Here is a 57671-nt window from a genome sequence, read left to right as displayed (position 1 = left end):
CTCCCATCACATCTATGAATTGCTTTGGGTAATCGGGGGTTGACATAGGCCAGAAGCGGCTGCCTACGCCGCCGGCCATGATTATGATTTGAATATCGTTATACATAATACTATAAGTTTTATTTCTGTAACAGAGAATCAAAAATTCTCTCCCATTCACTATAAATCTTCTCGGCAGAATATTCTTTGCTTTTCTTGATAGCAGCCAAAGCCATTTGCTCACGTTTACCATCATCCTTCATGATGTTGGCAATCATATCTGCTGCTTCATTGGCATTATACCCATTCTTATGATAAGGAAGCACGATGCCATCCTTGCCATCATCTATAATATCACATACAGCAGAGTAGCTGTTATATACAGCAGGTATCCCACCAAAGCTCATACATTCAGCAAGCACCAGAGGGAAACCTTCAAAATCTGAAGTAAGAAGTAAAATAGATGCTCGCTTGTAATAAACTATAGGTTTTTGGAAACCTTCAAAAGATACACGTTTTAAACCTAAAGCTTTAACGTGATTTTCCAAATTCTGTCTATCTTCTCCATCCCCAACTATAGTCAATCGCCAATCAGGGAAATGATTTTCGAGATAATTCCAAGTATCAATGACCCTATATACTCGCTTTTGCACAAAATCCAACCTACCTACATATATAATTTCTTTCTGTTTATGTTTAAACTGATACTCATAGTCATCATTCAATATAGTCACCGGATTGGTCAGTACCTTTAGATGATTAAGACTTTTGACATGAGTAAATTTTTGAAAGTCATCAATATAGCTAGGTGACAATACAAGAAAAATATCACTATGCCTATATATGTAAGCCATTGCACGACTTGTTACATATTTAAAGGCTGTACGCAATACATTCAAAAGTAATCGCTTTATAGGATTTTCACATCCATTCAACCCAATATTGAGTTTTTGAATTCTTCCATTAAAGCTAGGAGCGTTATGATAAACAGATATTATCTTGACCTGTAGTCCTCTTGATGCTTTTAAGGCAACCTTAATAGGAATATATGGTAATCCCCATTGATTGATAATCACACTTATATCATCGACCTGCAGAACACGTCTAAGGTTCTCTACATTCGTTCTACTCTGTGAATAATCATTTTGTTGATAAAGTTTAATACGTTTATCAAACCTATCAGCAATAGAATTCTTTCCACCTAAGAATGCAAAGACACTAACACTATGCCCTTCGGCTACAAATTTGTTCGCGAGAACAGCTGTTACCACCTCAAGACCTCCAGTTTCAAGACCTTTCAGCAAAAATAAAACATTTGGTTTATTCATTACTTATAAAGCGAACCAATATCTATAAACTTGTCTGTAATCTATGTCATGATTGCGATCTCTTATCTTTTTTGCAGGATTACCTCCAACTATTGTCCAAGGTTCCACATTCTTAATTACAACACTTCCAGCTAGTACAATAGCACCTTCCCCTATTGTCACTCCCGGCATTATCATTGCATTGGAAAAGACAAAAACATTGTCTTCAATATTGACCGGCGCTCCCTTTGTCGAAAAAGAAGAATCATTTAAATCATGACCTAATGTATAAATTTTAGTATTATGAGCAACTCCGACATTGTTACCAACATAGATACCTCGTCGATTGTCAAGATAGCAACCAAAATTGATTACAGTGTCCCTTCCTACGCTCATTTTACCAACATGAAAGAACTTACATCCTCTATGGATACAAGACTTGCCCCCCCATATCCGTATTCCGAACATTCTCAAATAGTAATTTCGAAGGGGATTTGGAACGAGTTGGTAGGATATATTTAAGAATTCCACCAAGAGAAATTTACATTGTAAAAGAATTGATTTCATTTGCTATGATATTTTTAAAAAATAATATTCTTGCTACATTCCGAACCATTCATCCATAAAAATATCAGGATTGCCACCATCCATATTCCACCATTTCTGAGGATAAATCACTGAGTTTTTTTTCTTTCCTAGATATGCACCCCAATAGCTAAAAGAACTATTGGCTATGATACCATTATCACATTGAGACATCAAGTACATATCTAGAGGAGAATCAGTGCCTGTGTTCCAATCTACATAGATTGTGTTTTCTTCCATAGGAAGATTTTTGCGAATCCACTCCAAATCATCAGAGAAACAGATAAAGCGAGTTTTAGGATTAATCCCTTTCATATATTCCAAAGCTCGCTTATAATAATCCAATGTGCAGCATCCTTCAAAAATATACTTAAAGTTGGAAGCCAAATAATCTCCACGTCTTACATGGACAAAACAAGTTTCTTCCTTATGAATAATCTGAAGAAGTTTTATATTCTTCTCACTCAAAGATTTCTCATCAATTTTCCATTTTAGCCAACCATTCTCTTTTGGAAAATACTGTTTAGTAAACTTGAAAGGAAAAAAAACTTTCGCCTTTTTATGCTTCCACTCTCTTTGAAACAAATCTAGCCATTGGGAATTTGGCACCAGTTGCTTATATATATAAAAGAGACCTACAACGGGTAACGTCCACCACTTCTCTGGTGGAAGTGAGATTTCAAACCACTTATTAACTTCCAACCCATAGTGTTCTTTAAGTTTCACTCCATAATGCCCATAAATCTTTTCTTTTGGAAAGCAAGACTCCAAGTGTTTATAGAATGCATACTCAAACATTTGGTTACCCAATCCTCCTGTAAATACTAATATTCTCATTTTTTATTTTGAAATAATTTTAAATACTTCACAGCTATCTCATCCCAGTTTAAATCTGAATGATGTTTTAAAAATGTTGCAAATGAAAAATCTGAAGATTCTACATATTCCATAGCAGAGGCTAATTCTACTGAATCAACATCTACAACACAGCCATTTTCTCGATTATATATAAATTCAGGGAAAGCACCTACATTTGTTGCAATTACTTTTTTTCCAAATTGATTGACAGTTTGAGGAATCCCTGATTGAGAAGCGGACAGATAAGGACATATTACCGCTCTACATTTAGAAATTAGCGTAGCTAAATCTTGATTAGAAAGATAAGCATTAATTACCTTAACGTTTGGTGCTTTCATAAACAATTGCAAATACTTATCATTGCCCTTACCTGCTATAACTATGGGAATATTCTCTCCTTTATCTAAGATTTTTAAATACGCTTGGTATAATAGCTCTAAACCTTTATAAGGCAATATATAACCATAAAAGAGCAAATAACCTGGTTGCAAACCTAAACTTTTTACTGTAGTAGTATAAGTTTTAAAAGTTTCAAAGGCTCCAAAAGGAATATAATATCGATATTTATAGTCACCTAATTTTGAATAACAAAAATAAGAATGAACTATAATTTTAATATTATTCTTAATTAACCATTTTGTATATTTATTTAGCGAGACATTATCATGTAAATGATTTTCCAAAACCTCATGCACAGAGCAAAAAACTTTAGATACATCCAAATGATCAATTAAATAATCTAATGGAGGGTTATGACCTACTAAATTCACAATATCGTAATTCAACGATTTGATTTTCTTCAATAATTTTTTCTCTGTATACCTATCTATATGACTAATAAAATAATTAATTCCAGTTTTACGTAGTTTTTTCCTTTCACGAAGCAAAACTATTATATTGACACTAACATTTCTACAAAAATAATTAGACAAATTGGTTTCTTTTAAATTCACATTGTAGATTCCTGGTAATATTTTTGGTGAAAAATCAAATCCCTCCAAACATCCTTTTCCTACATTTACATAAAAGAAACAAGTTACCTTATGCCCTTCATCAGCCCATCTCTTAGCTAAAGGCAATGTTGAACCGGTAAATCCGTCACCTATTAAAACTATATTCATAAAATCGAATTATATGGTAAATATTCATGCACATAAACGCCATTCAATTGACGATAAAAGAAATAAAACATTAATGCATTAAACAACAACCTAACACAAATATATTTTCGTGTACTAGTTTCAAAACTTACAAACACCTCTATTGTGCCCCAATAGACTGATGGCAAAAAATAATTACTAAGTCTACTCATATCTTGCATCGTTTGCGAAAAGATATTTCTTATTATTTCTTTAATTGTATAATTATTGAAAGTACCTCTAAAATTTTGAGAAATACTCCTATTATATTTTCTATAAACAAATAACAAGAAATAGAATAATGATAACAAATAACTCATAATTCCTCTATCAAATACGCCCTCACCAACTGAAGACGTCTCTTGATTTGTGTATGTTGAGAGACGTATTAAAACAATAGAACCTAGAAATGTAAATTTATTAATGATATATTCAAAAAATGAAGATAGGAACTTACCTATGAACATCGATCCGATTAATAACGATATAGCTAAATATACATTAAGCTTAATTTTGGGAATAAAATAAACAATTATCGCCAATAAGGCAGAAGTATGAATAGAAGAAGCTACTAGCACTACAATTGCAAAATTTAAGAATGATCTAAGACTTGTTTGATTTATATATTTATATCCCAAACAAATAATACCTAATGCCAAAGCTTGCCTTGTTGGAAATATCGGTGCCATTGTTGCTATAATAAAAACAAATCCAATTAATGGATAATCAAAATTAGATATGCAAAACTTTGCAAACAAAGCTAGAATTGTAAAGCTAAAAAATAAAAGGAAAATTGTATAACTAAAGCCCAAATCATGGAATATAGCATTAAGTAACACAAAGCCCCATTCCAATGGCTCTCCCATACCTCTGTCAAAGGTGAAAACATTGTTTAAATGACTCCATTGGTAATAATCAAAAAAGTTATACCAATCTGTTCCACAACGCCATCTCAATCCCCAAAATAAAGTGAGAATTATTACCCAAAGCCAACATAGTTTTTGTCTAAATTTCAATGAAAAATTCGGAACATCAAGAAAAGAAGACAAAATAAAAGGTATATATATTAAATAGTAAATCATTTTCGAAATAAAGATCTTATTAAACTATTAATTTTTTTTTGATTTCATATCCAATCAAAAAAACAACTTTTTCCTATCACTAAGAGCAAAATATATTTCGTAAAGCTATCAGAAATTTATAGAAGCTATGCAAGTCCAACTTGGTTATTTTATATAAATAAACTATTGGTAGTTTACATACATTAAGTTTTGTAAAATATTTAGAATACGCCTTAGTAATAGGATAATATAACTTAATGATTGTATCAAGCTTATTTTTACTATCATCGGTTAAAGGCGTTAGTACTAAATTTATTCTCAAAAAATAATATACAATATTACTTAAAGGTTGTATTAAATTACATTTTTCATTTTCATTCAAATCATCTACCTGTAAAAACTGCTCAACTAAACGCTTACTTATTAAATAAAAATCATTTTCTTTAGAAATCATGGAAGAAGACTCCATAGTTTGTCCTTCTCTGCCAAGAAAATAATTATAAAGATTAACATCTAAAATCAACATATAATCGGCATGCAACAAAGAATAAAAAGCGAATTCAGTATCTGTATAACTTATACCTTCTTGTTGGAAATAATTCATATCCTTCATTTTTTGAGTTCTTACAGTAATACAATGCATTACTAGTAGACCTTCCAAATGCTTTTCCTTAAAAGGGAAAAATTTCTGCCTTATGATTAATTTATCGAAAGTAATAGGAATATCGACAGCTTTAATATTTTTATTTTTATTATATATTTGAATATAATTAGTAAAAACTACATCTATTGTTTGATGCAAATTAAATAATGTGTTTATCAAAAGTTGTAAGCTTTCATTATCAAACCAATCATCAGCATCAAGAATTCTAAAATACGTTCCGGCAGCCTCCTTCAAGCCACGATTTACACAGGATCCATAATTACCATTCTCCTTATCAATCACTCTAAACGTATCAGGAAACTTATCTTGATACTCATGTGCTATGGCAGAAGAATTATCCTTGCTGCCATCATTCACTACAAGCACTTCTAAGTGCTGCATTTGTTCCTCAGGTACAATCAAGGAATCAAGACATCTACGAAGATAGTCTTGCATATTGTACGTAGGAATTACTATTGTTAATATCTTTTCCATATCGATTATTATTTTTCTATTTTTAAAATCAGTAGACTTCATGCCGACAGCCGAAAAGTAGCTTATAATAAAAGCTGAAGGCAATCCGCCTGCCAAAGTCCAAAATTATATCTCTTATATATCTAAACTGTTTTGCCTTTGATTTCCATAGCAAAAGTTAATCAAAATTTTTGCCTAGACAATGTTCTTTCTTTTTCTGTACCATCTTTAAAAAAATCCTTCTGGAATAATTGGTATTCACCTGTAAACTCGTATACAATCATTAGACTTCTATGGTATTTTCCAATAAAAGGAATCTTATAACCAACTATCATTTTATGGATTTCATAAATTGGAGCATATGTTATTATGCGATGATCTACTTTTTCTGAGTCTTTTTCCGTAAGATGATACTTTGAAATATTTTTCAGTTTTTTATTTTTCTTGACTGTAGTAATTTTCCTGATACTGTTAGCTATGCTACGTTCCATTTTTGCTACAGCATCTTGTATAGGGATTTCTATGCCAAACTTGGCATCAAAGCTTGCACTTTGCTCAACAATAATCTCTTCCGCATACACTATTTCAGATTCAGTTTCTTGCTCTTGCCCAGAAAATATTGTCAATAATGTCTGCGCCTGTTTCAAATCAACATACCCAAAGTGAATTATTTTGTCATAGAAAAGGACAGCCTTATACAGCTTAAACTTACACAATGTAAAAGTGCGCTTCAATGATTTCGAACGATTTACTTTCTCTCTAAACTCATCCTCAAACAGAGCATATAGCTCTGTCACTCTGCCACAAAGACTTGTTGTAGCCAAAGCCTTATCTAAGTGCGCATCAAATTTCAAATTAATGGCCTCACCTAAATCGTCTTTTGAAGCTTCACCTGTTAGCATCAAAGCTTTTGCACTAGTATATTGCCTTAATTCTTTTAATAATTCTGTACCAGTCTTCTCAGGCATTACCTGGTCCAAGACCAAAACTTTAATATCATTACACTGAACAATATTAATAGCTTCCTTGGCAGAAGAAGTGTAAGTTGTTTTTAATCCCGTCTTAGCATGAATTAGTCTTGCGAAATCCTCAGCAGCTGACAAGACATCATCAACAACCAAAACTTCAAAGAGATCTATTTGCATCATACTCTAGTTTTTAATTTTATAGTTACTATAACCTGATCACTCTCTACTTGATAATTAAGAGTGCTACCCTTTACTAAACTTATTAAATTACGAACTGACTGAATTCCGACACCAGTATGATTACTTTTCGAAGAAAAGCCAGTAGTATTAAGTTGATCAATCGTAGGAACTTCATCCTTGCATTGATTTGAAATGTCTATACAAATAAGTCCCTCTATAGTTCCTTTATAAGAAATCCTAACTTCTGTATTAGCAGGCGAGGCAACCAATGCATTTTGCAACAAAGGAATAATCAGAGCAAAAATATAATTACTAGAATATCCCTCGATGATATCAGGTAAGGCCTCAATTCTCAACTTGACGTTGTCTAGCTTATTTTGAATGCATATTACATTTGCATATTCTAATATAGCGGCGTTCAATCCCAAAAATGAAGGCAAAGAAGAAACTGTTGTTGCCTCAACATAAGCATTTATTACAGATAAACAGATTTTAGAATAATTATCAATACGAATAATTTTATCCAATTCTTCGCCTTCCAACTTGGGCTTTAACACCTCGCAATTTATCTGTATCTGAGATAATGGAGTTGTCAATGTATGCTTTATATTACTAGTCAAATCAGAAAAGCTAAAAGGCATAGTCTGTTGAGGAGACGAAGATATTTTTTGATTAATTTTTCTTAGCTCTGCCATGATCTGGTTTTGATGCTTGATATTTCCCTTTCCGGATCCTTTAGATATTACTATATCTTTATGTAATTCCTCCATCAACTCTTCAGACATTACGGACATCAAATTTCTCAAGTCATCACGTATATAACGTGAATATGGCTCTTCAAAATTACTGTTTAAAGCCATCTCCCTTTTTATATCGTCAATTTGATCATCTAATGTCCTTTGAGTATAACGCATCATATTACGAGTATGAAAAACAATATATAAGACCAATACTATCATCATAAAGCACATGACATAAGGAATATATTGTTCTAGTTTTGTATCTACAACTAAATTAACCTTAGGCAACAGAGCTAAAATATTATTAGAAGAATACACCACTCCAAAAGGCAGGATTCCGCAAGACACAAAAAGCAATATACTTAGAATCTTCATAAATATACCTATTTGTTTTTTATAAAGTGCAACTATCAGCACTATCAAGGTAATCAATATGAGAATTCCCCACAATATATATGCTTTCTCTGGTTCCCAAAAAATTCTACAACTCTGATATATATTAAATGACAGCAGCAATGCAAAACCATTCAACAAAACCGTCCATCGCATATCCCCATCATCTGCCAACATCAGTAATACCGACAAGCCATACAACAAGAATAGCGATACCATTGACAGTATTTCAATATAATAAATATATGTCTCCATATCTTCATATTATTTATTTATCTTTCACAAAAAGACCAATTAGGCTTCATGCCGCCAGCAGAAAAGTAGCTCATAAATGTAATAGCTGATGGCTATCAGTCTGTAGAAGTCAAAAATCTTTTTTACAAATTCATTTATAAAATAATTTTTCCGCACAAAAATCTTCCTATTAAAACATAAGCTAAAAGAACCAACACTATCTTGCCTATCCAAAAAAGCCATGATATGCTTGATAGATAAGTTGGCATCTCTTTATCCTTCATTTTATCAGTCAAGTAAACCGCATTCATTATAATTTCCACAATATAATGTAAAAGTTCTAATAATATTGCCAAAACAAAGAATCCTAATGCTATTAGCAATTGAAAGTCCAATTGGAAATGACCATCCTTCCCAACAACTTTAAAGAGCCACACTATACCCACACCAGCTAAAATAAACTGACGTAAGATATTGGATACATTAGCAGAAACACAGGCTATATTCTTTTTACGGAAACTTACCCAATCAGTATGTACCTCATCTTTCTTTTTTAAAACATCCATATTCTTACTAATTAGCTTTTTTCTTGTTCACTTGTTGCTTTGCTTTTTACCAGGAAATACAGGATCCATCGATGTCCTTCCATGCCTATGAATGGACAAACGTTTTGAAACAGCAATAACGCTATAACTGTTTCGTCCCGATCTTACATTTTTGTTTCCAGATTTTTGATATTGTCTTTTTACTCTCTTTCTCATATTATCAAATTAATATTATTCAAAATTAATATTTTGTTCTTCAGGAACTCTATGGTAGTGTGGCAAGCCATATACTTTTGAAATAACATATTTTACCTTTGTACTCCCATCCATTTCAAGTGTTTCAAATACTTGTATATCACAAGTAAGAACATCACCTTTACTAAAAGAATACTTACGGAACACCTGGCGGGGGCAAATCAGCCAGGATTTGAATGATGCAAGGTATAAATGCGGAGCTGCTTACCATGCCCATAGGGGTGCTGATTAGTTACTTAGAACCTCTCCATCACCTTCTCAATTACAGGAGCCATATCGTAATACTTATATTCAGCTAAGCGACCACCAAAGATAACATTCTCTTCCTTGTCTGCCAGACCTTTGTACTTGGCATATAGCTCAGAGTTCAGCTTGTCATTCACAGGATAGTATGGCTCCATGCCATCCTTCCATTCTGTAGAATACTCTTTCGAAATAACAGTCTTTGGGTTTTCATATACTTCCTGACCAAACATTTCAAAATGCTTGTGTTCAATAACACGAGTGTAAGGTACTTCACGCTCGGTATAGTTTACCACCGCATTGCCCTGATAATTTGGTTTATCAATAATCTCTGTCTCAAAGCGTACTGTACGATAGTTTAGCTTGCCAAACTGATAATTATAGAATTCATCTATCTTACCTGTGAACACTATCTTGTCAGCGATACCCTCACAATAAGAGCGGTTTTCAAAGAAATCTACATTCGTTTTCGTCTCTACTCCTTCAAGCAAGCCATCAATGAGTTTGTTATAACCACCAACAGGGATACCCTGGTACTTATCATTGAAGTAGTTATTATCGAAGATAAGACGAACTGGCAAGCGCTTGATAATGAAAGCAGGAAGTTCCGTACATTTTCTTCCCCACTGCTTCTCAGTATATCCCTTGATAAGTTTCTCATAAATGTCTTTTCCAATCAATACCTTGGCTTGCTCCTCCAGGTTGCGAGGTTCTGTAACGCCATCTGCTTTCATACGAGCAACAGCTTCCGCCTTCTGCTCATCAATCTTAGTCTGAGCTTCTTCAGGTGTGGTTACGCCCCACATCTGATAGAAGGTATTCATATTGAAAGGCAGATTATAGAGTTTGCCCTCGTAATTTGCCACTGGCGAGTTGGTATAGCGGTTGAACTCAACAATGGAGTTGACGAAGTCCCACACCTTCTTATTGGAGGTATGGAAGATGTGTGCTCCATACTTATGCACGTTGATACCCTCGATGTTCTCACAATAGATATTGCCACCCAAGTGAGATCGCTTATCTATCACCAAGCACTTCTTGCCCTGCTTGTGAGCAAGATGTGCAAATGTGGCTCCGTAAAGACCGGAGCCAACTATCAAATAGTCGTAATGATTATCACTCATAATCAAAAAATCTTTATAGAGATAAGACAATATATCTTAGGATGAGCATCATCTAGAAAAATGATGCTCACCTGTCTCCATATTGCGTATTAATATATTCCTCTTTTTTTTCTTCTATATAGTATCCGATTTGTTACCTTATAAATTCACCAATTCTCTTAAGGTCATCTGATATTCAGTTTTTCTTTCTGGCACAGCTACATAATGAATTGTAATATCAGGCATAGCCATCGGGGCGTAATGAACTTTTGACATTTCCGCTGTTATCACCTTATGCCCCTTTGTAAATAGATATTTGGAAAAATTGGCATCTTTACTCGTCAACTTGTTGACAGATATAAGTTGATTTTCTGTCGGTTCAAATGAAACTATTACTCCATGTATCTCCCAATCAGGCTGAGTCTGCAAGATACTCATCTGCGCCTTTAGCCTCAATACTGTTCCCATAATTTGCTCCTTAGCATGTGCTATTTGACTTGTACTAAAAGTACTTTTTAATTCACAGATAAAAAGACATTTTCTATTTTCTATCTCTGAAAAGAAAATACCATCGCAATTAAGCCTCATGGGGTCTGGACTTTTTGATTTTCCATAAAAAGAGACCGTATCTGCAGCAAACTCGCGTGGAAAGACATAACCATTACCCCCAGTCACGATAAAATGTCTAAAATCAGATTCACTATTAGGTACTGGCTCTATCACCTCGCATGACTCTTCAAACAAAGAGGTAGCATACTTTGGGTATAATATTCCAAATTCCTCTAACGTTGCCTCCATATCAAGTCCTCCTTTCTATTATAAGTTAGACTCGATACCCAAGTTTTCCGCCAAATCAGTAATATCTGCCGACAGTTCCATTTGGCTTCTTACCGTGTTCTCAAAAGAACTGAAAGGAAGGCCTGTTGACAAATCTTGATTTTCTATGACCACCTTACCATCTTGACGCTTGAAATAATAAGCACCTACCTGTTCAGTCTCCAGATACAGGTTCTTATTAAACTGATGATCACTACAGAATTTCTCGAAAGCTTTCATAGACTTATTTCTAATCTTACCCAATAATAGCAACTGATTCATGCGACCCAGGAGATAATCACTATGGGTAGTCATCTGGATGAGCATACCCTTGTTACAACAGCGAACCAACATATCCATCACGAGAAATTGCTTCTTAGGATGCACATGAGCTTCTGGTTCCTCAAAAAGCAGACTATTATACTGTCTATTCTTTCCATTTTGTAACATCAGTAAGAATGGCATCAGCTCCTTTACTGAAGAGGCTGCTGCAGATACAGGTATCTTTTCACCAGACTCAAACAGCAAGAACACACTACCATTTTCCAAGACAATCTCACCATCAGCCAACTTTGCGATATAGTTGGCATAGAATTGATTGTCTGGGCTGATAATTCTGGAAGGAGTCTTGAGATCGTCGAGCTGAGCCAAGAAATCACGATACATACCAATAGGCGATGTAGTGTTAGCTCCCATAAAGGCAGCTCTAGCAGGTGGTAAGATCAAAGGGCGCAGATAATTTTTGTCAAAGTATAATTGTGCCAAATAGCCATGAAGGCTAAAACTCATCATCATGACATTGTCCTCCAAATCAAGGGGAAAAACATCTATATCATCATTGATACTAAAGCGAGTAAATCCAGACGCATCCTCATCATGCAACCTTTTGATTGCAATATTCATGTTATCGTCCTGCTCAAAAACATAATTAACTTGACACTCAAAATTATTGTTACCTAACAAATAACCAAGAAATGCAGCAGTATTTTGATTGAGCCACATTCTGAAATCCTTGAATTTAAAAGTAAGTTCTTCCTTTGCGCTCCCATTCAACTTCATTGTGATAAACTCTTGAAGTCTAATAGGAGTCAATGAAGTAACTAAGTTATACCACAATAATGCGGTATAGCTCTTACCTAATCCCGATTCACCCGTATAAACCATAAAAGGCTTCAGTTCTATCTCAGAATCAGTAATAGGTCCTAACTTATCTATTATTATTCGGATATTCATATAGCAATGTTTTAATGTCTCAAATACCTTGCAAAGATAGAACTTTTAGGCGAGAAGACCAAATTTTTTTTGCTAAAAAACTTATTTTCGAGCAAAATGGATATTTTTTGTGTCTTATGCACCATATTTAAGTACATTAATACCTTAGATATTCTCACAATAGATATTGCCACCCAAGTGAGATCGCTTGTCAATGACCAAGCACTTCTTACCTTGCTTATGAGCAAGATGTGCGAATGTGGCTCCGAAAAGACCGGAGCCAACTATAAGATAATCATATTTATTATTAGTCATAATTCTCTTAATTACTAAAAGGTTTAAAATCGGACATCAAAAGTCTAACTCTATGTGCTAATTTTAAAACTAACAAATCATCTTTTCTTTGTTGTTTAAGAAAACTCTTGTCAGCTTTACCCCACATTACTTTAAAAGATATTTGGGAAGTTCTATACATGGCAAGAATTAATCGATTTAATATAAAGTTAGGAATATGAATGAATTTTTTCATGCAATTCCTAAAATGCTTATCTACTTCTGCAAATTGTTCATAAACTGATAGCGATTCATTTTCTGCAACTCTATAACAGAAAGTCGGTTCCTTGCAGAAATATACATTATATTTAGTTGCCATTACCGCATTCAAGGCATAATCTGCAGAAGGATAAAATTCTGGAGAAAAGCCACCAATCTCTAATAAACATTTTTTTCTAAACAGGCATCCACAGCCAAAGCCTCCATTACGCCCTAAAAACAAATCTATTACAGATGATTTAATTATCTTATGTGATTTAAGAAACCCAAGTTTAATATGCGGTACATATTTTGCTTCAGATAAGATATTACCATCTGCTCCTATTTTATTAAATGCAGCATTCACACCATCAGCATTATATTTTTTCTGTATTCTTATTAATGTAGACAATGCTGTTGGCAGCAAAAGGTCATCATCATGGAGATATACAACAAAAGGAGCATGAGCTAATTCTATCAATCTATTCCAATTACCAATCATTCCTATATTTTTTTCATTTCTGTAATAAAGAATTTTGGAATTAGCAAATTCCTCAACTATTTTCTGATTTTCTGTAGGAATATCAGTCAGTTCATTATTGTCACAGATAATTATTTCATATTTACCTTTAAAATCTTGATTAATAGCAGACTTTAAAGATGTTTTCAGAAAATCCGGATGACTAAAACATGGCATGATGATAGAAACTTCAGGATTCTGTATTGCGTTCGTATCTCCCCATAACAAAATTGATTTTACATCTCTGTAATCAGCAAAATTATCTCGATATTCATATATATCTCTCATCGCTTAATAAGTTTAAAAATTGTTTCTTTGAAATATTGATCTTTTAGCCCCAATAGACTAACCACATATACTATCATTCCTATTATTGCCCACAAAAAACAATAGAGTGGAGAGAAGTCATTGGAATAGGTAGCTACTATAACCAAAAACATTAAAATTGAAGCTAAAATACATTTAACAGGCACAAAATCCATCCACTTGAGTTTCATATAACGATGAGCAAAATAAAAATGCATTGCAGTCACAACAGTTTCGGCTATAACGACTGCTATTGCTACGCCAATTTCTGCAAATAATGGTATCAATATGAAATTCACTGTTAAATTCGCAATTGCTCCTCCCCCCACACAATAGTTGCCATATTTTTCTTTATGCATAGGTATCAAAATTTGATTTCCTAAAAAACCAGATAATGTAATGATAACCAAAAGAGTCGATAATATCTGCATAACAGGAACTGCAGGCAAAAACTCCTTACCTCCAAATAATAATATTAGGGGATGAGCTAAAGCAATTATACCAAATACCATAGGTATGGAAACATAAAGAAGTAAATTTAACGTTTTCTTTTGCAAAGCTATTGCTTCTTTTTCATCTCCCTTGCCTACAAGATAAGCCATACGAGGAATAATAGAAGATGTGACTGCCCCTAAGACAGTCATCAGCATTTGTACCAGTTTATTACCTGTTGTAAAAAAGGCGACAGCTGCCATTGTACCTAACGCTCCCACCATTACACTATTGAGATTCGTATAAAGACTAACAGCTATTGTACCTAAGAAAAGTACAGAAGCACCTTTTGTATGTTTCCAACAGTCCTGAAATGAGATTTTCAGCTTTACATATTTCCTTATTCTTATAAGGTTCAATATATTATTACCACAAGTTCCTGCTATTGTCAGTATCGCATAGGGTAAAATATCGTCTTGTGTACGTACAAAGATAAAAAGACAAACTATTGAAATCAGCTTTATTGCTATACTTCTGATCGTTATATACTTAAAATCTTCAACGCCTTGATAAAACCAATCAAAGGAGATGCACGACAGTAGGACTGACAGACCAAGAACAAAGTATAGCCAAAAGTCATGTTCTGAATGCGCCAGCAATAAAGAAGCTATAAAATATACAGCATAGACCACCAAACATGCAAGAATATTAGCTGTGAATATTGCATTTGTTGCTGATTGCAGTTTATTTGGATCATCTTTACTCTGTGCAACTTCTCTTATACCATAAATAGGAAATCCAATACTTGCAAATAAAGTGAAGTATCCTGCTATTGCTGTTATATAATTAAACAAGCCTAATGTATCTGGTCCCATGATTCTTGTTACATACGGAAATGTAACAAGAGGAAAGACTAGATTACTTCCTACCCGGATTGAATTATAAAATATATTCTTCTTTAAGGATGCCATATATTATTTTATTGCATTCATACCACTTAACAAGCTTTGGTTACTCCAAAGATAACCCCATTCTCCAAATCGTCCGAAAGGCTCTATACCTACAGATTTAAGATAGTTTCTCACTATCTCCCGACTATCATAAATATTCTGATCGAAGATTACGTTGGCATACTTTTCGAAACCGACATGAGTAAAGAGTACATCTTCCTGTTTTATTATACCTAATTCAACCAACTTTCCTACAGTTCCATTCAAAAGCTGTTTTTCTGTGTATTCACCCTCCTTACAATATACTTCCATTTGCAAAGACGAACAACCTTCAGGAGCATTCATTGGTGATTTTAATGATGGGGAATAGACTCTTGCTGCCAGAATATCCTCATCATAGATATACCACCACAAATATGGAGGAATATTCTTAGTCTTTAATGCAATAGATACATGATAACCAGAGGTACATTTCAACTTACCTATTGCTATCTTTACATCCTCAGGGATATCATGCAAGAGGTGACTATATTCAGGCAATGGTATAGAAGAATAAAGCTTATTGTATTGATATACATTACCATCTTCTGTCTTTACTTCTTTTTTCTCTGTGTTAATTGCCACAACCTTTTGATTGTATCGAATGTCAGTACTATCTGCCAAAGAACTAAAGAAATGCTTAAAACCTCCCGTCTTTGGATAACGCATCTCCTTTGCGTAATAAGTAACAGGTGTATCTGCGGTTTTAGATCCCTGGATTACTTCCTCAACAGATGGCTGATATACTCGCTGTCCTACCCATTTTGTCTCAAGATTCTTTGCTTCACACATCCAATACTTTTTGGTGTAAACCATAGGGAAATGTTCTGCAAAGTAATCACCAAATTGTATTCTTAACCACTGTTCATAGTTCGTTATTTGGGACATATCTACTTGTGGACGAGCCAAGAAATCGTCTATGATTTTCTTTTTCTCTTGCTCATCCAATGGGAACAGATTGTTTTGGGCAGGATGCTTAATCCATTTTCTGTTATAGATATTGTAAGGATTAGGGATGTGAGTTATGATTTCACCTGCAGATGAATTAAAAATCTTCAATACTTCCTCTTCCTTGGCAAAGGAAAGATGAACAAAGCGATCAAAGGTAAACCCATCAATAGTAAAACATCCACACAATCCGCCAAAAGTATCATCCTTTTCCAGAATGAGAGGCTGTATGCCTTTCTGCTTACAAGCATAAGCAGCTCCTAAACCAGAGATACCGGCTCCCAATATAATTGTCTTATTCATAATTGATTTGATTCTTCATTTTTAATATTCCATCCTTCAACGAAATCTTAGCTTTCCATCCTAACATAGATATATTCTTGGCTATCGGAGCAACAGCTTGCATCGTATCCCTGTCGCGATATGGGCGTCCACCCCAATGAATATTGCATTTCTTGCCATATACATGCTCCATCATGGAAGCAAGTTCTCTGATAGTAGTTCCCCTTCCGGTACCGATATGAAATGACTCACCATTCTTTATATCAGATATTCTTTCTGCATTCTCTACTACATGAACATAGAAGTCACACAAATCATCAACATGAGTGAAATCAAGGATTTGCTCTCCAGCTGTCATGTCAACAGATTCCTTACTATCCATAGATTCCAAAATATAATCCATTAGTCGTTTGACTGTCGGTTTTCCTCCGTATATAGTATAAGGAATGACGTTGATGTACTTGAATTGACAGAGTTGCGAATAATAATCTACAAATACACGAAATGCACTCTTTGTTGCGGTATAAAGATATGCGTCATTTATTGCTTCCGTTCCAAATCTATATTCTGCAAAACTTCCTGTATTAACAAACAGCTTCAAGGATTTACATTTTTTCAGAGCATCCAACAACTGGATACCATATAATATATTCGACTGCAATAGCGGCTGAATAATATCTGTATCATTGCGTGATGTAGAAAGACTTGCTAAATGCAATACTATCTGAGGATTGAAGGCTTTAACACTATCCCAATCTTCTGCCTCTTTAAATAAGACTGATAAATTAGGAAAAAGAGCATGTGCCTTATCTACATTTCTACAGAGAACTAAGATTTCAGCTTCCGGACATTTATCTACGAGCATCGGCATGAGGTTCTGACCCACAAAGCCCGTAGCTCCAGTAATCAGTATTCTCATGCTGCACATAGATAAAATAGTTTAACATATTCTAAAATGGGGGGGGTAATTTGAGTATCTTTTTTCAAGATTTCAATTCCCTGAGTTAAAGAGATTTTAGATTTCCAACCTAATAGCCTTATATTCTGCTCAATCGGTGCAACAGCATGCATAATATCTTGCTCAGAATAAACTCTACCACCCCAATTTGCATTCATTTTCTTTCCCCAAATCTCTTCCATCTTAGATGCAACCTCTCGAATAGAATATCCTTTTCCTGTTCCCAAATGAAACTGGTAAAAAGAATCTTTCAATTCTGGTAGTTTCTGCAACAACGTATAGAAGAAATCAGCCATATCATCAACATGAATGAAATCAAGAATCTGTTCACCCCTTGTAAAATCAACGGGTTCGCTGGCGGAAAAAGAATCAATCATATAATCTATTACCTTCTTATAGGCATTATATCTACCATAAGGAGAATAGACAACAACATTAATCCAATTCCACTTAGAAATGGATTGATAATATCGGATGATTGGACGTTCTGCCGTTTTTGTTGCAGAATACAAGTTGTTAGGATGAAACTCACCATTTCCATATCTGAATTCTGAGAATGTACCTATGTTGATGAAGTGCTGACACTGAGTATTACTCAATGCCTCCAACAAAAATGTGGTAAACGAAATATTGGCTTCCACCAATTTATTTGCATTCTCATGATTATGACGGCCTGTGAAGAATGCTGCCAGATGTAAGGTAGCATCTGGGTTAGTATTCTTTACCTGCTCCATCCAATCAGAAGACTGGGTAGTTATCATTCCTACAGATTCGTTGCCAAACATAGCCTTAGCCTTATCTAGATTTCGGACTAAAAGAACTAAATCTTTCATACCCTTACTAATGAGATAAGGTATCAAAGTCTTGCCAACGAACCCTGTAGCTCCAGTAATCAATATTCTCATACGTTGAAATTATAAGGAATCTCTGACAAATCAACCCTTGATGCCTCTGAATCATCATGAACTTCCGGTATAATATCCATCAGCATAGATGTGCCCTCACCTGCTCCTGCAAAAGCCATCCAGAGACCTGGCTGAACCGTTAAACGCTGGTAATTATCCTTTGGTGAAAGGATAATTTCTTCAAACTGTCCTTTTGTCTTACTGCCTTCACGATCATCGTAAACAACAAACTTTACAGCACCAACAGGTACAACGATGTTTAGCACCATACGATTATGGCGCTTCCAGCCTTTCACCATGCCATGTTTGATTTCAGAGAAGTAAGCTTCTCCAAAACCAACATATCCTTCATCTGTACTATGAATGGCATGAAATATATCACCCTTAGGAACAGCAATGTGCTTCATCGGATGTAATTCTACTCCTTCTATCATATTATTTTGTCCAATTTAAGTTCTGACTTACAGCTTCCTTAGTATAATATTCAATCTGCTTCTTGGTCAAATCGAACATATCTACGTTTTTGCCCTCATAGAATGCTTTGTACCACTCTGCAATGATATGTACACACTGCTCATAATGTAAAGTTGAATGCCAATTGAGATAAGCAAGAGCCTTATCACAGTTCAATTTCAAAAGGGTAGCCTCCTTGAACGGAACATTACCGGTCAGCTTAGATGCTTTCTCCTTATCCAATCCCCATTCTTCTGCCAAATCCTGCGTCAACTCGAACACAGTCTTTGTCTGTTCTGCACGTGGACCAAAATTATAAGCCTCTCCATTTTCCGACTTGTTCTCATAGAGATATTGTCCCAAAGTAAGATAACCACTCAGTGGTTCCAATACATGCTGCCAAGGACGGGTAGCCTTAGGGCAACGGATTTCTACAGTTTCTCCCTTAGAGAATGCCTTAACACAATCTACAATAATACGATCTTTAGCCCAATCTCCACCACCGATGACATTACCAGCGCGAGCCACACCCATCTTGATATTTGGCATGTTCTGAATGAAAGAATACCAATAGCAACGGATTGCTAATTCTGCTGCACCCTTTGAACCTGAGTAAACATCCTTGCCACCAACCTCATCAGTTTCACGGTAGCCCCAAATCCATTCTACATTATTATATGCCTTGTCTGAGGTAATCAATACACATGTACAATTCCAATCAATATTTCTGATTGCTTCGAGTACTGATGTTGTGCCAATCACATTTGTTGTCATTGTATCAAATGGATCTTTGTATGACGTCAACACCAATGCCTGCGCTGCCAAATGGAAGATGAAGTCAGGCTTCACTTCCTGCACATAAGCGTTCATTGCCTCTTTGTCACGGATATCTCCAAACTTATGGTGAATCTTCTCATTCAATTTACATACATTGAACATTCCAGGTTCTGAAGGCACATCGATAGAATAGCCATAAACCTCAGCACCCAACATAGTGAGCCATGTAGAAAGCCATGAACCTTTAAAACCTGTATTGCCAGTAATCAATACTTTCTTTCCTTGATAGACGTTATTAAATGCCATATTATTTATTTTTAATTGATTTATAAAATTGATGATTTAGGGACTTCTCTTTCCCATTTCTTCCATGGAGCAGTATTGGTTTCCAATAACTTCTCCAACATATTCTTCTCACGGATGTTATCCATACACTGCCAGAATCCTTCATGGACATATGACATCAACTGGCCTTCTTTTACCAATTGTTCCAATGGTGCTTTCTCGAAGACGCAGTCATCACCTGTAAGATAATCAAAGATTTCTGGCTGCAAAACCATATAACCAGCATTGATAGGTGCACCATCGGTGATATTCTTCTCACGGAAGGACTTGACAGCATTATCACCACCAATATTGAGTACACCTTTCTCTTGCTTCATTTTGACAGCGGTCAATGTGGCAAGTTTGCCATGTGATTGATGGAATTTCAAGAGTTTGTCTATATCTACATCACAAACACCATCACCGTATGTCATGAAGAAAGGTTCGTTACCCACATATTTCTGCACACGCTTGATACGGCCACCAGTCATGGTGTTGTAGCCAGTATCGACTACCGTCACCTTCCAAGGTTCCAACTCGCTTTGATGAATAGTAACCTCATTAGTCCCATTCCGCCAATCGAAACTCACATCGCTGTTATGAAGGAAGTAATTGGAGAACCATTCCTTGATGTATTCTTGTTTGTAACCTGCACAGATGATAAACTCATTGTGCCCATAATATGAATATTCCTTCATAATGTGCCAAAGGATTGGCATTCCGCCAATCTCAATCATTGGCTTAGGCTTAAACTGGCTCTCCTCGCTAATGCGAGTGCCAAAGCCTCCTGCTAAAAGTACTACTTTCATAGCTATTTTATTTTTAGAATAGAATTTATTTTCTATAGTATATAAACTGAATATACTAACCTAATCCTTTAGAAGATAACTAATAAAGGATTTGCCTTTTGTTGTTAAATGATTTTTAAGAACATCAACAGGATTTCCATCAGTTTTAAGAGAAAAACTTAGAGTATTATCATTAACTAATCGCTCTCTAGTCAAAGCATATAATGAATCCTTTATCTGTTCTTCATTGATTTGAAGTAAATCTTTGAGAGTCCATACTAAATCATAATTTTTCTCTATTCGATACACTTCAGAACGTTTACCATTTTCCAGATTCGGATTCTTCAAGACATATCCTTTTGCTTTATTAGCCAGCTCTGGCTGATATAGAACTTTTAAAATGGTTAAATCATCTTTTTCCAACCGTGACAAAATATTCATGTATTTCTCTGTAATATCATAATCTACTGTATCTTTAAAGATGCTATTCAATAGAATATTCTTGAAATACATCCTTTTGTCATCATTTCGTTCATTTGCGACTTGATTTACAGTTTGCTCAAATATATCAAGAAAATTATCATTCTTCACATATTTCTCATTAATGCTCTTTTGTGATTCATCCAAGTCTTTTTGCAAACTTTCTAACATTTCCAAGCATCGAGTCAATTTTCTTTCCGCTTGTCTCTCTTTTACTGTTTCAACGTAAGAAACAATAAAGCCGGTAATGGGATTTAAATTTAGAAGTTGCTTACCTACACTCTCAGAAATAGTTTTAATTGCCTCTTTATCGTGATTCATAGATACTTATTTAATTAGATTACATCATAGCCATTCATACTAACATTGCTTTATGTAAAGCATATTAACTATTCTAGGATAATTATATTTATCGTTCTTTCATTTTCCGAACTCTTTAATTCTCTGCTCCTCTTTCAAAGAGCAAACAAGCAGCTGTCCATTCTTCTCGGCTACGATATAGCCATCCAAGCCTTGAACTACCACCTTGCTTTCATCGGCTGCATGAACCACGCAGTTCTTGCATTCATACAAGCGGATGTCCTTGCCTACCTTGGCATTGCCAGCCTCATCCTGTGGAAGCAAGGTACGGAGGCTCCCCCAGCTACCTAAGTCGCTCCAACCAAACTCAGCTGGCAAGGTATAGATTTCCTTCGACTTCTCCATCACGGCATAGTCAATGCTTATCTTCTCGCAGGTTGGGAAGAGTTTGCCGACCACCTCTTTCTCCTGTTCAGTATAGAAAGAAGGTGCCATCTCGTCCATGATGCTGGCAAGCTGAGGCTGAAAGGTACGGATTGCCTTGCTGATGGTATCGATGTTCCATACGAAGATTCCGGCATTCCAATAGTAATTGCCAGCGGCAAGGTATTGCTCGGCTGTCTCCAGGTTTGGCTTTTCCTTGAAAGCCTCAACCTTGTAGATTTCATCTACGGATGTTGGCTCTGCTGAGGCTATATAGCCATAGCCTGTTTCCGGGCGGCTTGGCTTAATACCGATGGTCACGATGGCGTTCTTATCGGATGTATAGCTCAATGCCTTGCTGAGCACTCGCTGATACTCCGTGGTATTAATGACGAGGGCATCGGATGGTGTCACCACGATGTTGGCATCAGTATGCTTCTTCTGGATCTTCCAGCAGGCATAAGCAATACATGGAGCGGTATTGCGAGCCTCCGGCTCTGATAATATGTTATCTACTGGCATGTCAGGGATTTGCTCCTTGACTATGCTTATGTATTTCTCGTTTGTCACTACCCACATGTTTTCGACAGGACAGATTGGCTTCAATCTATCTACTGTCCCTTGTATAAGGGAACGGCCGACACCCATCACATCTATGAACTGCTTTGGGTAATCGGGGGTTGACATAGGCCAGAAGCGGCTGCCTACGCCGCCAGCCATAATTATGATATGTATGTCGTGCATAAATCTTGTTCTTTAAATAATAAAGATTTCTAAAATCATTCCGTCCTTTTTTGTTGATAAAGCGAGCTGCACTCGGCAATTTGAAAGCGAGTTTTCATTGCACTCACTGGCATCGCATTTTCCCATTAAAGAAGGATTTTTTCGAATCCCTCCGTCTCCCTTTCCAAAGGGAGCTCCACCTCTAACCAAGCCTTCCTCCTCAGAAGGAAGGATGTAACCGCCCTCCGGTGCTCGGAACCGCTACGCTATAAGGTTGGCGGACCATCAAAGGTCTTCGCCATATTGTGCGGGATGGGACCGCCAGGGGATAACAATACTATGTGCATAAGTTTAATGCTTATTTACACAAGTCTGAGAAAAACAAAGACTAGCAATAAATATATTGTTATCTCCTCATTAACTTTGCCGCAAATTCAAAGAAATCTGCAACATTCTTGAAATTATCAAACTGCTGGCAATACATACTGGCATAAGGTTCAGGGAACCTTTGTCGTATATCAGCCTTTATCATATTTGCCAAAACCTCCTTTGTGTAGGCTTTCAGCAATTCGTTGTATTGTTCCTCGCTCATAATATTATACTTGTTTCACGCTTGGTCACATACTGACCTATGAATTTACAGAGATTAAACATTATATTGTATGTTTATATTTTTATATTTCGTTTATAAAGCAATTGAAATAGTTTTTAAGGACAATCCTCATCCACACAACATCACTTATAACTAAACAAAGCTACCAAAATCTCTTTTTGTGATGTTTGGATTGGACTCAAAATGTATTCTTTATATACACATTTATCCCTTAAATCTACATTCTCATCAAACAAATTTTCAGAAATTTCACCTTGTAAATCATCACAAATTTTCAATATTTTTTTATACAGACTAGCATCAACAGCATCTAGATATTCTGTAAAGTTTTTACGTACACTAGAAAAAACATCCTGATTTTTATCATCCAATATGATTTTAACATCATCTAAAGATGCCTGTCTATCTAATAATTTTTCGCTATTGGTCACTAGTTCCGTAAAATAGTCATAAAATGTCTGGAGTTTATATTTAAGAACAAAGCTATTTAAAATATCCCTTCTGAGATTTTCTAACTCCTTCTTTTTCTCTACACGATTTCTATAATAAAAAATATAAAATGCGAAACTTGCGTTTACAACTCCTATTATTATCATTGCGACTTTATATACTACATCTAGCCAATTTGTCGATTGACTATTATATAAAATCCCAATAAAAGGAATTCCCCAAGAATCAGGAATCTGCGAAATAAATAGAAATATAGCGTTACTTACCATAATAATATTGGCTTCATCATTTTATCCTATTGCGGTATCAGGCCTTAATATACGATCTATTGCCTCATTTAAAGGTTTACTATAATTATAACTTCCTAGACTCTGAAATGAAAATTTTTCTAAGAATTTTTCTCGCCCTATTTTAAGTACAACATTTTTCAACATCTCTTCAAAAAAAGAAGGGTTTATAGATCGAATATCTTTGGGAATTATTATTGTCACTTTATCAAACTCACGCTCTAATTCATCTATTTTAGATTTCTTACGAACCATTTCTCCTCGATCTCTACCTGTAAAGACCTTAGATATAGCATTACCTTTCTTCACTCTGAATTCCTCTAAATTAATAACTGCATCTGCCATAACATCTATAAAATTATATTAGCATATATAAAAGTACCTGGAAAATAAAAGTCTGTATGCCTTACAAATTTCGTATCAGGCGCTTCCTCAATATCATTACTCTCATTAAAAGTCATAACTCGATATTTATGGTTATTAACCATTCTTTCGGCTGTACCATAGGTTCCATCAAAAACGATATTGGAATGGCCTGATTGTAAAACCATTTTGGAAACTTTATCTTCCCCATCTACATTTTTAAGATTAAAAAAACTTTCAATGAATCTTAAAGATCCATTTCCTCGTTGAGAATATCGTTGCGGTGACACAGAAGTCACTCCATCTTGCAATGAGTATAATGTCCAAAGTGTCTCTTCGTCAAACTTGTTTGTTTGCCAAAATCTTCTCCGTGTATATCTACTAGATAAAGTTTTCATCTTTTCAACAACATCTTGATTAGGGCAATCATTATCATGAAACTTTTCATATATAGATCTACCCATATTCAAAATTACAAGTTGAAAAACTCCAACTTCTCTGCCTTCAATAACTTTCTGTTCAAAATATCCTATAGAATATCGACAATGAGTACTAGAGTGCTCCTCTGCATTTATCAAGATTTCACCTATTACAGTACAAAGATTGTCCATACTATCATCATCTAGTTTCCGCCCCATCCTAGCAAGACATTTTTCGACATAATCTGATAAAGATGTCGTATCTAATTCTTTTTGTTCAATTTGCTCTATAGAATTATTGACTGCTCTATGCATACACAAATGATAAGGTATAATATTAGGATATTCAATGTGTCTATTAGCATGAATAGCTTGTGATCCTACAGAAAAAAGCATAGTTCTCACATTGCTCCCTTTCTTAGACTTATCAGTTATAGCCTTTGTAAAAGAACGATTCTTGGGAATACGCTCGCAAATATCATAAATGCGTAAAATATCTTTTAAAACTAAATCCAAAAGCACTTGAGCTTCTAAAGTAAAGCGCTTACATTGTGAATAATCAATCACAACTTCACTATGTTTTTGAAACAACAAGGATGCTGTTAACATTTTGATAGCCTCAAAACTTTCTTTTGGGTTTTCAATTAAAGAAAAGACATTGGGAATCTCAACAACTCCCTCGTAATTATCAACAACACTCATTATCTTTTCGAAACTGAGAGGACTTTCTACATTCGAAAATAAGTATTTAGTACTTTCTGACAACTTTAATTTTAAAATATTGTCAATCGATGTTTCGTAATCTAGAGATTGTAATAAAGCCAGATATTGCTCATGCCTTTTTCTACGAACAAGTCGCTTCTTCTTTTTCCGCCTAAGATCATGGATATACCTTCTCAAGGCAATGTAATTAACACGATACTTTCCTTTCATCATTAATTCATTTAATTATGTTTCGACCTTTGCGGTTCTAATTAAAGTCCTGCATCACTTTCTCAAAATATTCCCTTGTTTCCATTCTCTAAAATTTTGAATTCGGATGCAAAGGTAATATTTTTATTTCAGCCTACCTTACGCAGTATTGGTGATTAACCAAAACATTTTTAATTTTGCACTTGCTTAATACTTTACTAAGAAATACAACTTTCTATAAGCCTATAAAAATTATCTTTGATAATACTCTCATAACATCCCAATTCTGCTAAGAAAGAATAAGTATTTTTTATGTCACATTTTCTATTAAACGGACAATCAGTTTCTATTAGCAATCTATCCAAAGGAATCCTATCAATAATATTACGACCTTTATTTGTCAAAGTCATCGCTTCATTTACAGAGAAATAGTAACCTTCTTGCAATATCTCTGGCACCAGACTGACATCTCCTGTATACCAATGAAATATCACATTTCTTATCTCATACTCTTTCAATAGAGCCAGAAGTTCTTGCTCAGCATTTCTAGAATGTACACTCAGTATCTTGCTTTTGCCTCGCAAGTAGGATAGAATTCTACGTAAACTTTCAATTTGAATATCTTTAGTAGCTTTACCTTCACGAGAAAAGTCTAATCCAATTTCACCTATATAAGAAGTTTTATCAAGCAATCGTTCAAACAAAGACAACTCATTTTGAAGTTCATGAGCCAACAAAGGATGAAAACCCAAAGCTAGCCGTACATGCTTATAGGTTCTGACATGCTGCCATCCTATCTGAAAGTGACTAGGAGCGTTTGTCATTCCGATAACAATGTCTCCCCGTTGCTCTATATCACTTATATATTTTTCTGGATTAGGCATCATATCAAAATGGCAATGGGTGTCTATCATCATAATCCTACCTTTCGTCTCATGACTACATCACCATTCTCTGCAACCCAATCCTGGATTTGCTGATAGGAGCGCATAACAAGTTCTACATAATGATCAATATCTGCAGTATCAATACCTTCCGCCAACAATTCATCAAAGACATCTTGCCTATTCATTTTACGCACGAAACGCAACAGCAAGTTGATGTCAAGGCTTGTCTTCTTGGCTAAATTGTTGATATCAAAGTATCGTGTAGCATGAAAAATATCTGTACCCAATTCATTTGGGTCATCTAAACCTATCGCATGCATAGCCACTCTTCGATATATGCAAGGCATACACATTCCACAATGATGGATATGATGTACTTTGATATAATCTCCGCTTTTGTCCCACCATCTATTATGAGAACGCTTAGCACATGAACAAGACAATGAAGCAAGCGTGACTAGCATCTCTTTTTTATGAGCTTCAGCAGCACAATCATACATCATATCTGCTTTTGACTTAAACCTATAAGGATTAAGTAGCTGCTCACGGATACCTACTCTCTCCAATGCATTCATGATTAGCTTCATTGAAACAGGATGAGTGGTTCGAGTACTACAAGAACTTCGTCTAGATTTGCAAAGAGGAATATTGATTGAGATTGTACCATTTTCTGGAACTATCAAGTTATGCACTCCTTGTATGGTATGGGCGCAATACAAGCCCATTGCAAAAAACAGAAAAGATCTAGAGCGAAATGTTGTCTCATACTTAGCACTTCTTTGCTTTGCACAACTCCTCATACCAACCTTTGACTGAATACTGGTATATTTTCCTTCCAAATAATGGTTCCTCCAGCAAGCATCAAGTATACGTTTTTGATCTTGTCGCTCCTTACCCATATCACAATGGGATACCAGCAAGACCTTCTTACCTTCTCTTGCTAAACTTGCAAAGTCTATAAAACCTATCAATGAATCAAGACCTCCAGAAAACAAAGATACATACTCATATTCTTCATGATTATAATGACTTTCTATTTGAGGGGCATAATTGATTTGAGGAAATGGAACGAATGATACGCTCCAATTATCTCCTGTCAAATAGCTTAATGCTGTATTGAACATTTCTTGATTCTGCCTAAATATATCTACATTGACAACTGGGACATCTTGCAAGACGATATCTCTGCACCACCCATCATCCGCAAAAGCAAGACGATTGATTATGCGATCAGCAGTATATACCAGCTGAGACAAGATTAACACATCAAAATAAGTAGACGACGTATCTTGCGAAAACTCCCACAAATGGAAGAAATCAAAATTTAATGTTGTCTCTATCGGTTGATCATTAACATCTGTGGCATGCAGGACAAACTGCCCCAACTCCTTACTCTGAACATCATGGGAAGGAGTGAATTCTACATTTATTCTTGACTCCATATTTCCAAAATTTGTTGAGTTAACGTTTCAATGAATTGCTTACCCTCTTCTGTTTCGAAGTTGACATGATGCATATTATCCAAACATGCTTCATTAATAGCAGCACGAACAAAATCCCTTATTTCTCGACAGACTTGATCAGGTTCAGCATCTTTGGAAAAGATATAAGAATCGAACAAGACTCCATTCAGTTCCATGATATAATTAAGCTGAAATTCTATCATCCAACCTTCTATTTGATCCTCTGTGGCATCTTTCAGAATTTGTTCAATATCCTCTGCAGTCTCTACTTCCGAGAAGATTTGTTGCAATAGGTTTTCAAATGCTGCACGAGCAGCTATCTCATCCAATGTAGAATGGTCATGTTCAGCATTAGGATTGGATAGATGTTTAGCTAATTGTACTATAACATCTCGAACGGTAAGCTGAGCATAATTCGCATCAGGTTCGAGTTGAGCAATATAACTTTGCAAGCTACCATTCTTGACAGAAGAAATAGCACCTATAAAATTACGAGCTACTCTTCCTCCTGCACGACCATAACTTCCATGGGAGTCAGTGATGATGGCTCTAGACAATTGCCTCAAGAAATTACGAACCATAGGTTGCGTAACCTCATTCCGATGCCTCACTATTGTAGTCATAGCTTTCTTAGCTGATGACCAATTAGGTGTGGTCTTTAAGTTTAAAGATTGCGATGTTCCCATTGTATATTATTTGTTTAGCATTTTTTGTAATTTTTCTCCAAATTTTAAAGGACTAATAAAATGATTCCAAAAATCGTTTTTCTTTAGTTTTCCTAAAATTACTCCCCATGCTGGTTCCATTTTTAAAGTATCAACATGAGAAAACAAGCTCTTGCAATCAGACTCATTTTGGATTAGGACTCTTACTTCACTATCAGCTTGTAGTAATTCAAGGACCTTACTATCATTGGGATTTTTAGTAAAATCATGATTGAGCAACATGATAACCATCTGCCGTTCTTCATCTTCCAATTTGGCAATTTCCTCCTGTAAAAACTTTTTCTTAGCTATGGCTGATTGCTTATTACGAAGAGTCAGATAAAACCTACGGGCAACATTGGAAACTAAACTTTCTACAGGTACACTATTTTTTAAAGAGTCTCTTGCAATCCAGAAATATTCTTTGAGGTTTACACCAGATAAACTAGGAGAAAGGGACAACCAATCCAAGACCAGATTATCTTCTTCCCATTCCTGCCATCGTTTATCATTCAACTTTTTCTTTTGCCTTGCACATTCTTCTACCTCGCCAATTTTATCTATTATACCATCTCCCAATAATTGCATCCCATATAAAGACTCAAACAATCTTTGATATTTGAAATTATATTCGAGAAGCATCAGCTTCGCCAACACTGTTGGGTCTATTTCACGTATGTTCGCAACCTGTACCATCCGCATTCGCAAGTCAAACGTATTGAGGAAACGCTTTAACTGGCGAGGGCTACCATTTAGGAAACGCGTCATCATGGGGATGATTGGGATAAGAGCTTCCACATCTGGAATTTTGTTTTCTCCAAGTGCAGCTCTCATTTTTTCCGCATCATAATTGCCGAAGGGTTCTTTATTCTTATAGTCATTATAGTCTTTGATGACGGCATTAAAGAAGTTTGGATACTTACTTTTCAGAAGCAGAAACAAAATATATGTATATTGCTCATTTAATGAAAGTCTTGGCAAGCGATATGGAATCTGTATCAGCTTTTCCAAGTAATCAGAAAAAGGACTATAAATCTGTCTTTTATCTTGTTCTATCTCTGGATAATGCTCTTTGATGGCTCTTTCCACCATTCGCTCATCGGCACCTAGCACAAAAGCCGTATTCTTGACATTAAGGAAGAGTTTGATTGCCTCGATGCATTCTATCATCTTTTCGCCAGAGCATCTATCTAAGTCATCGATATAGACTATGATGGAATCAAATTTCGCATCCTCTACTATACTCTCCAAAAGCGTTCTGAATTTGGTGACAAACAATGAGGTATGTTCGTTTTGAAATTCATTTTGAAACTTCGTAATATCGTCTACACCAACGCATTTTTTCAAATCATCTGCTGTTGGCAAATTGCTCTTTATCGCATTTGGAATCTTATCCCAAACATATTTCTTCAGCAGCAAGACACCGAGCTTAAGCAAGTTGATGCGCTTTAATATAATATCTAGCTTATCAAAGATATCGCGATTGTCAGAAAGATATTTCTCAACAGAATCAAGTAGTACCTGTATTAGAGAATACTTTGTCGTCTCATAACTTTCATATTGCCAGCCATTAAAACGTACCTGCAAGATTCTAGGGTTGTTCTCCTCAGCAACCTGCTTTGTTATTTCTTCATTAATCTCTTTCTCCATCAATAGCATTAAGCTACTTTTACCATATCCCCAATTGCCAAATATACCAATAGAGGTTGGCAACATAGATTTATCCAAGACTATCTCTTTCAATAGTCTTGCATGAAAGCGATAGCCCAACAAATCTTCAGATGTTTCTATATCTTTCCACATAATGATCTTTTTTTAAGCATGTTTGATAAATTCATAGGATTCCTCTAATGTAAGTAAGCATCCAACCCCTATGACAATACAACTCCATCCCCAGTGTTTACTGGGGATACAGAGTATTTTAAGAAATTGGACTTTTCTGATTTTTAAACAGGTTTAACTAAAAGTGCCTCTGTCATCAAGGCATAATCCCTTCTTCCAGCTACAATCATGTCAAAGAATCCCCTGAAGAAATCCAGTGGAGCCATTGCCATTAGCTTGCAGGTTTCAACGAAAGTAAGGAAGGTCGCTGTAACTCTGGCACCCTGCTCACTGCTAAATCCACCGAAGTTCTTTCGGAGATTTGTGAATGGGCGGACTGCGCGTTCACAACAGTTGTTGTCTATCAAGACGCTGCCTATCTTCGTATATGCCATCAGCTCTTCCCAATGCTTGGTCATATATGTCAAGGCTTGTTGCAACTTAGCAGAGAGCTTAATCTCGTTTTTCTCAAACTGTTTCAACAGTGCCGTCGCTTGCTGATAGAGGTCGTGTAAAACTGGTAGGGATTCCTCACCTCGATGCTTGACTATCTCTTTTTCTGTGCGACCCAATACTTGATTTTCAACTTCGACCTTATATAATATACCGATCAAGTCTATGAATGCCTGTGCCAAGGTATCCTTGTAGTCACGACTCGCCGAGACAAACAGTCTTCTAACGTGCGACCAGCAACATACATGAGTACAGTCCTTCAACTTATTGAAGTAAAGGTATGCAGCATAGGCATCGGTCATCAACGTGCCCTTGAAGTCACCAAGGAATTCCTTGATAACCTCTTTCTTACGGCTGCCATACAGATAATAGCAGACCTTGGTGGTCAAGTTGACAATGACCCACATATATCGTTTCTTGTAATGCACCTCACCATTGGCATCCGTCACCTTGGTGTCTACCCAGGACTCATCACAATAAATCGTTGAGCCAGGCTTCAATAGCCATTGTTTGATGGTCTCCTGACAATTCTCCAAGAACTCTGCACCATGCCGCAACCAGTTGAAAATGGTAGACTTAGACATACGCATCTTCTCATTGATCATGCGATACATCTCACGTCCACTCGTTATCGCATACTGAAAGCGATTGACAATCAAGTCTGAAAGCATGCCACCAGTACTGCTGGTATGAGGAACCAGACTTGGCACGTCGTACTTCGACTCATTGACAAACGAGCAAGTACGCTGTTCTACCTCTTCATCTTTTGGCACGAAGAAAGCGAACTCGTTGCCATCCTTGTCACGTACCCAAGCATAAAGGTAGCGGTCCTGACGGATCATACTGATTCGGTCAAACTGGTCGACAGGTCTGGTATAGCGAATGAACTCCAAACCCATAGCCTTAAGCTTGTCCTTGTCACAATCATGAACCACAAGAACTTCAGCCTTCATAGTCTTGTAGTGGTCCGGGCGTTGGCTCAAATCCTTTTTGGGATTGGTCGCCTCTGTGTCGGTAACTTCGTCTGAATCATCAGAATCGGAAGGTTGCTCACATCCATTCTCGATGTATTCCCCCTCTTCCTCATCCTTGGTCTTGCCTGTGTTTACCGACTTGTCACCAGTTTGCTTCTCATTGTTCTTGCCATGCATCTTACGCCTACGGGCTTGCAGTTCTCCAGTAAGCTTGTCAACCTGAGCCTGCAAACCGGCAATCTTACGATCTGCCTCTGCCTGTAGTTCCTTCTGCTTATTACCCAAGGCAATGTTGGCATCCAGAAGTGTCTGGACAGTCTGAACCAATTCCTTTATCTGATCTAGATATTGCTTACGTTCCATATCCGATAATCCATCACTTGCCGAAGAATTGTCTACCTCCAGCAAGTAATTGGAATGCATTATCATGCGCTCTATGTCTATATGTATATCTGCCATAATATGAAACGTTTGCAGATGCAAAGATAATCATATTATGAGACTCCACAAAACGCATAAAGCTTATTTAACAATCTGATATTCAGTATTTTACACTATTTTAGAGACTTAACATTTGTCGTAATACCACCCTATGTCAGACATGTTTGCAGTATCGCAAAACATCGAAAACAGGGCTTAACAAGCCAACCTTAAAGCTTTCTACAACACTCTGAATATCATTTACTTAACTCTATTTTACCCCAAAAAACGAATACGTATTTTTAGAAAATTAACTATCATTTTCGACATCAAGCTGCTTCCTCATAGCATTTTAGCTCTATTGGACCTATGCTTTTTACAACAGGGCATGAAAGCATAGCCACTAGATACTTCCACTCCAACACATAAATTGGAAGGACACCTTCAAACTCTAGACGGACAAAACTCATGTTCTTGTCAAACTTCTGATAATACATCTGACACTCATTATGTTCATGTCTGATGATCTTTACTATCTTTTGATCCTTGGAAGTAAACACGTAAGCGGTGCCATCCTCTGGATCTTCGCCCAAAGAGCGTATCACTCCACAAAGCTTGTCATAACCTCCACGCATATCCTGATAGTTGGGAATATACTTATATTTTACGGCACCATTTAAGCTAAACATAAGGCTTGAAGTTTAGAGATGAAACTTTGAAGACCAGAATAGCTCAAATTATGATGCTCTATCTTCATACCATTGCTAAGTCCAAGATTGACATACTTGATGACAACGGCATCCTCGGTCGGAGCTGGAGATAAACCGGCTGAAGGATTACCCTGTTTGGATGGTGTTGGAACTGCACTTGTTGAATCTGGCGCACCTGCAACAACACACTCCACAACATTTGGAGCCTGGAACTTCTTCTTGTACCACTTTTCAAATACATGATAAGGAACTCCATTGGATTCGAAAAATTGATTTACCGAAATGCCTGCTGGTACCGCCTCCGCTTTATAGCGTTGCCACAGGCTTTCAAGATCTTTACTACTTATTGCCATACTTATAACATTTAATGTTAAACATGGCGCAAAGGTAGCACTTATTGTTCAAACCGCCAAAATAGGGGTTGGATGCTTACAGTTTTGTTTCGACTCCCCTGTCCCACTCTTGCGAAGAGGGGGTTCTTACCCTATACCCAAGCCCTAAATCCCTACCATAGGGATTAGGGATGTAACCGCCCTCCGGTGCTCAGAACCGCTTCGCTCTAAGGTTGGCGGACCAAAGCGGTCTTCGCCATGTTGTGCGGGATGGGACCACTTTGCTATAACTTTCTATAACATTTTACTCAGATAACTCATATTAGTGGGCTACCAGCCAAAAATGTCACTATGTGTACCTGTATCGGTTAAAATCAGAATCAATTCTTTATCATTTTGTTTCCAAACTAAAAGCCAATCGGAAGTAATATGACATTCCATACACCCTTTATAGTTTGACTTTAAAGGATGTGGTTTATATTCTGGTGGTAAAGTTCCAGTTTCTGCCAAAATAGAAATGACTTTACGAAATTTACCCTCAGAGCAACCTCGTTTCATACATTTTTTAAATGACTTTTTAAACAAAGTTGAATACTTAACTGTATATTTCATCATTCAGCAAGACTCTTCATTAATTCATCCAAATCATTAGTAGCAAAGAGTTTTTCATTCTTTGCAGCTTCTAATGCCTTGTCTAATCTACAAGCCTTAGGGGCTTTTTGCTTTTTGGCAACCCACCCGAATTTCTTAATCAATGATTTGAAAAGAGAAATATCGGTTGCAGGGACATCTAATGTATATGTAGCTGTATTCATAATTGTATCTCCTTTTTTAGGTGCAAAAATAAGGGTTTTCCGTGAAACTACCAAATTTTTGGGGGTGTTTTTTCAACTCCGCCCAATTACTTGTAGAGATCTACGGTGATATCGAATGGTGAATCGAAATCGTTCAGCATCTCGGTCTTCTTTCTTGATTATTCCTTATCTTTTTTTATCTCGTCAGCAGGTTTCTCCACCAATTTTTGCTCTGCCTGGCTGGCAGTGGGCGCAATGAGATTGTTTCCGCCATGAATATTGAAGATAGCATGGGGATCCTGACACTCCTTGATTTGATCGATGAGGCCATGATACTCCTTGGACATCATCTTGCGTAGCAGACATTGCACACGGGAGACGTCGGCAAAGTGATTCTCATTCATGAACTCCTGTGCCTTTCGTATCATGTATAAATATTTATCCTCCATACTAAATTAACCATCTAGAATCAATAAAAGCCAATTTTCAGCAGCAATTGACCATAATCCGCAAGTTTTGCGAGTTGAAAATCCTATAGTTGTACGACTGTAAAGCTACAGTTGTACGACTATACATGCTATAGTTGTACAACTCTGGAGTTATAGTCGTACAACTATAGGGGTCATAGTCGTACAACTATAGATTTTCAAGAGACCAAGTATATTTTTCAATTTTTATACACTACTGATTATCAACCACTTAACAAGCCTCAACATATTTTCAATTCTACAAAACGAATTTGGATTCATTGAAAATTCTGAAATTATGGAGTGCGTAAAAGTGCCTTTTGTCAGTATTTTTCCTCACGCTACTTCATTGGTGATCATTTCCACTTATACCAAGCTTCATTGATATACTTGCGGATATTACTGATGCCTGTAGCAACCTGAGGAGCCAAGGGCTGTAAGACTTCGATGAACTCCTGCTTCACCATAATATCTTGGTCAACCTTTACATCTGTATCATTCACCATATCCATCACCACCTGAGCCAATTCCTTGGCATTGATGCATGCAGAGAGCTTGGCTACATATTCTGCTAATGCTTCCACATTATTAATATATAAGGAGAGACGGGTTGTTTCGGGTGAGAGAACAGGCTCTTGACTTGTGGTCTTCGCCTTCATCATCTCCTCTATGTACTTGTCGCCATAAAAGTTTTGCTCAGCCTTGATAGCATTGGGCAGAATCTGGTTGTTACCGCCAGAGATATTAAAGACGATATTTGCCTTGCTGGTATCTTCCATTGCTATGATTTTTATTAAAAGTGAACGTATAGTGAATGAGCAGTAAACAGATGGTGAACGTCAGTGAAGGCATTTGTTTTCGCCTCGCCAATGTTGTATCTTTGCAACGTCAATCAGAACAAACGGGATTGCAAATCTCTTTGGACTGACGATGACTGAACTTTAGTATTAATTTCTTAAATGTTTTAAATTATGAGTAAAAGCTACAAAGTTGCTAAGAAGACCATTAACATGGGTGAGAAGAAGGGTCAGACACTCTTTTCTGTTAGACCTTACAGTTACGGAACCTTGACCACCGAGGAGGTTGCTAACCAAATCGCAGTGGAGTCTACAGCTACTCCTGCAGACGTAAAGGCGGTACTCGACCGCTATGCTTACTACGTGAAGGAGAACCTGAAGAAGGGTTACGACATCGAGTTGCTTGGATTCGGCAAGCTCTTCATCCGCTTCATTACCGGCAAAGCCGTAGAAGATGAGAGTAAGGCGAACGCTAAACTCGTCAAGAGTCTCGTTCCTGCCTTCCGTCCTTCTTTCACCAAGTTGCAGAATGGTACTCGTCTCTACAACCTGATTCCTGATTCCATCGAACTCGTCAAGTACGGTGAAGAGAAGAAGGATAAGACCACAGGCGGCGAGAGTACTGGCGGCGGTTCCGGCACCGAGGCTGGCGGAACTGGTTCCGACAATGGTGGCGGATTGGAATAGTCTCCAACTCTGGCAGTGCCTTACCTCTCTGAAAGGGAGGCACTGCTAAACTCTGATAATTTATTGTTTCATTTAAATTTTACTGATTATGAAAATGTTTCGTTCTAACTCTGAATCAAATCCACACAAGATTTCCTGGACTCAAATCGTGAATGCCATCGTACAGGCGCTGATTGCTGCTCTCACGGCACTGGGAGTAAGCTCGTGCGCGAGTGCCTTATAGCAATGTTAAGTGTTGAATGTTGAGTGTTGAATGTTGAATTATTCCTATGACGAAAGATACATTTCCAATGAACATTGGCGGGGGGAAGGTGCGCTCTGAGCGTAGACTCCTCGCCGGAGTTGAAGACGGCAAGAACATGATGTCTGCCGACTCTGTGAGATTTCTAGTACTGCATTGCTCGGCTAGCCGATGCAATCAGGACTATAGTGTGGAACAGCTGCGCCGTGACCATAAGGCTCGTGGGTTTTATGACATCGGCTACCACTTCTACATCCGTAAGGATGGTACGATGACGCAGCACCGTAAGCTGCTGGAGGTGGGGGCTCATGCCAGACCTTATGAGGGTGTGTCATAAGTCTGTGACGCACCCTTTTTTTTGTGTGTTTCTGTATCTTCTAGTTGAATCGTAGTCTTTCTTCACAAAGGGAATCTTATTATATTGTATAGAAACTTTACTTTTCTTGTTTTATCGATAACAAAACAGCCCCAAAGCTCACAAAAGGGCATAATTGTCCCAGACGGTAAAACTGTCCAAATTGAGTTTTATCGTTTTATCCCCAAATATTTCTTCAAATTGAATCCTATACCGAACAACCCTATGTCCATGTAAACTTTGTCCTTTCCGAAATGCCTGAATCGCTTATAATGCATATCTGCCTTCATCTGCCCAAATACAGCTTCCGGCTCTATCGGTCGCTGGCTTCTGTGTTTCAAGCCCTCTTCAGACGTTAGTAGCAGGAAGGCTTCCTTTTTATATGCATTCAGTTTATGGTTGACATATATGGTTCTGTTGCCTTTGGATTTCTTGCAGAGACTTCCAAGCGGACATCCATCACATCGTTGTGCTCTATATAATGTAATGACAGACACATAGCCGGAGTCACTTTTCGTTTGCCGTTGTCCACAAGGTTCCATGTGTTGTCCCATGGGGCAGACATAATAGTCATCATCCCTGTTGTAGTAGAAGTTCGCTTGGTTGAAGGCATCCTCCTTGAAAGGCTTATGCTGTTCCTTGTGAAACCAGTTGTACTTTACATAACCCATCATCTCTTCCATCTCTAGGTACTCGTAGTTCTCCTCCGAACCATACCCTGAGTCTGCGGTGACGCTCTTGGATTGCTTTCCATATCTTTTCTTGTACTTATCCAAAAAAGGCTTGAAGGTCAGGGTGTCTGTTGGATTGGGATAAAGGGCGAAATTCGTCCAATATTGATTCTCTGTCGCAATTTGAAGGTTATAGGCAGGCTTTGTCTGCCCATTGTTCATGGCATCTTCCTTGAGGCGCATGAAGGTCGCATCGGGATCAGTCTTGGAGTAACTGTTTCTCTCGCCCAGTATATCCAGTGATTTTTCATACTCGCGCAGTTTGTCCGAGGCTTTGAACAAGTGATCTATCTGAGTATTTAGCTTTTGCTTCTCTCTTCCTGTAAGCTTTGCCTTAGGAAGGTTCTTAGCTTGCCTCTCACACAAACGTGCACTTCTCTCTACATCCTTGGCGGAAGTGGCTGGCTCGCTGTCTTCTTCCTTAATGTCACTCCCGCCATTCAGGCGAATTTGTTCTTTTATCTGAGCCAATGCAGCAGAGGTCTTTTCCAAGAGCTTAGCCCTGTTCTTTTCCACAGTCTTCTTCCATACAAACGTGTACTTGTTTGCTTTCGACTCTATCTTAGTGCCATCAACATATTGTTCCTCCAGACTAATCACGCCCTTTTCAGCCAATATGGAGACGACTGCATCAAAATAAAAGTCGATGCATTTAATCATATGATGGGATCTAAAGCGGTTGATTGTTGCGAAAGATAATTGCTTACCTCCACAAATCCACATATAGCGAACATCGTATTTAAGTGCGTCCGCTATGCCACGACAGGAATAAACGCCATTGATATAGGCAAAAACAACTAAACTTAGAAGCATCTTCGGACTGTAAGGAGGAGCACCAATCCCATCATAGGTATCCATGAGAGGGTTGATGTCCATACTGCGAACAATACGATCCACCATACGAACTTTGCTGTCTTTTGGCACATAATCATCGAAAGAGTTAGGAAAAAAGCTCAATTCGTGCCGAGTTTCAGATTTTATTTGTATCTTTGCCATACTTAAAGAAGTTTTCTGCAAAGATACAAATCTTTTGCGGAAAGGCAAAGCCCGAGCTTGTGAAAGTTTGGGCTTTGTTGTAAATAAAAATGTTTTTTAAAGATTTCGTATCTGTGAAAAGGCAAAAAATAAAAAGGGGTGCGCCACAGACTTATGACACACCCTCATGAGGGAGGGCTCGATGAGTAAGGCAAGCCTTGCAACACCATGACCACTGAGCAGGAAACGAGACTCATTGACCTTTTCAGGAATCTGAAGATTCTCTTTCCGAAAGCGAAGATTGTGGGCCATCGGGACTTGCCTGGGACTACTCCAAAGGAGTGTCCGTGTCTGGATGCTGGAAGCTGGGCTGCTCGACACCGCCTTGATTAACGTAAGCATCCAACCCCTATGGCAATACAACTCCATCCCCAGTGTTTACTGGGGATACAGAGTATTTTAAGAATTTGAACTTTTTCGATTTTTAAACAGGTTTAACTAAAAGTGCCTCTGTCTCAAACCGCCAAAATAGGGGTTGCTTACATATGTAATTTGATTTCAGAGTTCAACATTCTCACCAACAGTCAGGGTCATCTTACTGGCGTTCATGCTCTCCATCATCCGAATATGGAAATTGATCCAATCACGGTATTCATCAAGGGCGGGGTCGTTGATGTCAGTATAGCCATGAAGACCGCCACAACCTGTCTCATCATTGATTTTCACAATATCTGCCACATACTTAGAATCTTTGAATTTGGATTCAATTTTTCTAAGAATTACCAGTTTCAGTTTCTGCATAATATTAATTTTTAATTCTACTTTATTTTTTTACCATCTTATCTATCGCCTGAATCTGCTTGAGATAGGATGGAAACTTGAAGTATATCCACGAATCTTGTTCCTGCAACTCTACCATTCCTTTATGAAGATGGCTGACTATTGAACAGCAGCGATCCATCTGAGTGATTTTCCCTACAATTTTATGGAACAACTCAGAAAGCGTGTTGTCCGGATGGAATGAGTCTGTGATATAATTATATAGTTCATCTTCTGCAAAATGGGAAGAGAATACCAATGAGGTGGAAAGGAACCGTAATATAGCATACGCAATTTCTTCCTTTGCCAGATGGTTCTCTATGATTTCCTTCGCATCATTCAAAACTGCGGCTATCTTTGTCATATCCGATTTGCCGTCAGTCTTTGCAAATGCATCTTCCTGCTTGGAATCAACAGTGATGACAGAAGGCTGGTCGATGACAGGCACCTTATGAAGCAAGACGTAGCGCTGGAGATACTTACGCCAAATCAGAAGACGCGCTCCCTGCCATACTTCTACGGCTGCTGCGGTGAGGGAAGTGAAGAGAGATGAATGAAGAGTGAAGAACTCATGAGCTCTTCTCCCCAACTCCTCCATATCATCAGGGTATTCAATACCTGTCTCTAGCGAAAAGCCCCCGATTCCATCGATCTTTTCAAACCGATAGTCGCTTTGTGTAAGCAGGTAGAGCAAACGGGGATATTTCTTTGCTTCCAGGTCTGAAAGGAACAGAGCCCTTTCATCTTTACTTTGAGAAGCATAATTGTCATAGAAGCCCCCCCATGAACAGATAGCCTTTACCTTGCCTTCTACAGTCTTCAAGAGTGCAAAATGAGCATCATACTCATAGTCCTCATCAAAGACCGGTGCATATTTGTCTGCCTCATATTCCTTGCCCCTGAAGAATTCCCGAAGGTTGCATGGAAAGATGAATTCCGTAATTCCATTATGCTGTAATACATGGTAACCTTGTCCCTCAGGAATAGCAATGCCTGAAGCAGGCGTGAGAAACGGACGGAGAACGACATCTGGAATCAGTTCCTTCAATCCCTGTTCGAGGGTTGCATTATCACAAGGGAGGTAGTTGGCCAGGATGCGGAAGTTCTTCCACATCGATTCATCTAAATTTTCAAGCACCTCCTGTTGCTGGACATCCTTCCTGTTTGCCATCATCTTACTGTAGGCGATATCAGAAGTTTGACGGTTGTGATATATGGTCAATTTCTTCTGATAATTCATGAAGAGCTTGCGTAATAGATCCCCCGCATTTTTCGAAGGTTCCTTCATCTGCAGATAACCGATCATCTGGTCAATAGCCCGCCATGCACCCACGGATTCAGAAGGAGCCTCATGCTCTATCTGCAAGGCATACTGGCGGATATTGGAGATACTGAGACAGTAGTTGTTTCCAAAGCGCACCAAAAGATGACGATCTTTCTTACCCTTATGCTTGATTTGCTTGATTACGCCAACCCGACCAGCCAGAGGCCCGGAGAGGATGCGGATGGTGTCATTCTCCTTGACCAAGTCGCTGTAACGCTTTTCGACGATACTCAATCCATTGATGTCATCGCCTATTCTGTCATTGAAATAGACAAAAGTCTCCATATCCTCATCAGGGATTTTTGACTGTCTTACTATTTCATCCAATGACATCTGCTTGCTGTCGGCAGTTAGAATATGCGCCTTGGTAAAGAAGGTGCGTTCTACCAGTTCGGAAGTATGCGGTTCCATTTCAAAACCCTTGTACATAAAGTAGCCATATGGAGAGAGAACCTTCTTCAAACGCCTTTCATTCTGCACTCTGATGAAGAACATTCCCTGCAAGACCGGCACGAAGCGTACCTTCACTTCTCCATTTTCGTTCTTGTAGGTTTTTCTTCCTAAAGGAAAATAGAAGTCGGTGATGATATGATTGTATTTTTCACGCAGAAAATCTATGGATTGCTGCTCTGAAAAAACATCAGTCTTGACTATAAACCACATACAGGATTTTGAATTTGAATTGTAAACGCAAGGGAAGAGTTAAAAAGTGTAACTAAATATCCAACCTGATTTGGTTGCAAGACATATTTCGGCTTCCCCTGAAAAGATGCCTCTTCCCGAGTTATTGGGGTTGTGAAATGTATCACAGCATTGAAAAACCAATAGACTAACTTCCACTAATCTTCAATACTTTTATGTCTTTCAACCTTACACATACATGATGCGAACAGGCTAGTGTTTAGCAAATTGTACTTCATAAACATTCTGCTTACGGCGAAAGCCATATTATAAGTTTTTAACTCTTCACACTCTCCTGCATCTCTCTATGAGAAACACAGAAATACGTTGCAAAAATACTAAAAAAAATGTAAACACACAAATTACAAATGTTAAAATATTGATTTTCACCAAGATATTCTGTTTTTAAGTTGAGAGGCGTATGAAGTGCATTTCTCTACCATTCCGATTATCAGACAGTTACAATTTTCTTGCATCATTTACATCGAGATTCAGAAAAACGGTTCATAATGGTTCATTTCTAAAGCTCTATATTCCATCCACTTTAAAATTTGATAGGAAAGCCGATTTTTGGCATTTACCAAACCATAGATATCAACAAAACAGATAGACAAAGAAACCCCTTGAAAATATGCGAATCCATCGAAAAGTAGATATAATACCATCCCCCAAGTACCATCAATCCAAGACTACCTAAAAGATAGCCTTGGAAAGATAAACATGGCAGATATAGGAAAGGAGGCTAAGCTGCCTCCTCCTTCTTTTGCTTCTCTACCTCTGAGAGGCTGGTGGCAATAAGTTTAATCACATGATGGTCCTTGCCATCCTTCTGATAGGTAGTCTTGAATAGATGACAAAAAAAGAGGACCCAAAGGCCGCTCTCCTTAATAAATATAATAATGTCTTTTATCCTACAAAGAAGGTTTCAACCAACGAATACAATTGCTCATCAGTTAGATTTTCCGTACCAACCCTATCAATCAACGCATATTCTTCTTTCTTTCCGGTAATCACGAACTTGCGTTCTTTCCCGTCCACTTCACACAAAAGATGATAATTACCTTTGTATGTCTTTTCTACACGTACCTTTTCAAAAAGAGTTTCGCCAATTCTGAATGCAACATTCTTTCTCCGTTCGAGCAATCCCCACTCTGCCAGATGCTGGTTAAGGGTGGTTTCTACAGCACCTATCCAACGCTGGCTAACTTCGCACTCCTCAGCAAAGTGTCTAAATTGGCGGATAGCAGAGGCAACCTCACCTATGATACTTTCAGCCTTCCTGATACCATTTTCCTTGCCGAGAGCCAAAGCATCTTCAAGAGTCTGACCTTGAAGCTTCCCCTGCATCATCATACAATGCATCTTCTCAGGAAGAAAGCCACCTGTATTGAAGATATAGGTCATATCGTATGCAGGAGAAAGTTGCCATTTTCCACTTTCATCCATCAGAAAAGAGAAGTTCTTGTTGTGATCATCAGTGTTGTTGGCAAGAATATTGAATATCATCCTGCGGAAAACTTCCTCCTGAGTACTTTCAGGCAGACGCATCTTTCGACAAACCATCAGCAACTTTTCATAGCTGTCGGCATCAGGGTATAGAGCCGCCAATGTCTGCATGTGTAATTTACGTTCCTCATCACGATCAAAACGATGGGTAATGAAATGCTTCTGACCTTCGATCTCAATAATCCTGCAAGGCATCATGCTTATGCCTGCAGCCCTAGCCATCTTGTAATAGGCCATTTCCAGTTCTGCAGAAGAACGCTCTGCATCACCAAACTTCAGGATGCAATAATCAAAGCCCTTGTGACCGGCAATCTGACCGCTTCTGATTTCTCCGGTTTCCGGATTGATTGCGATGATAGCCTTCGGTTGGCGACCGCCTGCCGAAGTACCTACAGCTATCAACGACTGCATGGTCAGCGATTCATCTGGCAACAGCTTCACATTCTCACGCTCCAAGAATATTCTCTGAGCCAAATCCGTCAACAACTTCATATTCAGCTTTTCCGACTTTCTAATGCCGGATGATTCAGGAATAAACTCCAATGCTCCCATACCACGCTTACCAATGAAGGACAAAATTTCAAGCGGAGTTATTTCCTGATTGCGAATGCCATTCTGTATGCGCCAACACTCAAACACCTGATTACCCCAAGCATCAGGTAAAGAATCAGCAAGAAAAGGAGGCAGTTTGCGGTAAAGCTTCGTTTCCCTGTCACCCATGATGGGACGACGGCTGGCAGGTGACTTGACAGAAGCCACCAGAGGGAACGGATCAAGCCTCCCACCAAGAAAAGCAGGATTGTACTCAAAAAACGAAACCCCTCTCCTTGCATCCCAGAACAAGCGACCGATTTCCTTGTCCCAAAGCATTATTTTTAATGAACTAGCTATCATGACTTCTTATGTTTTATTCGTTGAACTTTCTTTTCTTCTTTCATCAGGTACGCAGATGGCGGTAAATCCGGCATCAGTTCATCAAGGGCATCTATCTGCCCTATCGCCTTCAGCAGCAAAAGAAATGTGCCGAGTGAAACATTGCCAGATGTACCATTCTCAAACTTATGAATGGTTGTGATTGTAATACCCGATTGTTCAGATACCTCTTTCTGCGTCATATGGCTACGCAGACGGTAATCCTTGAATCTTGCACCAAGAAGCTTTACCAATTCTGGTATAGAATACTCGTAATAATCAACCATAATTTCTCATTTTAAATTATACTATAATATAAGTTATACGCTTTATTCAGCTTTATATTGTATTATACTTATATTTATAGGTACAAAAATACACATTTATTTTCAGATAATTTCAACTATCATGAAGATTTTCTGTTTTTTGCATACTTTTTAACCTTTCTGTAAGTCAAAAATCCAAAAAGCATACAAAACAAGCCCTAAAACTGACCCATTAAAGGAATGAACAGATTCACATTCCAAATTCCCCCTCGCAAATAGATATGATAAGATGAAGATAAATGAATGGACGCTACTCCAGGAAACAAGAAAAGTAGTAGGAATCAAAAAGGACGCATTCCAACAACCAAACTTAGAGAACAGCAGCCCTGCCAAATCCCGGCGTATCCATCAACATCACTGAGAAAATAGAGACAATCTAAACCTCTTTCAACCAGGCCTTCGAGTCCCCACCCTACGATGACCAGCCACTCCTCCATCAAGGAAGGCAAGCGAAAGGAGGTGACATCCAAACAAAAGAGACCTGTCACAAGGATGGCAAAGGACTACCACCTTCCAAAAACAAGCCACCATCTTCAAAAAAGTGAAGCAAAAGGAAGAGGAAGCAGATTCTTTCATATCGCCTGCAGGACCTCCTACCTATCTGTTAGAAGGTAGCCTACCCCCATTGCAACTCTCCAAACTTCTCAAAAAAATATAGATATAAAGAATCAGCCATCAGGCAAGCATCTGCGATACCTATTTATCCGATATAACCTCCTGTTATGACGGACGGCTGCGCCCTAAGAAAGCAACCGAACCGAGGGGAAGAAACCCTAGATAGAGCCTCTCCCCCACTCCCTGCTAAAAGACAAAACCAGCAAACAAGTCCAACTGCAGGGTACCAGAAAGCCGCCCCTTTAACTTCTTCACAAGTTTAGCTGCTTTCTTGTCTTCCTGTAGAAATCTGACCAGGCTATTGATAGCCGTATCATGCGCCTCATTCTCGGAACGAAAAAGACCGGTAAAAAGACCTGGCAAGAAAGACCATCCCCTGGTTCCATAGCTTACAAAAACCCCATATGTCCACAATCCATTGGGATGCTGCAATATTCTAATTTCCAGGTTTTCCTCAATCTTCTCTACTTGAGTGCGTGGTTGCAAGTAGGAAAGTACGTCAACCCAAAGATACTCATTGAGTTTAAGTTCAGAAGGAGCACGGACATACCCCAACTGCTTGAGCTTTACATAATCACGTCTGGCAAACTCTATATGCCGATTTCTCATACTTGAGTGGTCTGATGCAAAAAGACCTTCCAACTCCAAAATTTCATCATCTAAAATGTCAGCCATGTTGAAAAAGTTGTGGCAAGGTGGTTAGCCTTGCCGTTTCCTTCTTTAATCTGTCACCCTATAATAATACTGTAGCTTAGCCCCTTTGAGATTATCCTCTGCGTAACAAGCTGCTGCATGATAATACTTATCGTAAAGTTTGGCTAGCTCCATGTTTTTTTCATACCACTGGGCAATCTTATGATTCAACACCATAACAAGTTCAGTAATGTAAACACAATTGTCTTTCCATTCATTGAACGCACGATGGAATGTGTCTGTAACGGCATACCCGTCATCACTTTGCCTTTTTACGTGCTTAAAAGATGGAAGGCTCAAGAAGTCAGAACACCCAACAATCTGTAGAGAATCTTTTCTGGAATACCCAATCTCTGATTGTGGAAGGCTGCTTGAAAAGATTCTCTGCAGATAGCAGAAATGTGGTGTTTGGTATCTGACAAGCCTGCCATACCTTTGCACGTCAAAAAGCAACTGATGACAGGTAAGTCAGACAGAAAAAGCACGAGGTTTTATATCGATAGCAAAATTACCTATAGATATAATACATAGACAAACAACGCAATAGTATAAAAAGTTAAATCTGTTTACATTAGAATAAAACAAGGAAACATCAGTACAGCTTAAGACAAAAAAAAGCCATTGCCTAAGATCCAACAATCTCAGTCAATGGCCAACCCTATCTCTTAGCAGACATTTTACTTAAATGCCTGAATATACTGCTTTAAAGCATCACGTAATATCTCTTCACAACTCTTTTTTGTCTTAATCTTAGTAAGCATAAGCTGCTCATAATCTTCATCAGACAAATAAGTCTGAACACCATGCATAGTGGCTCTTTTCTCTGCAAGAGACATCTTCTGTTTCTTAACAACAGGCTGTTCATTACCAGGACGTACTGCCTGATTCATATTACTAAACGCTGCGCGAAAATCCTTTCCTGCCATAATTCTAAATATTTATAGATTAAACAATTCTTTAATTACTAAAGAGTAGTCATTTGCTGCTGTACAATAAGGTGAATATGAGAACAGGTCAGTCAGCTCTGTCTGCGCTTCATTTACCTTGATGCAACGTCGAATACCATGCGACAAGACCTTATCACCATATATCTCTTTAAGAAAACCCAGCGCCTGACGGACAATGCGAGGTCTCTCATCCAGCATTACAGGTAACAGACCTAATAATTCAAGATCTTTATTCAAGGCAAATCTGCCATTTTTTACCTCATTCAATGCTCCAAGAATGGCAGCCAAACCATTCACAGAAAGTCCTTCCATCTGAACTGGTATAAGCAAATGACTGGCAACAACCATAGCATTGTAAGTTGACTGAGACAATGCTGGAGGGCAATCAATGAAGATATAGTCAAAGAAATCTATAGGATCAGTGATACCTTCACCGGTAAAATCTATGCAAGGACTGCTGATGCAAGCTCCTAACACTTGACGAGGAGATCCGGTATTCTGAAGGAAAGGATCCACATCCTGCATTTTTGCAGAACCTGGAACATAATACACACCTATCTTAGACTTGTATATAGGAAGACCCTTACAAGCAATCATAGAATCAAAAACAGTAGCACAACCTTCTGGAGCATGGTTCAAAAGGGTTAAGTTACACTGAGGATCCAAGTCTATCTCAAGGATTCTTAGATTCTTATCCTTTCGGAGCATACCAGCTGCAAGATTTTGCACTGTAGTCGTTTTGCCAACGCCACCCTTATTATTGACGATAGCCAAGATCATTTTCAGTCTATTTTCCATATCTTTGACTTTTAATTATTAATTTATGGTGCAAAGATACATTAAATAATTAAAATAAACAAGAGAAATCGCAAAAAAGTTTGTTTTCAAACATAATATTTTGCAAACATGTTTGTGTACATATAAGTTTGCAAGCATCAAACAACTTATATCATACTATTAATCAAACGTTTATAAAAAGCAATTAAAAAGGTTTTCAAACATACATGTTTTTATGTTTTTCGGCTTACGGTTTTACAAACAGTCAAATATAATAACTTTCAAACATAAACGAACTGAGTATAAAAAAGTAAAAGGGACAGTTAAGCAACACTATAAAGAAAAGTAGAGCTGATAGTAGTTCCAGACGGAAACACCTACATCCCTACTCCACTCTATTAACATCAACAAGAAACATACCTCTCAAAAGTAACATACAAAGATCAGATAAGGAAAGAAAAGGAGATAGCAGATAATTGATGATAGCAATACCAAACAAAATCAAGCAACACCAGGATAAAACTGTTAGGAAACATTCAGGAATACCAACTTACGAAAAAAACATGGATCCATGTTCAAGTCATCAAAAAGATTATAAAACAAATTATTGAATGAAAAATGTAAATTCTCCCCAAAAATGATAATCTTTGCAAAGCGTCTGATAGAAAGACCAACCGAGTGAACGTTTGATGGCATTGTTCGTCACCCTCAGACACTCTCTCTGGCCAACCACCGAAAGAATTCACGACCAAATTCTAACATACATGGTTGCGGTCTTACAAAAAAGATAGTAAATATGAAATGCATCACAAAGGTAATGAACCGAAATGCTAAATGCAAACAGGTTTGCTTTCAATCATACACGTTTACATTATACATAGTTTGCCGACTATCAAACAATCAAACAACCAAAGAAAAAATGTAAGCTAGTTTTCAAAGGAAGCAGTGTAAAAAAACAAAAGACTTTGTTTAATTGGAATCAAACATACAGATAATCATATATACGTAATTATCGGTTTGCAAAGAACCAAACAATCAAACATACAAAGTTACATGTATTCATGTAAGCAAGCTAACAGATAAAACAGGAATGTAAAAAGTTATAGAAAACAAAGGAACATGTAACCAAACATACATGTTTACAAACACATAAAAAAGAAATAAGGACATTTGATACACCTGCAAGTTTCAAATATTCAAACACACAAACAATCAAACGTCCAAACATACAAACAAAAAGTATGATCAAAACTAAAAAGAAACAAAGAATCTAAAGTGATAAAGTACATTACAAATAGTAAAATAAAACAACCTAAAACCCAATAATATATAATAGTAAATACACGTATACAAACATACATGTATTCATGTAAGCAATATTACAAATATATTAATAACTTACATATCAGTAAGTTAACAGCTCAAAGAAACACCAGAAAAACTAATTCTAACTTTCAAAGATTCATTCTTTCAAACATATTTGTTTTCAAACATACAAAGAGTTCAGTAAAATAGGAATATATTAGTAAATATGAGAAAGTAAACAGGAATAAATAAAAGTCATAGGGTATCATGAATTTAAACAAGGATTCAAAGAAACATGTTTTCAAACATACAAAATAGATACCCAATTAAGCTCATGCAACAGTTAACAGACTAAACCAGGATAAAACGATTCTAATACAAATATTTATGTTTTTGAGTTTACAAACATACATGTAAACAAAAGATATTGTATAAAAGAGATAATAATATGATAACCCGTATTCTGACTTTATATCTTTCAAGTAAACATGTTTTCGGTTTTTCATGTTTAGAAGTAAACAGCTTCACAAAATACATATTTTTCAAACATTCAAGAAATTTTTCACAAAGTCAACAATATAATGAAAATCAGGCAGCAATACGGATAATAAAACATACTAAAAATCATATAAACAAAACAGCATGTTAACCAAGATACATAATAACTAGAATACAAAGAAACAAGAATGTTTGAGATCAAAAGAACAAGAATCAACCAGACAAACTTGCAATTAAACGAGCAAACAATATTTCTTGAAAAAGAAAGAAGGAGAGGGCACAATGATAAATAGAGATTCAAAAAAAATGGAAGAGTGACAAATGAAATACGTTTGCGTACGGGTTTTCACTTTTTCAGTTTATTTTGTTTTCAAACATACCTGTAAACATATACTATAGCTATATATCTATATATTAATGTATTAAAAAACGCAATACAAAAATACAAACATACTAGTTTGTAGGTTTTCAAACTTTCAAACAAATATAGAAAGTAAAAGAGAACATATCATCAGGTGAAAAGATTTGGAAAGCTCAATACAAAATAAGATAGTAAAGAATAACAAAAGTATGTAAGATAGATTATTGATGGGGTGGGGTAGCAGGTATCTTATACAACTATGACAGTTAAGTCTATCCAACTATAATTAATAACAGCATCTGATACAAATTCGTGTTACGGCAGTCACAAATCATCTATGTCTCATGGTAACCTATCGCCACGTTGCTAATACTATAAGCATGTAGGGTAGGGGAGAAACTAATTCCCATGCTCTGAACAAAATGGATTCTAAAATACAATAAATAATAAAGTATGGCGAACATTTTTATTTATTTTCAAACATGTTTGGAAACCTGCAAATAAGATATAATTCTATAGATCAGCAATTTACATTATACTACAATCAAGTAAGGTAACCTACATGTAAATGTGCTTACAAACTTTCAAACATACAAACTTTTAATGATAGCGTTCAATCAAGAATGATATAGATGTGAAAATATCCAGGTATTAGCAAGTAAGAGGCAAAGGAAAATGCCGGAAATATGTTACAGAATAGGGAAGGGGAGAGGACAAAATACAACGAGAAAGGGCATGCCTTGCTGAAGACATGCCCCGTATATACTATTCTTCCTCAGAGATTTCAACAGATGGGATCTCACCAAGATAGGCCCCCATATTCTTCCTGTCTCTCCATACAAAAACATCATTGATAAAATTCATCAACTTCTCATGCTGCTCATGGATGCTATCAGCAATTTGATTATAATAGTCTAAATCCTCATCTTTAGAAGTAGAGGTAAGCTGAATATTCAGGTCATCCAGAGCATCGAGATGAGCATTGAGCTTGAAATACACTTGCTGATAATAATTCCTTTTCTCCATTTCCTCATGATGAGTAGATTCTAAAATCATTCTCAGGCCTTCATCCTGTTCCGAGAAGTCAACTTCTTCTAGTGGAATGAATGCAGTGGCAGCTTCATCGCCAGCCAGGATGAAGAATACAACCAACCTATCTCTACCATGCCAAATGTGATGTGGGTCAGTTTGCAACCAATTCTTCACTTTGCGCACAGATGGAATAGATGAATTGAAACTAGATATTATTTTCACCATAATTTTATGTATTAATCGTCAAACAATCTACCTTGTACTCCCTTACCTGGCTTTCCATTCATATACGGAACTCCATAATCTTCATAGAGCATCTTGCATACTGAACCACAGATTTTTCTCTCGTTAGTATCAAAATCATCTTTACTATATCTCAAGGCTATTTTCTTCAGCTGCTTGGCAATTTTCTCTAGAATTTCAATTCTTTCTGACTGCGAGTCAACTGTAGAAACAGATTTGCTGATGGCAGTGATATAATAGCTGGACTGCTCAACTCTGAAATGCGCACGAAGGAAGGTGTTGATCTGGGTGATGATCTTGGTCAGTTTTGCACCATAACCTTCTGACAGAATCTTAATCTGTGTTGGTGTAACCGGCTTCTTTGCACCAAGTCTTGCAGTATTACCATTTGTTTCTATGATAAAATAGTAGGCAGTAACAGCACCTCTGGAGTTCTTGCTCTTAACCTTATAATCAAAACAAACGTCACAAAGTCCCTTTTCGTAGAGTTTCCTGATGTCGTTCTTAGCCTTGTCAAGCACTCGTTTCTTGAAATCAGAACCGTTTTTATACTGTTCTTTCTGGATAATGTTGCCCTTTTCATCCTTAATTTCTAGAAGGTTGAACATCTTCTTGATATCATGAACGGTCATGAAGAAGATCTTGTCTTCCTTGTTGCGATACTGACAGCAGAATTCATAGAAGCGTTGTGAGTACACACTCTTGAAGCTCATCTCAATATACATGTCAAAGACAGTAAATTCAGATGAGAGGTTGGTGAAGTAGGGGAGGAGTACTGGAGTAATACCCACAGTGTAGGTCTCTTGATCAGGATGCTCATCCACATACGACAATAAACCAGCATAAATGCGGTGACCGTCTTTGGAATGAAAGACCTTCTTTGAATCAGTAATGTTCTTTAATGCATTGAAGGCATAATCCAAGTTTGAGCTATGCCCGGATACACATTCAAGCAGCTGGCTACGAGTCAGGGTAAGCTGATACTTCTCTGGATGTCCATCTGGAAGATCCTTGTTTTTCTGTATACCACGAAGAATCTGCAACCAACAATTTCTCTCAACTGCAGAAAGATTGCTGATTGCCTGAGTAACATCGTTTGGCTGAGAAATAAAATAGTGTGGATTTTCTGCCAGAATCAATCCATCAACTTTCTTAGGACGCCCAGATTTCTTCTTAGCAATCTTGCCTCCTTCATCGCCAGAAGGTATTACCTCTGCAACGACCTCCTCAATTTCTTCCTTTTTCTTCGCTTTAGCCATGGCTGTATGATTTTAATTTTGGGCACAAAAATACATAATTTCTGCGACAATCCTCTTAAAAGAGTCGTAAATTACATTTTTTTAACCTCTAAAAGACAAGACAAAATTATAAAATCTAGAAACAATGAGTTCAAAAAGCAGGAAGTCATTCTATAACTAATTGAAAATCAATAGGGTAATTTGAGTTCTGAGCGTAAAAAACATGGTATCCGATTAGAAAATAGATGCGACAAAATTATAAGTAAAAATAAAATTTTGAATTAGATTGCGACATATATATAATATAGATTGTCGTAAACAAAGTTATTTCACAACTCTTCTTTGTAAGCGGCTCCGCGTTTATACCTTGCCCTTTATCGTAAAAGTTCTTACCTTTGCACCATAATTTTAAAAGCAATGAAATTATGAGAGCAACAGAACGTTATGAGAGGGCATGGAATGCCTTCCAGATTCATTTGAATCATAATCCAAAAGCCAGTTTGATTCCTTTTTTAAAGGAACGGCATGTAAACCATCGCTCGATGCATAGATGGATGTCAGAGAAAGGTTATTCCGTTAGGTTAGCCAAACAGCAGATCCGTCTGCTTCAGGCCGAAGCCCGTAAGGAATGTTCCGAGGCAATAGCCAAGGACACTGGGATGATGTTCCTTCCCATGGAAATGCCATCCGAACCCGTCTGTCCAGAGAACTATCTTTTTGGCATAACCCTAACCTTCCCAAATGGAACGATAGTCACCATCAAGAAAGGTAGCGCCAAATCTGTCATGCATCTGATGAAACTTTATGAAAAGGAGGATATGCTATGTTTGGACTAAACGAAAATACCCAGTATTACGTCTGCCAGCGATATGTCCGAATGAACATGGGCATAAATGGCCTGTACCAGATTGTGAGGACGGAGATGGAGCTGCCGCCACTCGGTGGTGCCGTCTTCATCTTCTTCTCAAAGAACCGCCAGCAGGTAAAAATGCTCTTTTACCTTTGCACTCGGAAACAAGTTTAAACGAATTGGTTAACGGGTGTTAAGGTGAACTATAAAATGCTCTAGAATATCACTATCATTTGACTCAGTCCTTCGCCAAGCCAAATGTTTTCTTGTATCCATTTAATATTAAAATGTTAATAATATGGATAAAGAACTGTATTTTGGCGTAGATGTCTCCAAGAAGACTCTCGACCTTGCTTATTATGATGGTGAAGCCATCGATTGGAAGAATGCCCATATTCAGGTGAGCAATGATGATGCTGGATTCAAAAAGATTGGCTCCTGGGTTGCAAAGGTAGGAAAAGACTTTGCTACCTTTTTGTTCTGTATGGAATATACTGGACTTTATAATCAAAACTTCAGATTATGGCTGGAATCCAAAGAATATATCTATGGTATGGTGGAACCTCGCAAAATGCATCGCTTCGAGCCAGACTTGGATGATGACCAGCGCTCTCTAGACCGTATCAAGACTGATGAACTGGATGCTTTCAGAATAGCAATCTATTGTGAGCAGAACCACAAGAAGATTCTTCGCAATCCCTCCAAACTTCCTTCATCTGTCTATTTCAAGTTGAAGAGATTGCTGGCTGAGCGTAAGCAGAACACCAAACAGTCTGTTCTTTACAAGCAACAGCTTCATGATATCTGCGCATACGACACAGACTTATCCGTTGAACGCAAGAAACTCCTGCTGAAGAACATGCAGGAAAACCAGAAAGCAATAGACAAGGAGATTGACAGCTACATGAATGAAGATACAAGCATCAGAAAGAATTACAATCTGCTGACCTCCATTCCTGGCATTGGTCGCATCATAGCGTTGGAAACCATTGTATTGACGGAAAATTTCACTGCAATCAGCAATCCTCGCAAATATGCCTGTTACATAGGAATAGCCCCTTTTAAAAAGGAATCTGGTACCTCAGTAAGAAAGAAAACGGGTGTTTCCAAGAAAGGCTTTTCTGAAGCCAAGGCAGACTTATCCATAGCTGTCCTTTCCGCCATAAGGAACAATCCTTCAATAAGAGACTATTGGATACGCAAGAGAAAGGAAAAATGCGGTGGCATCGTACTCAATGCCATCAAGTTCAAGCTAGTCCTTCGTATGTTTGCCGTGATAAAGCGTGGAACACCATATGTGGAGACAGATGCATATAAGAACTAAAATGCAGCAAAAGTGAACTATCGCACTTCTTAGAGCATAACTATTTCCCGACTAAGTCTTTTGTCTGCGTTTTTTTCACTACCTTTGCCGGAGCATCTGAAATGGAAGGAACTCCGGACGGGGGTAGTGAACTATTTTGTCTTAGACAAAGACCTTTCCCTGATCTAGTCTCCCCAGCCTGAAATGCCAGGTCAAGTGCCGTTTAGGGAATTAGCCGTGGAAGCTTTTAAAAGATGTGGCTTACCCTGACATAGAGAGCTCCTTCCTGCAAAATGCGGTACAAAGGTATGAAAAATAAATCATTTATCGGCATCGACATCTCAAAAAATGTCATTGACGTATCAATTTTCTGTGAAGAAGCCCCAATTAAGGACTTTTCTCACGATGTATTCAACAATTCCCGCAAGGGATTTGGCGAAATGTGCACATGGCTCAAGAAGAATCATGTGGTTCTCTCGAACTGTCTCTTTGGAATGGAGTTCACCGGCAGCTATTCCATGGAACTGGAGAAGTTTCTTAATGCCAGGAACTATCAGTTCTGCATGCTCTCCACCCATGTGGTAAAGCATTATCCCATGGAACCCAAGGACAAGAGCGACAAGATTGACTCTGCCAAGATTGCAGACTTTCTCTATCGCTATAATGGTACCGAATGTGTCAAGCCTTATAAAATGCCTGACAAGACCATGCAGAGACTCAAGGCACTGATGAATGAGCGTAAGTTCCTGGTGGAACAGCGTACATGCTTCATGAACAGAAGACAGCTGTGCACCACAAAGGAAGATGCCCAGTTATATGATGGCTACATCAAGAAATTCAGCCGTGACATTGATAACATCGAGTTGGAAGAGCAGAAGTTGCTGGCTACAGACGATAGCCTTTTGGCTACTTACAAGAATCTTCTGACAATACCAGGAGTCGGCTTCGTCAATGCCATAAATGTCATTGTCATTACCCGAAACTTTACCGCATTTGAAACAGCAAGGCAATATGCCAGTTATGTCGGCGTGGCACCGCACTCCCACACTTCAGGCACCAGTGTGAGATGGCGTCCCCGACCTTCAGCACGCTGTGATGGTCAGGCGAAAGCGGATCTATCCATGGCGGCCACAGTTGCTGTACAATATGATGCAGAGTTACAATCATTTTATAACCGTAAATTAGGAGGTAAGCAAGATTCAGACACTAAACGCAAGGCATTGAATGCCGTTAAGTTCAAACTTGTTCTCAGAATGTTCGCCATAGGTAAGCAGAACAGAAAATGGGAACCGTTGGATTCAAAGAGCAGCAATGAAAAACTTGCAATATCATAAGTCCGAAACAAGTGAACTATAGCAGTCTGTGCTACTGCCATTTAGAGTCTTGTAAAGACACAAACACGGATAACTAATTAGGAATCTAGCCACACGCTATTAAAAGAACGAGTTCCGTGTTGATTTGTAACAGAAAAATCATTTTTGACCATTTCTGCTACCGATATTTTAGTGCCTGTATGCTTCAAAACGCCTCTTTTATATTTATTAACACAAAAAATTGCTCAAAAATTTGGCTATGTCTTAGGAATCAAATGGGATGGCGACGGTTTCCTGCTGTACCAGAAGCGACTGGAGCGAGGAACCTTTGAATTGCCATTCTTTGATTCCCAAAGCAAACAATGCAAAATGCCTTACAAGACGCTATCTGCCATCATGAGCGGAATTTGCCTGAAAAGTATGAGATATCGAAAACGGCTTAATCTGTAGGTGTGTAAGGTTGTGTTTAATAGGTTGTATATCAGTAAGATAGTAAAAATAAATATCTGAAAATCCTTGCATGTCTCGATATTTTTTCGTACCTTTGCACTATGAAAAAGGACGAAATTATAGTACTTTTGAAGGAACAGCTTCAGCTTGCAAACGAACAGCTTCAGCAAGCTAATGCTACGGTGAGTTCGTTGACTGCACAGGTCAACGAACTCATTGAACGTATAAAGTCATTAGAAGAACTACTCGTCCAGAAAGGAATCGCCATTGACAAAGCGAATCGTCAGAACAAGGCACTCGGCAAGCTCGTTTCAGGCAAGAAGTCCGAACGTCAGGAAAAGAATCCACAAGCCTCGATGACGCAGGAGGAATTTGACAAGAAGAAAACAGAGCAGGCCGAAAAGAGAAAGGCACGCAAAAACAACGGTGCCAAGCGTGACATGCATTACGAGATGAAAGAGGTGCATGTTACGATAGATCCAGTCATGGATGCAGGGCTTTTGAAGACGTTGCGTCTCTTCGGAACTCGTACCTGTATACGTTACAGCATGGAACCCATCAAATTCATCAAGACCGTGTATCACATCAACACTTATACTGATAGAAGTATCATGTATCCGGGGAAAACTCCGCCGGCTCTGTTGTTGAATTCTTCCTATTCACCTTCCTTTGCAGCAGGACTCCTGCAGATGCGATACATCTATTCCATGCCGGTAGAGCGAATCATCAAATACTTTGCCGACAATGGGTTTACGTTAAGGAAAACCACGGCAAACAAGCTGATTGCCAGAAGTGCCGATGTACTGGAAAACTTCTATAAGGCTATCTGCCAAGTAGTGTTGCAGCAGGATTATGTCTCGGCGGACGAGACATACCATAAAGTACTGTTAGCCAAGACAAAGCCTGCGGACAAGGGGTCGAAGAAAGGCTACTTCTGGGCTGTAAGTGCGCCTAAACTGGGACTTGTCTTCTTCGTATATGAGGATGGATCACGCTCAGAGCAGGTCATACTTAACGTATTCTCTGATTATAAAGGTACCATACAGAGTGATGCATATGCTCCTTACCGGAAACTGGAGTCGGATGCTTATCCTGACATTATGAGAATCGCCTGCCTACAGCATGTCAAGAGAGATTTCATCGACTGCGGCAAGGAAGACAAGGATGCTCAGGAAGTCGTAGATATCCTCAACAGATTTTATCGAGAAGACAAAAAACATAAGGTTGGGGTAAATGGATGGACCGTTGAAGACCATCTAGCCTATCGGCAGTCATATGCACCGGACATTTTACAGGATTTATTGGAGAAACTGGAGGAAATATCTTCCAGGAAGGATTTGCTGCCCAAGTCTACCTTGGCGCAGGCGGTCGGTTATGCCCTTAATGAATATAATGCCATTTGTGACATCTTCAAAAGAGGTGATACGGCTCTCGATAACAACTATATTGAGAGAATCCAGAGGTACATATCACTATCAAGAAGAAACTCAATGTTCTTTGGTTCGCACGAAGGAGCAAGCCGGGCGGCTATCCTATATTCCATCGCCATCTCATGCAGGCTGAATGGCATTAATCTGTTTGAATACATATGCGACGTAATAGAAAAGACTGCAGAATGGCAACCCAATACCCCATTGGAAAAATATAGAAACTTACTTCCTGACCGATGGAAAAAGCAGTAACAGCATTAGTTTAATCAGCTGTTACTGCTTTTTTTGAATTATGCAAGGTATAAACGCGGAGACGCTT

57 protein-coding genes and 2 pseudogenes (1 of these 59 running past the window's edge) are annotated in these 57671 nt (G+C 37.7%); 10 read left to right on the top strand and 49 right to left on the bottom strand.

Annotated features, from left to right (window positions below; translation table 11 throughout):
- The 39 genes and pseudogenes from RCO84_RS00290 to RCO84_RS00100 form a co-directional block, all read right to left on the bottom strand.
- Positions 1–106: the beginning of a mannose-1-phosphate guanylyltransferase gene (locus RCO84_RS00290; RefSeq protein ID WP_317583391.1), read on the bottom strand. Its footprint begins 944 nt before the window's first position; 106 of the gene's 1050 nt are visible here — the first part of the coding sequence; it begins with the start codon at positions 104–106; its stop codon lies off the left edge, out of view.
- A gap of 13 nt (positions 107–119) precedes the next feature.
- Complete coding sequence (locus RCO84_RS00285; RefSeq protein WP_317583389.1) at positions 120–1307, bottom strand: glycosyltransferase; 1188 nt, start codon at positions 1305–1307, stop codon at positions 120–122.
- A gap of 3 nt (positions 1308–1310) precedes the next feature.
- On the bottom strand, positions 1311–1682 hold the full coding sequence (locus RCO84_RS00280) for an acyltransferase (protein WP_317583387.1): 372 nt from the start codon (positions 1680–1682) through the stop codon (positions 1311–1313).
- A gap of 204 nt (positions 1683–1886) precedes the next feature.
- On the bottom strand, positions 1887–2708 hold the full coding sequence (locus RCO84_RS00275; protein WP_317583386.1) for an alpha-1,2-fucosyltransferase: 822 nt from the start codon (positions 2706–2708) through the stop codon (positions 1887–1889).
- Positions 2705–3850 (bottom strand): glycosyltransferase family 4 protein, encoded by a 1146-nt coding sequence (locus RCO84_RS00270; RefSeq protein ID WP_317583384.1) that lies wholly within the window; start codon positions 3848–3850, stop codon positions 2705–2707. Before RCO84_RS00270 ends, RCO84_RS00275 begins: the two co-directional genes overlap by 4 nt.
- The gene (locus tag RCO84_RS00265) at positions 3847–4950 is read right to left on the bottom strand and encodes an EpsG family protein (RefSeq protein ID WP_317583383.1); all 1104 of its coding nucleotides are present in this window, start codon (positions 4948–4950) and stop codon (positions 3847–3849) included. Before RCO84_RS00265 ends, RCO84_RS00270 begins: the two co-directional genes overlap by 4 nt.
- A gap of 79 nt (positions 4951–5029) precedes the next feature.
- Positions 5030–6067, bottom strand: coding sequence for a glycosyltransferase family 2 protein (locus RCO84_RS00260; RefSeq protein ID WP_317583381.1), 1038 nt, complete (start codon positions 6065–6067; stop codon positions 5030–5032).
- 161 nt (positions 6068–6228) lie between these two features.
- Complete coding sequence (locus RCO84_RS00255) at positions 6229–7194, bottom strand: response regulator (protein ID WP_317583380.1); 966 nt, start codon at positions 7192–7194, stop codon at positions 6229–6231.
- Positions 7191–8582, bottom strand: coding sequence for a GHKL domain-containing protein (locus RCO84_RS00250; RefSeq protein WP_317583379.1), 1392 nt, complete (start codon positions 8580–8582; stop codon positions 7191–7193). The genes RCO84_RS00255 and RCO84_RS00250 overlap by 4 nt, the downstream gene beginning before the upstream one ends.
- Positions 8583–8716: 134 nt before the next feature.
- A complete protein-coding gene (locus RCO84_RS00245) occupies positions 8717–9127 on the bottom strand; it encodes a hypothetical protein (RefSeq protein WP_233339424.1) in 411 nt (136 codons plus the stop codon).
- 470 nt (positions 9128–9597) lie between these two features.
- Positions 9598–10728 carry a UDP-galactopyranose mutase gene (gene glf / locus RCO84_RS00240; RefSeq protein ID WP_317583377.1) on the bottom strand — a complete coding sequence of 377 codons (1131 nt, stop codon included), beginning with the start codon at positions 10726–10728 and terminating at the stop codon, positions 9598–9600.
- 138 nt (positions 10729–10866) lie between these two features.
- Positions 10867–11505 carry a hypothetical protein gene (locus RCO84_RS00235; RefSeq protein WP_317583376.1) on the bottom strand — a complete coding sequence of 213 codons (639 nt, stop codon included), beginning with the start codon at positions 11503–11505 and terminating at the stop codon, positions 10867–10869.
- An 18-nt stretch (positions 11506–11523) separates the two neighbouring features.
- Positions 11524–12756 carry an AAA family ATPase gene (locus RCO84_RS00230; protein ID WP_317577381.1) on the bottom strand — a complete coding sequence of 411 codons (1233 nt, stop codon included), beginning with the start codon at positions 12754–12756 and terminating at the stop codon, positions 11524–11526.
- A gap of 147 nt (positions 12757–12903) precedes the next feature.
- Positions 12904–13050, bottom strand: a pseudogene (locus RCO84_RS00225) (NAD(P)-binding protein); the annotation flags it as partial.
- A 7-nt stretch (positions 13051–13057) separates the two neighbouring features.
- Positions 13058–14074 carry a glycosyltransferase family 2 protein gene (locus RCO84_RS00220; protein WP_317583375.1) on the bottom strand — a complete coding sequence of 339 codons (1017 nt, stop codon included), beginning with the start codon at positions 14072–14074 and terminating at the stop codon, positions 13058–13060.
- Positions 14071–15495, bottom strand: a complete 1425-nt coding sequence (locus RCO84_RS00215) for a flippase (protein ID WP_317583373.1) — start codon at positions 15493–15495, stop codon at positions 14071–14073. Before RCO84_RS00215 ends, RCO84_RS00220 begins: the two co-directional genes overlap by 4 nt.
- Before the next feature lie 3 nt (positions 15496–15498).
- Positions 15499–16764 carry a protoporphyrinogen/coproporphyrinogen oxidase gene (locus RCO84_RS00210; RefSeq protein WP_317583371.1) on the bottom strand — a complete coding sequence of 422 codons (1266 nt, stop codon included), beginning with the start codon at positions 16762–16764 and terminating at the stop codon, positions 15499–15501.
- A complete protein-coding gene (locus tag RCO84_RS00205; RefSeq protein ID WP_317583369.1) occupies positions 16757–17662 on the bottom strand; it encodes an NAD-dependent epimerase/dehydratase family protein in 906 nt (301 codons plus the stop codon). The genes RCO84_RS00210 and RCO84_RS00205 overlap by 8 nt, the downstream gene beginning before the upstream one ends.
- Entirely contained in the window at positions 17659–18606 is a 948-nt protein-coding gene (locus RCO84_RS00200; protein WP_317577389.1) for an NAD-dependent epimerase/dehydratase family protein, read from the bottom strand. Before RCO84_RS00200 ends, RCO84_RS00205 begins: the two co-directional genes overlap by 4 nt.
- Entirely contained in the window at positions 18603–19040 is a 438-nt protein-coding gene (locus RCO84_RS00195; RefSeq protein ID WP_287589926.1) for a dTDP-4-dehydrorhamnose 3,5-epimerase, read from the bottom strand. The genes RCO84_RS00200 and RCO84_RS00195 overlap by 4 nt, the downstream gene beginning before the upstream one ends.
- 1 nt (position 19041) lies before the next feature.
- Complete coding sequence (rfbG, locus tag RCO84_RS00190; RefSeq protein WP_317583365.1) at positions 19042–20142, bottom strand: CDP-glucose 4,6-dehydratase; 1101 nt, start codon at positions 20140–20142, stop codon at positions 19042–19044.
- Positions 20143–20162: 20 nt separating this feature from the next.
- Entirely contained in the window at positions 20163–20969 is an 807-nt protein-coding gene (gene rfbF / locus RCO84_RS00185) for a glucose-1-phosphate cytidylyltransferase (RefSeq protein ID WP_144155245.1), read from the bottom strand.
- Between the two features lie 60 nt (positions 20970–21029).
- A complete protein-coding gene (locus tag RCO84_RS00180; RefSeq protein WP_317583363.1) occupies positions 21030–21749 on the bottom strand; it encodes a hypothetical protein in 720 nt (239 codons plus the stop codon).
- A 99-nt stretch (positions 21750–21848) separates the two neighbouring features.
- Positions 21849–22895 (bottom strand): mannose-1-phosphate guanylyltransferase, encoded by a 1047-nt coding sequence (locus tag RCO84_RS00175; protein ID WP_317583361.1) that lies wholly within the window; start codon positions 22893–22895, stop codon positions 21849–21851.
- 385 nt (positions 22896–23280) lie between these two features.
- Complete coding sequence (locus RCO84_RS00170; RefSeq protein WP_317583360.1) at positions 23281–23466, bottom strand: hypothetical protein; 186 nt, start codon at positions 23464–23466, stop codon at positions 23281–23283.
- Between the two features lie 143 nt (positions 23467–23609).
- A complete protein-coding gene (locus tag RCO84_RS00165; protein ID WP_294822019.1) occupies positions 23610–24206 on the bottom strand; it encodes a hypothetical protein in 597 nt (198 codons plus the stop codon).
- 21 nt (positions 24207–24227) lie between these two features.
- Positions 24228–24569, bottom strand: coding sequence for an STAS-like domain-containing protein (locus RCO84_RS00160; protein WP_294822018.1), 342 nt, complete (start codon positions 24567–24569; stop codon positions 24228–24230).
- Positions 24570–24574: 5 nt separating this feature from the next.
- The gene (locus RCO84_RS00155; RefSeq protein WP_317583358.1) at positions 24575–25942 is read right to left on the bottom strand and encodes a hypothetical protein; all 1368 of its coding nucleotides are present in this window, start codon (positions 25940–25942) and stop codon (positions 24575–24577) included.
- A 194-nt stretch (positions 25943–26136) separates the two neighbouring features.
- Positions 26137–26835 carry a TatD family hydrolase gene (locus tag RCO84_RS00150; protein WP_317583356.1) on the bottom strand — a complete coding sequence of 233 codons (699 nt, stop codon included), beginning with the start codon at positions 26833–26835 and terminating at the stop codon, positions 26137–26139.
- On the bottom strand, positions 26832–28247 hold the full coding sequence (gene qatC, locus RCO84_RS00145) for a Qat anti-phage system QueC-like protein QatC (protein ID WP_317583355.1): 1416 nt from the start codon (positions 28245–28247) through the stop codon (positions 26832–26834). The genes RCO84_RS00150 and qatC overlap by 4 nt, the downstream gene beginning before the upstream one ends.
- A complete protein-coding gene (locus RCO84_RS00140; protein WP_317583353.1) occupies positions 28232–28891 on the bottom strand; it encodes a hypothetical protein in 660 nt (219 codons plus the stop codon). The genes qatC and RCO84_RS00140 overlap by 16 nt, the downstream gene beginning before the upstream one ends.
- 69 nt (positions 28892–28960) lie before the next feature.
- The gene (locus RCO84_RS00135; RefSeq protein ID WP_317583351.1) at positions 28961–30775 is read right to left on the bottom strand and encodes a KAP family P-loop NTPase fold protein; all 1815 of its coding nucleotides are present in this window, start codon (positions 30773–30775) and stop codon (positions 28961–28963) included.
- 143 nt (positions 30776–30918) lie between these two features.
- Positions 30919–32679, bottom strand: a complete 1761-nt coding sequence (gene tnpC / locus RCO84_RS00130) for an IS66 family transposase (RefSeq protein WP_264902769.1) — start codon at positions 32677–32679, stop codon at positions 30919–30921.
- A 290-nt stretch (positions 32680–32969) separates the two neighbouring features.
- Complete coding sequence (gene tnpB, locus RCO84_RS00125; protein WP_117587742.1) at positions 32970–33329, bottom strand: IS66 family insertion sequence element accessory protein TnpB; 360 nt, start codon at positions 33327–33329, stop codon at positions 32970–32972.
- Positions 33317–33703: a hypothetical protein gene (locus tag RCO84_RS00120; RefSeq protein WP_154480917.1), complete on the bottom strand. Its 387-nt coding sequence runs from the start codon at positions 33701–33703 to the stop codon at positions 33317–33319. The genes tnpB (RCO84_RS00125) and RCO84_RS00120 overlap by 13 nt, the downstream gene beginning before the upstream one ends.
- A gap of 309 nt (positions 33704–34012) precedes the next feature.
- The gene (locus RCO84_RS00115) at positions 34013–34294 is read right to left on the bottom strand and encodes a type II toxin-antitoxin system YafQ family toxin (RefSeq protein WP_117695740.1); all 282 of its coding nucleotides are present in this window, start codon (positions 34292–34294) and stop codon (positions 34013–34015) included.
- Positions 34294–34497, bottom strand: a complete 204-nt coding sequence (locus RCO84_RS00110; protein ID WP_117695734.1) for a hypothetical protein — start codon at positions 34495–34497, stop codon at positions 34294–34296. Before RCO84_RS00110 ends, RCO84_RS00115 begins: the two co-directional genes overlap by 1 nt.
- Positions 34498–34655: 158 nt before the next feature.
- The gene (locus RCO84_RS00105) at positions 34656–34904 is read right to left on the bottom strand and encodes a transcription-repair coupling factor (RefSeq protein ID WP_228115233.1); all 249 of its coding nucleotides are present in this window, start codon (positions 34902–34904) and stop codon (positions 34656–34658) included.
- A gap of 395 nt (positions 34905–35299) precedes the next feature.
- The gene (locus RCO84_RS00100) at positions 35300–35722 is read right to left on the bottom strand and encodes a hypothetical protein (protein ID WP_317583348.1); all 423 of its coding nucleotides are present in this window, start codon (positions 35720–35722) and stop codon (positions 35300–35302) included.
- Between the two features lie 192 nt (positions 35723–35914).
- Between RCO84_RS00100 and RCO84_RS00095 the strand changes: the two genes are divergently transcribed.
- The 3 genes and pseudogenes from RCO84_RS00095 to RCO84_RS00085 form a co-directional block, all read left to right on the top strand.
- Complete coding sequence (locus RCO84_RS00095) at positions 35915–36427, top strand: HU family DNA-binding protein (protein WP_317583346.1); 513 nt, start codon at positions 35915–35917, stop codon at positions 36425–36427.
- 88 nt (positions 36428–36515) lie between these two features.
- Positions 36516–36650, top strand: coding sequence for a smalltalk protein (locus RCO84_RS00090; protein WP_186292239.1), 135 nt, complete (start codon positions 36516–36518; stop codon positions 36648–36650).
- Between the two features lie 46 nt (positions 36651–36696).
- Positions 36697–37002 (top strand): annotated as a pseudogene (locus RCO84_RS00085) (N-acetylmuramoyl-L-alanine amidase); the annotation flags it as partial.
- 191 nt (positions 37003–37193) lie between these two features.
- On the opposite strand, the gene RCO84_RS00080 reads toward RCO84_RS00085, so the two are convergent.
- From RCO84_RS00080 to RCO84_RS00055, 6 genes are all read right to left on the bottom strand, one after another.
- Complete coding sequence (locus RCO84_RS00080; protein WP_317583344.1) at positions 37194–38750, bottom strand: IS1182 family transposase; 1557 nt, start codon at positions 38748–38750, stop codon at positions 37194–37196.
- A 537-nt stretch (positions 38751–39287) separates the two neighbouring features.
- The gene (locus RCO84_RS00075) at positions 39288–39530 is read right to left on the bottom strand and encodes a hypothetical protein (protein ID WP_144152583.1); all 243 of its coding nucleotides are present in this window, start codon (positions 39528–39530) and stop codon (positions 39288–39290) included.
- 22 nt (positions 39531–39552) lie between these two features.
- The gene (locus tag RCO84_RS00070) at positions 39553–41535 is read right to left on the bottom strand and encodes a hypothetical protein (RefSeq protein WP_287589384.1); all 1983 of its coding nucleotides are present in this window, start codon (positions 41533–41535) and stop codon (positions 39553–39555) included.
- Between the two features lie 924 nt (positions 41536–42459).
- On the bottom strand, positions 42460–43953 hold the full coding sequence (locus tag RCO84_RS00065) for a type II toxin-antitoxin system HipA family toxin (protein ID WP_317583341.1): 1494 nt from the start codon (positions 43951–43953) through the stop codon (positions 42460–42462).
- Complete coding sequence (locus RCO84_RS00060) at positions 43950–44258, bottom strand: helix-turn-helix domain-containing protein (protein WP_317583339.1); 309 nt, start codon at positions 44256–44258, stop codon at positions 43950–43952. Before RCO84_RS00060 ends, RCO84_RS00065 begins: the two co-directional genes overlap by 4 nt.
- An 840-nt stretch (positions 44259–45098) precedes the next feature.
- Positions 45099–45587, bottom strand: coding sequence for a hypothetical protein (locus RCO84_RS00055; RefSeq protein WP_317583337.1), 489 nt, complete (start codon positions 45585–45587; stop codon positions 45099–45101).
- Between the two features lie 305 nt (positions 45588–45892).
- Between RCO84_RS00055 and RCO84_RS00050 the strand changes: the two genes are divergently transcribed.
- Positions 45893–46024 carry a hypothetical protein gene (locus RCO84_RS00050; protein ID WP_264902793.1) on the top strand — a complete coding sequence of 44 codons (132 nt, stop codon included), beginning with the start codon at positions 45893–45895 and terminating at the stop codon, positions 46022–46024.
- Between the two features lie 258 nt (positions 46025–46282).
- Here the strand turns inward: RCO84_RS00050 and RCO84_RS00045 are convergent, their stop codons facing one another.
- From RCO84_RS00045 to RCO84_RS00030, 4 genes are all read right to left on the bottom strand, one after another.
- The gene (locus RCO84_RS00045) at positions 46283–46531 is read right to left on the bottom strand and encodes a hypothetical protein (RefSeq protein ID WP_144152575.1); all 249 of its coding nucleotides are present in this window, start codon (positions 46529–46531) and stop codon (positions 46283–46285) included.
- Between the two features lie 12 nt (positions 46532–46543).
- Positions 46544–47350, bottom strand: a complete 807-nt coding sequence (locus tag RCO84_RS00040) for a ParA family protein (RefSeq protein WP_317583334.1) — start codon at positions 47348–47350, stop codon at positions 46544–46546.
- A 2908-nt stretch (positions 47351–50258) separates the two neighbouring features.
- Complete coding sequence (locus RCO84_RS00035; protein ID WP_317583332.1) at positions 50259–50750, bottom strand: hypothetical protein; 492 nt, start codon at positions 50748–50750, stop codon at positions 50259–50261.
- A gap of 11 nt (positions 50751–50761) precedes the next feature.
- Positions 50762–52027: a replication initiation protein gene (locus RCO84_RS00030; protein ID WP_317583331.1), complete on the bottom strand. Its 1266-nt coding sequence runs from the start codon at positions 52025–52027 to the stop codon at positions 50762–50764.
- A 404-nt stretch (positions 52028–52431) separates the two neighbouring features.
- Between RCO84_RS00030 and RCO84_RS00025 the strand changes: the two genes are divergently transcribed.
- The 6 genes from RCO84_RS00025 to tnpC (RCO84_RS00005) all read left to right on the top strand — a co-directional run bounded on the left by RCO84_RS00025 (position 52432) and on the right by tnpC (RCO84_RS00005) (position 57604).
- Entirely contained in the window at positions 52432–52842 is a 411-nt protein-coding gene (locus RCO84_RS00025; RefSeq protein WP_117588064.1) for a hypothetical protein, read from the top strand.
- A complete protein-coding gene (gene tnpB / locus RCO84_RS00020) occupies positions 52830–53030 on the top strand; it encodes an IS66 family insertion sequence element accessory protein TnpB (RefSeq protein ID WP_144155435.1) in 201 nt (66 codons plus the stop codon). Before RCO84_RS00025 ends, tnpB (RCO84_RS00020) begins: the two co-directional genes overlap by 13 nt.
- Before the next feature lie 124 nt (positions 53031–53154).
- The gene (locus RCO84_RS00015) at positions 53155–54180 is read left to right on the top strand and encodes an IS110 family transposase (RefSeq protein WP_287851789.1); all 1026 of its coding nucleotides are present in this window, start codon (positions 53155–53157) and stop codon (positions 54178–54180) included.
- 287 nt (positions 54181–54467) lie between these two features.
- Positions 54468–55493, top strand: coding sequence for an IS110 family transposase (locus RCO84_RS00010; RefSeq protein WP_264957586.1), 1026 nt, complete (start codon positions 54468–54470; stop codon positions 55491–55493).
- A gap of 171 nt (positions 55494–55664) precedes the next feature.
- A complete protein-coding gene (gene tnpB / locus RCO84_RS16905; RefSeq protein WP_373690109.1) occupies positions 55665–55922 on the top strand; it encodes an IS66 family insertion sequence element accessory protein TnpB in 258 nt (85 codons plus the stop codon).
- A 101-nt stretch (positions 55923–56023) separates the two neighbouring features.
- Positions 56024–57604 (top strand): IS66 family transposase, encoded by a 1581-nt coding sequence (gene tnpC, locus RCO84_RS00005; RefSeq protein WP_317583330.1) that lies wholly within the window; start codon positions 56024–56026, stop codon positions 57602–57604.
- Positions 57605–57671 lie beyond the last annotated feature (67 nt).

This window comes from Segatella copri (genome assembly GCF_949820605.1).
Taxonomy (GTDB): Bacteria; Bacteroidota; Bacteroidia; order Bacteroidales; family Bacteroidaceae; genus Prevotella.
The sequence above is the reverse complement of the archived record's forward strand: the minus strand, read 5'-3'. Positions and strand labels throughout refer to the sequence as shown.

What these genes read in the sequence shown, in the direction of transcription:
- RCO84_RS00285 (WP_317583389.1), bottom strand. Translation starts at nt 1,307, where the DNA reads ATGAATAAACCAAATGTTTTATTTTTGCTGAAAGGTCTTGAAACTGGA.
- RCO84_RS00280 (WP_317583387.1), bottom strand. Translation starts at nt 1,682, where the DNA reads ATGAGCGTAGGAAGGGACACTGTAATCAATTTTGGTTGCTATCTTGAC.
- RCO84_RS00275 (WP_317583386.1), bottom strand. Translation starts at nt 2,708, where the DNA reads ATGAGAATATTAGTATTTACAGGAGGATTGGGTAACCAAATGTTTGAG.
- RCO84_RS00270 (WP_317583384.1), bottom strand. Translation starts at nt 3,850, where the DNA reads ATGAATATAGTTTTAATAGGTGACGGATTTACCGGTTCAACATTGCCT.
- RCO84_RS00265 (WP_317583383.1), bottom strand. Translation starts at nt 4,950, where the DNA reads ATGATTTACTATTTAATATATATACCTTTTATTTTGTCTTCTTTTCTT.
- RCO84_RS00260 (WP_317583381.1), bottom strand. Translation starts at nt 6,067, where the DNA reads ATGGAAAAGATATTAACAATAGTAATTCCTACGTACAATATGCAAGAC.
- RCO84_RS00255 (WP_317583380.1), bottom strand. Translation starts at nt 7,194, where the DNA reads ATGATGCAAATAGATCTCTTTGAAGTTTTGGTTGTTGATGATGTCTTG.
- RCO84_RS00250 (WP_317583379.1), bottom strand. Translation starts at nt 8,582, where the DNA reads ATGGAGACATATATTTATTATATTGAAATACTGTCAATGGTATCGCTA.
- RCO84_RS00245 (WP_233339424.1), bottom strand. Translation starts at nt 9,127, where the DNA reads ATGGATGTTTTAAAAAAGAAAGATGAGGTACATACTGATTGGGTAAGT.
- glf (WP_317583377.1), bottom strand. Translation starts at nt 10,728, where the DNA reads ATGAGTGATAATCATTACGACTATTTGATAGTTGGCTCCGGTCTTTAC.
- RCO84_RS00235 (WP_317583376.1), bottom strand. Translation starts at nt 11,505, where the DNA reads ATGGAGGCAACGTTAGAGGAATTTGGAATATTATACCCAAAGTATGCT.
- RCO84_RS00230 (WP_317577381.1), bottom strand. Translation starts at nt 12,756, where the DNA reads ATGAATATCCGAATAATAATAGATAAGTTAGGACCTATTACTGATTCT.
- RCO84_RS00220 (WP_317583375.1), bottom strand. Translation starts at nt 14,074, where the DNA reads ATGAGAGATATATATGAATATCGAGATAATTTTGCTGATTACAGAGAT.
- RCO84_RS00215 (WP_317583373.1), bottom strand. Translation starts at nt 15,495, where the DNA reads ATGGCATCCTTAAAGAAGAATATATTTTATAATTCAATCCGGGTAGGA.
- RCO84_RS00210 (WP_317583371.1), bottom strand. Translation starts at nt 16,764, where the DNA reads ATGAATAAGACAATTATATTGGGAGCCGGTATCTCTGGTTTAGGAGCT.
- RCO84_RS00205 (WP_317583369.1), bottom strand. Translation starts at nt 17,662, where the DNA reads ATGAGAATACTGATTACTGGAGCTACGGGCTTTGTGGGTCAGAACCTC.
- RCO84_RS00200 (WP_317577389.1), bottom strand. Translation starts at nt 18,606, where the DNA reads ATGAGAATATTGATTACTGGAGCTACAGGGTTCGTTGGCAAGACTTTG.
- RCO84_RS00195 (WP_287589926.1), bottom strand. Translation starts at nt 19,040, where the DNA reads ATGATAGAAGGAGTAGAATTACATCCGATGAAGCACATTGCTGTTCCT.
- rfbG (WP_317583365.1), bottom strand. Translation starts at nt 20,142, where the DNA reads ATGGCATTTAATAACGTCTATCAAGGAAAGAAAGTATTGATTACTGGC.
- rfbF (WP_144155245.1), bottom strand. Translation starts at nt 20,969, where the DNA reads ATGAAAGTAGTACTTTTAGCAGGAGGCTTTGGCACTCGCATTAGCGAG.
- RCO84_RS00180 (WP_317583363.1), bottom strand. Translation starts at nt 21,749, where the DNA reads ATGAATCACGATAAAGAGGCAATTAAAACTATTTCTGAGAGTGTAGGT.
- RCO84_RS00175 (WP_317583361.1), bottom strand. Translation starts at nt 22,895, where the DNA reads ATGCACGACATACATATCATAATTATGGCTGGCGGCGTAGGCAGCCGC.
- RCO84_RS00170 (WP_317583360.1), bottom strand. Translation starts at nt 23,466, where the DNA reads ATGAGCGAGGAACAATACAACGAATTGCTGAAAGCCTACACAAAGGAG.
- RCO84_RS00165 (WP_294822019.1), bottom strand. Translation starts at nt 24,206, where the DNA reads ATGGTAAGTAACGCTATATTTCTATTTATTTCGCAGATTCCTGATTCT.
- RCO84_RS00160 (WP_294822018.1), bottom strand. Translation starts at nt 24,569, where the DNA reads ATGGCAGATGCAGTTATTAATTTAGAGGAATTCAGAGTGAAGAAAGGT.
- RCO84_RS00155 (WP_317583358.1), bottom strand. Translation starts at nt 25,942, where the DNA reads ATGATGAAAGGAAAGTATCGTGTTAATTACATTGCCTTGAGAAGGTAT.
- RCO84_RS00150 (WP_317583356.1), bottom strand. Translation starts at nt 26,835, where the DNA reads ATGATGATAGACACCCATTGCCATTTTGATATGATGCCTAATCCAGAA.
- qatC (WP_317583355.1), bottom strand. Translation starts at nt 28,247, where the DNA reads ATGGAGTCAAGAATAAATGTAGAATTCACTCCTTCCCATGATGTTCAG.
- RCO84_RS00140 (WP_317583353.1), bottom strand. Translation starts at nt 28,891, where the DNA reads ATGACTACAATAGTGAGGCATCGGAATGAGGTTACGCAACCTATGGTT.
- RCO84_RS00135 (WP_317583351.1), bottom strand. Translation starts at nt 30,775, where the DNA reads ATGTGGAAAGATATAGAAACATCTGAAGATTTGTTGGGCTATCGCTTT.
- tnpC (WP_264902769.1), bottom strand. Translation starts at nt 32,679, where the DNA reads ATGGCAGATATACATATAGACATAGAGCGCATGATAATGCATTCCAAT.
- tnpB (WP_117587742.1), bottom strand. Translation starts at nt 33,329, where the DNA reads ATGTTTAGCTTAAATGGTGCCGTAAAATATAAGTATATTCCCAACTAT.
- RCO84_RS00120 (WP_154480917.1), bottom strand. Translation starts at nt 33,703, where the DNA reads ATGGCAATAAGTAGTAAAGATCTTGAAAGCCTGTGGCAACGCTATAAA.
- RCO84_RS00115 (WP_117695740.1), bottom strand. Translation starts at nt 34,294, where the DNA reads ATGAAATATACAGTTAAGTATTCAACTTTGTTTAAAAAGTCATTTAAA.
- RCO84_RS00110 (WP_117695734.1), bottom strand. Translation starts at nt 34,497, where the DNA reads ATGAATACAGCTACATATACATTAGATGTCCCTGCAACCGATATTTCT.
- RCO84_RS00105 (WP_228115233.1), bottom strand. Translation starts at nt 34,904, where the DNA reads ATGATACGAAAGGCACAGGAGTTCATGAATGAGAATCACTTTGCCGAC.
- RCO84_RS00100 (WP_317583348.1), bottom strand. Translation starts at nt 35,722, where the DNA reads ATGGAAGATACCAGCAAGGCAAATATCGTCTTTAATATCTCTGGCGGT.
- RCO84_RS00095 (WP_317583346.1), top strand. Translation starts at nt 35,915, where the DNA reads ATGAGTAAAAGCTACAAAGTTGCTAAGAAGACCATTAACATGGGTGAG.
- RCO84_RS00090 (WP_186292239.1), top strand. Translation starts at nt 36,516, where the DNA reads ATGAAAATGTTTCGTTCTAACTCTGAATCAAATCCACACAAGATTTCC.
- RCO84_RS00080 (WP_317583344.1), bottom strand. Translation starts at nt 38,750, where the DNA reads ATGGCAAAGATACAAATAAAATCTGAAACTCGGCACGAATTGAGCTTT.
- RCO84_RS00075 (WP_144152583.1), bottom strand. Translation starts at nt 39,530, where the DNA reads ATGCAGAAACTGAAACTGGTAATTCTTAGAAAAATTGAATCCAAATTC.
- RCO84_RS00070 (WP_287589384.1), bottom strand. Translation starts at nt 41,535, where the DNA reads ATGTGGTTTATAGTCAAGACTGATGTTTTTTCAGAGCAGCAATCCATA.
- RCO84_RS00065 (WP_317583341.1), bottom strand. Translation starts at nt 43,953, where the DNA reads ATGATAGCTAGTTCATTAAAAATAATGCTTTGGGACAAGGAAATCGGT.
- RCO84_RS00060 (WP_317583339.1), bottom strand. Translation starts at nt 44,258, where the DNA reads ATGGTTGATTATTACGAGTATTCTATACCAGAATTGGTAAAGCTTCTT.
- RCO84_RS00055 (WP_317583337.1), bottom strand. Translation starts at nt 45,587, where the DNA reads ATGGCTGACATTTTAGATGATGAAATTTTGGAGTTGGAAGGTCTTTTT.
- RCO84_RS00050 (WP_264902793.1), top strand. Translation starts at nt 45,893, where the DNA reads ATGGAAGGCTCAAGAAGTCAGAACACCCAACAATCTGTAGAGAATCTT.
- RCO84_RS00045 (WP_144152575.1), bottom strand. Translation starts at nt 46,531, where the DNA reads ATGGCAGGAAAGGATTTTCGCGCAGCGTTTAGTAATATGAATCAGGCA.
- RCO84_RS00040 (WP_317583334.1), bottom strand. Translation starts at nt 47,350, where the DNA reads ATGGAAAATAGACTGAAAATGATCTTGGCTATCGTCAATAATAAGGGT.
- RCO84_RS00035 (WP_317583332.1), bottom strand. Translation starts at nt 50,750, where the DNA reads ATGGTGAAAATAATATCTAGTTTCAATTCATCTATTCCATCTGTGCGC.
- RCO84_RS00030 (WP_317583331.1), bottom strand. Translation starts at nt 52,027, where the DNA reads ATGGCTAAAGCGAAGAAAAAGGAAGAAATTGAGGAGGTCGTTGCAGAG.
- RCO84_RS00025 (WP_117588064.1), top strand. Translation starts at nt 52,432, where the DNA reads ATGAGAGCAACAGAACGTTATGAGAGGGCATGGAATGCCTTCCAGATT.
- tnpB (WP_144155435.1), top strand. Translation starts at nt 52,830, where the DNA reads ATGTTTGGACTAAACGAAAATACCCAGTATTACGTCTGCCAGCGATAT.
- RCO84_RS00015 (WP_287851789.1), top strand. Translation starts at nt 53,155, where the DNA reads ATGGATAAAGAACTGTATTTTGGCGTAGATGTCTCCAAGAAGACTCTC.
- RCO84_RS00010 (WP_264957586.1), top strand. Translation starts at nt 54,468, where the DNA reads ATGAAAAATAAATCATTTATCGGCATCGACATCTCAAAAAATGTCATT.
- tnpC (WP_317583330.1), top strand. Translation starts at nt 56,024, where the DNA reads ATGAAAAAGGACGAAATTATAGTACTTTTGAAGGAACAGCTTCAGCTT.